47 protein-coding genes, 1 tRNA gene, 2 pseudogenes and 2 riboswitches (1 of these 52 cut by a window edge) are annotated in these 56,506 nt (G+C 68.3%); of the genes and pseudogenes, 26 read left to right on the forward strand and 24 right to left on the reverse strand.

Annotated features, from left to right (window positions below; genetic code table 11):
• Positions 1-19 precede the first annotated feature (19 nt).
• Together NQV17_RS32830 and NQV17_RS32835 are read right to left on the reverse strand one after the other, a co-directional pair.
• Positions 20-1,534 (reverse strand): class I adenylate-forming enzyme family protein, encoded by a 1,515-nt coding sequence (locus NQV17_RS32830; protein ID WP_257775486.1) that lies wholly within the window; start codon positions 1,532-1,534, stop codon positions 20-22.
• A gap of 33 nt (positions 1,535-1,567) precedes the next feature.
• Positions 1,568-3,220: an acyl-CoA dehydrogenase family protein gene (locus NQV17_RS32835; protein ID WP_257775445.1), complete on the reverse strand. Its 1,653-nt coding sequence runs from the start codon at positions 3,218-3,220 to the stop codon at positions 1,568-1,570.
• 73 nt (positions 3,221-3,293) lie between these two features.
• Here NQV17_RS32835 and NQV17_RS32840 point away from each other — a divergent pair, with 73 nt between their 5' ends.
• The 4 genes from NQV17_RS32840 to NQV17_RS32855 all read left to right on the forward strand — a co-directional run bounded on the left by NQV17_RS32840 (position 3,294) and on the right by NQV17_RS32855 (position 7,691).
• Entirely contained in the window at positions 3,294-3,962 is a 669-nt protein-coding gene (locus tag NQV17_RS32840; RefSeq protein WP_257775446.1) for a TetR/AcrR family transcriptional regulator, read from the forward strand.
• A 228-nt stretch (positions 3,963-4,190) separates the two neighbouring features.
• Positions 4,191-5,345 carry a pyridoxal phosphate-dependent aminotransferase gene (locus NQV17_RS32845; RefSeq protein WP_257775447.1) on the forward strand — a complete coding sequence of 385 codons (1,155 nt, stop codon included), beginning with the start codon at positions 4,191-4,193 and terminating at the stop codon, positions 5,343-5,345.
• A gap of 113 nt (positions 5,346-5,458) precedes the next feature.
• Positions 5,459-6,247 carry an ABC transporter substrate-binding protein gene (locus NQV17_RS32850; protein WP_257775448.1) on the forward strand — a complete coding sequence of 263 codons (789 nt, stop codon included), beginning with the start codon at positions 5,459-5,461 and terminating at the stop codon, positions 6,245-6,247.
• Positions 6,248-6,260: 13 nt separating this feature from the next.
• Positions 6,261-7,691 carry an FAD-binding oxidoreductase gene (locus NQV17_RS32855; RefSeq protein WP_257775449.1) on the forward strand — a complete coding sequence of 477 codons (1,431 nt, stop codon included), beginning with the start codon at positions 6,261-6,263 and terminating at the stop codon, positions 7,689-7,691.
• Between the two features lie 24 nt (positions 7,692-7,715).
• Here the strand turns inward: NQV17_RS32855 and NQV17_RS32860 are convergent, their stop codons facing one another.
• The 3 genes from NQV17_RS32860 to NQV17_RS32870 form a co-directional block, all read right to left on the reverse strand.
• Positions 7,716-8,288 (reverse strand): PadR family transcriptional regulator, encoded by a 573-nt coding sequence (locus tag NQV17_RS32860; protein ID WP_257775450.1) that lies wholly within the window; start codon positions 8,286-8,288, stop codon positions 7,716-7,718.
• 68 nt (positions 8,289-8,356) lie between these two features.
• On the reverse strand, positions 8,357-8,788 hold the full coding sequence (cadR, locus tag NQV17_RS32865) for a Cd(II)/Pb(II)-responsive transcriptional regulator (RefSeq protein WP_257775451.1): 432 nt from the start codon (positions 8,786-8,788) through the stop codon (positions 8,357-8,359).
• 45 nt (positions 8,789-8,833) lie between these two features.
• On the reverse strand, positions 8,834-9,394 hold the full coding sequence (locus NQV17_RS32870) for a hypothetical protein (RefSeq protein ID WP_257775452.1): 561 nt from the start codon (positions 9,392-9,394) through the stop codon (positions 8,834-8,836).
• A 27-nt stretch (positions 9,395-9,421) separates the two neighbouring features.
• Here NQV17_RS32870 and NQV17_RS32875 point away from each other — a divergent pair, with 27 nt between their 5' ends.
• Both NQV17_RS32875 and NQV17_RS32880 read left to right on the forward strand, forming a co-directional pair.
• Positions 9,422-11,527 (forward strand): heavy metal translocating P-type ATPase, encoded by a 2,106-nt coding sequence (locus NQV17_RS32875; RefSeq protein ID WP_257775453.1) that lies wholly within the window; start codon positions 9,422-9,424, stop codon positions 11,525-11,527.
• Between the two features lie 13 nt (positions 11,528-11,540).
• The gene (locus tag NQV17_RS32880) at positions 11,541-11,906 is read left to right on the forward strand and encodes a zinc ribbon domain-containing protein (RefSeq protein WP_257775454.1); all 366 of its coding nucleotides are present in this window, start codon (positions 11,541-11,543) and stop codon (positions 11,904-11,906) included.
• 305 nt (positions 11,907-12,211) lie between these two features.
• Here the strand turns inward: NQV17_RS32880 and NQV17_RS32885 are convergent, their stop codons facing one another.
• Both NQV17_RS32885 and NQV17_RS32890 read right to left on the reverse strand, forming a co-directional pair.
• Positions 12,212-13,090: a GyrI-like domain-containing protein gene (locus NQV17_RS32885; protein WP_257775455.1), complete on the reverse strand. Its 879-nt coding sequence runs from the start codon at positions 13,088-13,090 to the stop codon at positions 12,212-12,214.
• Positions 13,091-13,117: 27 nt separating this feature from the next.
• The gene (locus NQV17_RS32890) at positions 13,118-13,336 is read right to left on the reverse strand and encodes a hypothetical protein (protein WP_257775456.1); all 219 of its coding nucleotides are present in this window, start codon (positions 13,334-13,336) and stop codon (positions 13,118-13,120) included.
• Positions 13,337-13,368: 32 nt separating this feature from the next.
• Between NQV17_RS32890 and NQV17_RS32895 the strand changes: the two genes are divergently transcribed.
• The 4 genes from NQV17_RS32895 (at position 13,369) to eutC (ending at position 18,748) form a co-directional block, all read left to right on the forward strand.
• On the forward strand, positions 13,369-14,832 hold the full coding sequence (locus tag NQV17_RS32895) for a mechanosensitive ion channel (protein WP_257775457.1): 1,464 nt from the start codon (positions 13,369-13,371) through the stop codon (positions 14,830-14,832).
• 211 nt (positions 14,833-15,043) lie between these two features.
• Positions 15,044-16,456, forward strand: coding sequence for an ethanolamine permease (gene eat, locus NQV17_RS32900; RefSeq protein ID WP_257775458.1), 1,413 nt, complete (start codon positions 15,044-15,046; stop codon positions 16,454-16,456).
• Positions 16,457-16,562: 106 nt separating this feature from the next.
• Positions 16,563-17,960, forward strand: a complete 1,398-nt coding sequence (locus NQV17_RS32905; RefSeq protein WP_044848390.1) for an ethanolamine ammonia-lyase subunit EutB — start codon at positions 16,563-16,565, stop codon at positions 17,958-17,960.
• On the forward strand, positions 17,957-18,748 hold the full coding sequence (gene eutC / locus NQV17_RS32910; RefSeq protein ID WP_044848389.1) for an ethanolamine ammonia-lyase subunit EutC: 792 nt from the start codon (positions 17,957-17,959) through the stop codon (positions 18,746-18,748). The genes NQV17_RS32905 and eutC overlap by 4 nt, the downstream gene beginning before the upstream one ends.
• A 69-nt stretch (positions 18,749-18,817) precedes the next feature.
• Here the strand turns inward: eutC and NQV17_RS32915 are convergent, their stop codons facing one another.
• Positions 18,818-19,702: a LysR family transcriptional regulator gene (locus NQV17_RS32915; protein WP_044848388.1), complete on the reverse strand. Its 885-nt coding sequence runs from the start codon at positions 19,700-19,702 to the stop codon at positions 18,818-18,820.
• Positions 19,703-19,852: 150 nt separating this feature from the next.
• Between NQV17_RS32915 and NQV17_RS32920 the strand changes: the two genes are divergently transcribed.
• Positions 19,853-21,460, forward strand: coding sequence for an MFS transporter (locus tag NQV17_RS32920; protein WP_257775459.1), 1,608 nt, complete (start codon positions 19,853-19,855; stop codon positions 21,458-21,460).
• A 95-nt stretch (positions 21,461-21,555) separates the two neighbouring features.
• On the opposite strand, the gene NQV17_RS32925 is transcribed toward NQV17_RS32920, so the two are convergent.
• Complete coding sequence (locus tag NQV17_RS32925; protein WP_257775460.1) at positions 21,556-21,984, reverse strand: pyridoxamine 5'-phosphate oxidase family protein; 429 nt, start codon at positions 21,982-21,984, stop codon at positions 21,556-21,558.
• A gap of 317 nt (positions 21,985-22,301) precedes the next feature.
• On the opposite strand from NQV17_RS32925, the gene NQV17_RS32930 reads away from it, so the two are divergent.
• The 3 genes from NQV17_RS32930 (at position 22,302) to NQV17_RS32940 (ending at position 25,918) form a co-directional block, all read left to right on the forward strand.
• Positions 22,302-23,828 carry an aldehyde dehydrogenase family protein gene (locus NQV17_RS32930; RefSeq protein WP_257775461.1) on the forward strand — a complete coding sequence of 509 codons (1,527 nt, stop codon included), beginning with the start codon at positions 22,302-22,304 and terminating at the stop codon, positions 23,826-23,828.
• A gap of 324 nt (positions 23,829-24,152) precedes the next feature.
• A complete protein-coding gene (locus tag NQV17_RS32935; protein WP_257775462.1) occupies positions 24,153-24,698 on the forward strand; it encodes a hypothetical protein in 546 nt (181 codons plus the stop codon).
• Between the two features lie 185 nt (positions 24,699-24,883).
• Positions 24,884-25,918 carry a helix-turn-helix domain-containing protein gene (locus tag NQV17_RS32940; protein WP_044848383.1) on the forward strand — a complete coding sequence of 345 codons (1,035 nt, stop codon included), beginning with the start codon at positions 24,884-24,886 and terminating at the stop codon, positions 25,916-25,918.
• 69 nt (positions 25,919-25,987) lie between these two features.
• Here the strand turns inward: NQV17_RS32940 and NQV17_RS32945 are convergent, their stop codons facing one another.
• Together NQV17_RS32945 and NQV17_RS32950 are read right to left on the reverse strand one after the other, a co-directional pair.
• Complete coding sequence (locus NQV17_RS32945) at positions 25,988-27,076, reverse strand: ADP-heptose--LPS heptosyltransferase (protein WP_257775463.1); 1,089 nt, start codon at positions 27,074-27,076, stop codon at positions 25,988-25,990.
• Positions 27,077-27,078: 2 nt separating this feature from the next.
• Positions 27,079-28,782: a thiamine pyrophosphate-binding protein gene (locus NQV17_RS32950; RefSeq protein ID WP_257775464.1), complete on the reverse strand. Its 1,704-nt coding sequence runs from the start codon at positions 28,780-28,782 to the stop codon at positions 27,079-27,081.
• A 299-nt stretch (positions 28,783-29,081) separates the two neighbouring features.
• Here NQV17_RS32950 and NQV17_RS32955 point away from each other — a divergent pair, with 299 nt between their 5' ends.
• The 4 genes from NQV17_RS32955 to NQV17_RS32970 all read left to right on the forward strand — a co-directional run bounded on the left by NQV17_RS32955 (position 29,082) and on the right by NQV17_RS32970 (position 30,598).
• Positions 29,082-29,543, forward strand: coding sequence for a hypothetical protein (locus NQV17_RS32955; RefSeq protein WP_257775465.1), 462 nt, complete (start codon positions 29,082-29,084; stop codon positions 29,541-29,543).
• On the forward strand, positions 29,540-29,824 hold the full coding sequence (locus NQV17_RS32960; protein WP_027788679.1) for a type II toxin-antitoxin system mRNA interferase toxin, RelE/StbE family: 285 nt from the start codon (positions 29,540-29,542) through the stop codon (positions 29,822-29,824). The genes NQV17_RS32955 and NQV17_RS32960 overlap by 4 nt, the downstream gene beginning before the upstream one ends.
• A 136-nt stretch (positions 29,825-29,960) precedes the next feature.
• The gene (vapB, locus tag NQV17_RS32965) at positions 29,961-30,197 is read left to right on the forward strand and encodes a type II toxin-antitoxin system VapB family antitoxin (protein ID WP_257775466.1); all 237 of its coding nucleotides are present in this window, start codon (positions 29,961-29,963) and stop codon (positions 30,195-30,197) included.
• The gene (locus NQV17_RS32970; RefSeq protein WP_257775467.1) at positions 30,197-30,598 is read left to right on the forward strand and encodes a type II toxin-antitoxin system VapC family toxin; all 402 of its coding nucleotides are present in this window, start codon (positions 30,197-30,199) and stop codon (positions 30,596-30,598) included. The genes vapB and NQV17_RS32970 overlap by 1 nt, the downstream gene beginning before the upstream one ends.
• 66 nt (positions 30,599-30,664) lie before the next feature.
• Here NQV17_RS32970 and NQV17_RS32975 read toward each other — a convergent pair whose 3' ends face one another.
• The 7 genes from NQV17_RS32975 to NQV17_RS33005 form a co-directional block, all read right to left on the reverse strand.
• Positions 30,665-32,053: an L-serine ammonia-lyase gene (locus NQV17_RS32975; RefSeq protein WP_257775468.1), complete on the reverse strand. Its 1,389-nt coding sequence runs from the start codon at positions 32,051-32,053 to the stop codon at positions 30,665-30,667.
• Between the two features lie 30 nt (positions 32,054-32,083).
• Positions 32,084-33,220 (reverse strand): alginate lyase family protein, encoded by a 1,137-nt coding sequence (locus NQV17_RS32980; RefSeq protein ID WP_257775469.1) that lies wholly within the window; start codon positions 33,218-33,220, stop codon positions 32,084-32,086.
• A gap of 152 nt (positions 33,221-33,372) precedes the next feature.
• Positions 33,373-36,300 carry an aminomethyl-transferring glycine dehydrogenase gene (gcvP, locus tag NQV17_RS32985; RefSeq protein WP_257775470.1) on the reverse strand — a complete coding sequence of 976 codons (2,928 nt, stop codon included), beginning with the start codon at positions 36,298-36,300 and terminating at the stop codon, positions 33,373-33,375.
• 59 nt (positions 36,301-36,359) lie between these two features.
• Positions 36,360-36,740, reverse strand: coding sequence for a glycine cleavage system protein GcvH (gcvH, locus tag NQV17_RS32990; protein ID WP_044848374.1), 381 nt, complete (start codon positions 36,738-36,740; stop codon positions 36,360-36,362).
• A gap of 126 nt (positions 36,741-36,866) precedes the next feature.
• Positions 36,867-37,985 (reverse strand): glycine cleavage system aminomethyltransferase GcvT, encoded by a 1,119-nt coding sequence (gene gcvT / locus NQV17_RS32995; RefSeq protein ID WP_257775471.1) that lies wholly within the window; start codon positions 37,983-37,985, stop codon positions 36,867-36,869.
• Between the two features lie 86 nt (positions 37,986-38,071).
• A riboswitch (glycine riboswitch) is annotated at positions 38,072-38,205 on the reverse strand.
• A gap of 31 nt (positions 38,206-38,236) precedes the next feature.
• Positions 38,237-38,340, reverse strand: a riboswitch (glycine riboswitch).
• A gap of 121 nt (positions 38,341-38,461) precedes the next feature.
• A complete protein-coding gene (locus tag NQV17_RS33000) occupies positions 38,462-38,830 on the reverse strand; it encodes a hypothetical protein (RefSeq protein WP_257775472.1) in 369 nt (122 codons plus the stop codon).
• Between the two features lie 201 nt (positions 38,831-39,031).
• Entirely contained in the window at positions 39,032-40,084 is a 1,053-nt protein-coding gene (locus NQV17_RS33005) for an oxidoreductase (RefSeq protein ID WP_257775473.1), read from the reverse strand.
• A 541-nt stretch (positions 40,085-40,625) separates the two neighbouring features.
• Between NQV17_RS33005 and NQV17_RS33010 the strand changes: the two genes are divergently transcribed.
• Entirely contained in the window at positions 40,626-42,713 is a 2,088-nt protein-coding gene (locus tag NQV17_RS33010; RefSeq protein WP_257775474.1) for a UvrD-helicase domain-containing protein, read from the forward strand.
• Between the two features lie 97 nt (positions 42,714-42,810).
• Here NQV17_RS33010 and NQV17_RS33015 read toward each other — a convergent pair whose 3' ends face one another.
• Positions 42,811-43,710 (reverse strand): cytochrome c5 family protein, encoded by a 900-nt coding sequence (locus NQV17_RS33015; protein WP_257775475.1) that lies wholly within the window; start codon positions 43,708-43,710, stop codon positions 42,811-42,813.
• 265 nt (positions 43,711-43,975) lie between these two features.
• On the opposite strand from NQV17_RS33015, the gene NQV17_RS33020 reads away from it, so the two are divergent.
• A tRNA-Arg gene (locus NQV17_RS33020) sits at positions 43,976-44,051 on the forward strand.
• A gap of 65 nt (positions 44,052-44,116) precedes the next feature.
• Here the strand turns inward: NQV17_RS33020 and NQV17_RS33025 are convergent.
• Positions 44,117-44,467: pseudogene (locus NQV17_RS33025) on the reverse strand (tyrosine-type recombinase/integrase); the annotation flags it as partial.
• A 531-nt stretch (positions 44,468-44,998) separates the two neighbouring features.
• Between NQV17_RS33025 and NQV17_RS33030 the strand changes: the two are divergent.
• Positions 44,999-45,478, forward strand: a complete 480-nt coding sequence (locus NQV17_RS33030) for a hypothetical protein (protein WP_257775476.1) — start codon at positions 44,999-45,001, stop codon at positions 45,476-45,478.
• Between the two features lie 188 nt (positions 45,479-45,666).
• Here NQV17_RS33030 and NQV17_RS33035 read toward each other — a convergent pair whose 3' ends face one another.
• The 4 genes and pseudogenes from NQV17_RS33035 to NQV17_RS33050 all read right to left on the reverse strand — a co-directional run.
• On the reverse strand, positions 45,667-46,119 hold the full coding sequence (locus NQV17_RS33035) for a hypothetical protein (RefSeq protein WP_257775477.1): 453 nt from the start codon (positions 46,117-46,119) through the stop codon (positions 45,667-45,669).
• Positions 46,120-46,135: 16 nt separating this feature from the next.
• Positions 46,136-46,501, reverse strand: a complete 366-nt coding sequence (locus NQV17_RS33040; RefSeq protein ID WP_257775478.1) for a hypothetical protein — start codon at positions 46,499-46,501, stop codon at positions 46,136-46,138.
• A gap of 125 nt (positions 46,502-46,626) precedes the next feature.
• Complete coding sequence (locus NQV17_RS33045; RefSeq protein WP_257775479.1) at positions 46,627-47,379, reverse strand: TIGR04255 family protein; 753 nt, start codon at positions 47,377-47,379, stop codon at positions 46,627-46,629.
• 330 nt (positions 47,380-47,709) lie between these two features.
• Positions 47,710-47,940, reverse strand: a pseudogene (locus NQV17_RS33050) (tyrosine-type recombinase/integrase); the annotation flags it as partial.
• 255 nt (positions 47,941-48,195) lie between these two features.
• Here NQV17_RS33050 and NQV17_RS33055 point away from each other — a divergent pair.
• The 5 genes in view from NQV17_RS33055 to NQV17_RS33075 are tightly spaced (at most 12 nt apart) and all read left to right on the forward strand, a layout consistent with a single transcriptional unit that may run on beyond the window.
• Positions 48,196-49,995: a tetratricopeptide repeat protein gene (locus NQV17_RS33055; RefSeq protein ID WP_257775480.1), complete on the forward strand. Its 1,800-nt coding sequence runs from the start codon at positions 48,196-48,198 to the stop codon at positions 49,993-49,995.
• The gene (locus tag NQV17_RS33060) at positions 49,992-50,933 is read left to right on the forward strand and encodes a UDP-glucuronic acid decarboxylase family protein (RefSeq protein ID WP_257775481.1); all 942 of its coding nucleotides are present in this window, start codon (positions 49,992-49,994) and stop codon (positions 50,931-50,933) included. Before NQV17_RS33055 ends, NQV17_RS33060 begins: the two co-directional genes overlap by 4 nt.
• Positions 50,930-52,135: a class I SAM-dependent methyltransferase gene (locus NQV17_RS33065; RefSeq protein ID WP_257775482.1), complete on the forward strand. Its 1,206-nt coding sequence runs from the start codon at positions 50,930-50,932 to the stop codon at positions 52,133-52,135. The genes NQV17_RS33060 and NQV17_RS33065 overlap by 4 nt, the downstream gene beginning before the upstream one ends.
• Positions 52,136-52,147: 12 nt before the next feature.
• A complete protein-coding gene (locus NQV17_RS33070) occupies positions 52,148-54,646 on the forward strand; it encodes a tetratricopeptide repeat protein (protein WP_257775483.1) in 2,499 nt (832 codons plus the stop codon).
• On the forward strand, positions 54,643-56,506 hold the 5' portion of the coding sequence (locus tag NQV17_RS33075) for a tetratricopeptide repeat protein (RefSeq protein WP_257775484.1). It continues 623 nt past the right edge of the window; the window shows 1,864 of its 2,487 coding nt (coding positions 1-1,864); it begins with the start codon at positions 54,643-54,645; its stop codon lies beyond the right edge, outside the window. Before NQV17_RS33070 ends, NQV17_RS33075 begins: the two co-directional genes overlap by 4 nt.

The following is a 56,506-nucleotide window of genomic DNA, read 5'->3' on the forward strand; positions in this document are numbered from 1 at the left end:
TTTTTCTTTGGCTTCGGCGTTACTCGCGCTCGCGCCGCGTGCGCAGCAGGAACTTCTGCAGCTTGCCGGTCGGCGTGCGCGGCAGCGTTTCCGCGAACACGAATTCGCGCGGAATCTTGTACGCGGCGAGCCGCTCGCCGCAGAACGCGCGCAGCGCATCCGCATCGGGCGCGGCGCCCGCGCGCGGCACGACGTGCGCGACGACCGTCTCGCCCCAGTCCGGATGCGGGACACCGACGACGGCCGCTTCCGCGATGTCCGGATGCGCGTCGAGCACGTCCTCCACTTCTTTCGAATAGACGTTCTCGCCACCCGTCACGATCATGTCCTTCAGCCGGTCGACGATGAACAGGTAGCCATCCTGATCGATTCGCGCGATGTCGCCGGTGCGATACCAGCCGTCCGGCGCGAACGCGGCGCGCGTCGCGGCCGGGTCGTCGAGATAGCCGAGCATCATGCTGTCGGCCTTCAGCCAGATCTCGCCGGTGTCGCCCGGCAGCGCGTCGGCGCCATTGCTCCGCACGACCCGCAGGTCGACGCCGGGGCCGCCCTGGCGGCCGATCGAGCCGGCCTTCGCGATCTGCTCGTCCGGATACAGCGTGGTGCCGGCCGGGCCCGTTTCCGTCATTCCGTACACCTGGAAGAACGCGTGGCTGCGATACGCATGCGCGAGCCGTTCGGCCTGCGCGGCGCCGATCGGGCCGCCGCCGTACAGCCATGCGCGCACGCTCGACAGGTCGAACGCCGCGAAGCGCTCGATCGTGTCGAGCGGCAGCGTATACGACACCGGCGCGCCGAAATATAGCGTCACGCGTTCGCGCTCGACGGCCTGCAGGAAGCGCAGCGGATGGTATTCGCGCAGCAGCACGACGGTGCCGCCTGCGTACAGCGTGCCGCCGAACCAGTTGTTCAGCGGCGACGAATGCCAGATCGGCATCGCCATCAGCGTGCGTTCGTTGCGGCCGATGCCGGTCGCGAGCGCCGCCTGCATGGCCGCGAGCGTCACGGCGCGATGGCTGTGCACGCAGCCTTTCGGGCGGCCGGTCGTGCCGGACGTGTAGAGAATCTGCGCGACCTCGCCGTCGGCCGGCTCGATGCCCGCGACGCCGTCCATCGCCGCGCGCATCGCGTCGAAGTTCGGCGTGCCGGCGGCGTCGCCTTCGGTGACGAGCCGCCGCACCGGATGGATCACGCGCGCCAGCACCGGCGCGAGCGCCGCGTCGAACAGGAGCACCTTGCTGCCGCTGTGCTCGAGCACGTAGTCGACTTCCGGCGCCTGCAGCTTGTGATTGATCGGCACGAACGCGGCGCCGAGTCGCCACGCGCCGAACATCAGGTCGACGAACGCGGGCGTGTTCAGGCACATCGCGGCGACGCGGTCGCCGGCCGCGACGCCGAGTGCGCTCAGCACGGCCGCCGCGCGATGCGAGCGCTCGCGCGCGGCGGCGTACGTGATCGCCGTGTCGTCGTGGATCAGGAACGGCTTGTCGGGCGTCGCACGGGCGGCGCGGTCGAGGGCGGCGACGAGGTTCATCATGGCTCCACGCGAGGAGGACGAGCGGGCGCGTCAGGCCGGGTACGCGCGCTGCAGCAGCGCGCCGACGTCGAACGCGTGCGGGTCGAAGCCGCCCGCGATGCGGCCCCAGTCGGGCGCGGCGAGCCGGGTGGCGACGAATGCGTCGGCGACGAACGCGGGCGCATCGCGCCGCAGCAGGCACGCCTGCGCGACCAGCGCGAGCCGTTGCGCGACCACTCGCGCCGACGCCTCGAGCGTGTCGGCCGGCGCCGCGAGCATCGCGCGCAGCGTATCGAGCGCCGCGCGGATGCGCGGTTCGCCCGCGCCGAGGTCGGCCAGTTCGGCGAGCAGCGCCGCGGCCGCGTCGGGCTCGCGCGACACCGCGCGCAGCACGTCGAGGCACATCACGTTGCCGGAGCCTTCCCAGATCGAGTTGACCGGCGCTTCGCGGAACAGGCGCGCGATCGGGCCGTCGTCGACGTAGCCGTTGCCGCCGAACACTTCCATCACCTCGCCGGTCAGCTCGACCGCGCGCTTGCAGACCCAGAATTTCGCGGCGGGCGTGACGATCCGCTTCCACGCGCGTTCGCGCGGCGCGTCGTCGCGCTCGAATGCGTCGGCCAGGCGCATCGCGAGCACGAGCGCGGCCTCGCTTTCGAGCGCGAGATCGGCGAGCACGGTGCGCATCAGCGGCTGCTCGGCGAGCGCGCGGCCGAACGCGTGGCGCCGCCGCGTGTACGCGATCGCCTGCACGACGCCCTGGCGCAGCATCGCCGCGCTGCCGAGCACGCAGCTCAGCCGCGTGTAGGTGGCCATCTCGATGATGGTCGGAATGCCGCGGCCTTCGTCGCCGAGCATGATTCCCCATGCGTCGTTCAGCTCGATCTCGCTGCTCGAGTTGCTGCGGTTGCCGATCTTGTTCTTCAGCCGCTGGATCTCGACCGCGTTCTTCGTGCCGTCGGGCCGCCAGCGCGGCACGTAGAAGCACGACGGGCTGCCCGCTTCGGTGCGCGCGACGACCAGGTGCGCGTCGCACATCGGCGCGGAGAAGAACCACTTGTGGCCGCGCAGCCGGTATTCGCCGCCGCGCCCGCCCGCGCCGACCGGGGTCGCCAGCGTCGTGTTCGCGCGCACGTCGGAGCCGCCCTGTTTCTCGGTCATCCCCATGCCGAACCAGATCGCGCGCTTGTCGGCGACCGGCACGTCGCGCGGATCGTAGTCGTCGCTGTACAGCTTGTCGCGCAGCAGGCCCCACAGCGCCGGCTCCTTCTGCAGCACCGGAATCGCGGCCTGCGTCATCGTCGCCGGGCACAGCGTGCCGGCCTCGATCTGGCCGTGCAGGTAGAAGCCAGCCGCGGTCGCGGCCCAGCGGCCGGGGCGCGTGTCGCGGAATGCGAGCGACACGAAGCCTTCGTTGCGGTACATGCCGAGCAGCGTGTGCCAGGCCGGATGGAAGTCGACGCGGTCGATGCGCCGGCCGCGCCGGTCGAACGCGTTCAGTTCCGGCGCGTGGCGGTTCGCTTCGTCGGCGAGCTGTGCGGTGTCGGCGCTGCCGAGCCGCGCGCCGTACGCGTCGAGCCGCGGCACGGCCCAGTCGGCGCCCGCGCGGGCGAGTGCGTCGCGCAGCGCGACGTCGGTGGCGAAGAGGTTATAGTCGACCAGTTCGTCGAACTGGTTCGTGACGTCTTGGGTCGATTCGGTCATCGGGCTGTCTCCGGTCTCGTGCGTCGCGGTCTGCCGGTCAAACGCGTTTCCGCTGAATTTCAGAGTAGCAAATATGCCGCCGCGACATGTTCAGGTTCCGGCGCCGCCCGGCCAGCCGGCGGCGCAACCCGCGCCCGCGCTGCGTCGCCGGCCGCGCCAGTCGCGCGCGCAGGCCACGTCCGACGCGCTGCAGCAGGCCTTCGTTCAGCTTTTGCTCGAGCGCGGCTACGGGAAGGCGACGATTCGCGAGATCGCGGCCGTCGCGGGCGTGAGCGTCGGCACCTTCTACGAATACTTCGGCGACAAGCAGAGCCTCGCCGCGCTGTGCATCCACCGGCGCGTGCTGGCGCTGGCCGACCGGCTGCGCGATGCGGCGCACGGGCTGCGCGGCGCACCGCGCGCCGAGCTCGCGGCCGCGCTCGCCGACCTGCAGGTCGACGCGATCGGCGCCGACGCCGCGTTGTGGAGCGCGTTCTTCGCGCTGGAGCGGCAGGTGTCGCCGCTCGCCGCGTACCGGCGGCATTACGACGCCTATGTCGCGCTGTGGCGCGACGCGCTCGCGCAAGCCGACGATCCGCCGCCGGCCGCGCGGCTCGACGGGATCGCCCGGATGGCGCATGCGGTCTGCTACGGCGGCGTGTCCCAGGCGCTGCTCACGCTCGGGCCGGCACTGGACCTCGACGCGTTGCGCGGCGAGTTGCGGGCCGTGCTGAGCGCCTATCTGGCAGCCGCGGGCGCGTGACCGCGCGGCGTGGCCGCGAGCGTCCAGGGGAAATGCCGGATTCGCATGCATTGCCGTTCACTCGGCCTTGGCGTAGAGCCTTGTGTATCGCCGCTCATGAGAAAAATGCATGGCCGCCATGACGAACTTTCGGTTGTCCGCCGATATTGGCTCGGGCTAAATCATTCCCGATGAGACCGGCCGCGCGCATCGCACGGGCCGGCCCGAAGGACATCAGAAGGAGAACTCATGCGAAGCGCCACCAGGCCCCGTTCGAAACTGCCGGACGTCGGGACGACGATCTTCACGGTGATCGGCCAGCTTGCCGCACAGCACGATGCGCTGAACCTGTCGCAGGGCGCGCCGAATTTCGCGCCGGATCCGGCGCTCGTCGACGGCGTCGCGCGCGCGATGCGCGACGGCCACAACCAGTACGCGCCGATGGCCGGCCTCGCGTCGCTGCGCGAACGGCTCGCGGAGAAGACCGAGGCGCTGTACGGCTCGCGCTACGACCCGGGCACCGAGATCACGGTGATCGCGAGCGCGAGCGAAGGGCTCTACGCGGCGATCAGCGCGCTCGTGCATCCGGGCGACGAAGTGATCTATTTCGAGCCGTCGTTCGACAGCTATGCGCCGATCGTGCGGATGCAGGGCGCGACGCCGGTCGCGATCAAGCTGTCGCCCGAACATTTCCGCGTGAACTGGGACGAAGTGGCCGCCGCGATCACGCCGCGCACGCGGATGATCGTCGTCAATACGCCGCACAACCCGACCGCGACCGTGTTCTCCGCCGACGATCTCGAACGGCTCGCGCAGCTCACGCGCGATACCGGCATCGTGGTGCTGTCGGACGAGGTCTACGAGCATGTCGTGTTCGACGGTGCGCAGCACCAGAGCGTCGCGCGTCACCGCGAGCTGGCCGAGCGCAGCGTGATCGTGTCGTCGTTCGGCAAGTCGTTCAACGTGACGGGCTGGCGCGTCGGCCATTGCGTCGCGCCGGCCGAACTGATGGACGAGATCCGCAAGGTGCACCAGTTCATGGTGTTTTCGGCCGATACGCCGATGCAGGTCGCGTTCGCGGAGATCCTCGCGCGGCCGGAAAGCTATCTCGGCCTGGCGGCGTTCTACCAGGCCAAGCGCGACCTGCTGGCGCGCGAGCTGGCCGGGTCGCGCTTCGAGCTGCTGCCGAGCGAAGGCTCGTTCTTCATGCTCGCGCGGTTCCGCCACTTCTCGGACGAGCGCGACAGCGACTTCGTGCTGCGCCTGATCCGCGATGCGCGCGTCGCGACGATTCCGCTGTCGGCGTTCTACACCGACGGCACCGACGCGGGCGTGATCCGCCTCAGTTTCTCGAAGGACGACGCGACGCTGATCGAGGGCGCGCGGCGGTTGCGTTCGCTGTAATCGCGGGCGCGGCCCGCACCCAAGCAGGCGACGTGTACGTCGCACCGAAAGTCACGGACGGGACCGGCGCACGTGCCGAAGCGCGGCGCCGACCGGCCAGCCAGGAGATCACGATGAAGCATGCACACACCCTCAAACTCGCGTTCGCATTCGCGTGCGCGCTCGGCTCCGGCGCGGCATCGGCCGACGGGCAAACGCTGCGTTTCGGCCTCGAGGCGCAATACCCGCCGTTCGAGTCGAAGGCGCCGAACGGCGACCTGCAGGGCTTCGACATCGACGTCGGCAATGCCGTCTGCCAGACCGCGAAGCTGTCGTGCAAGTGGGTCGAGACGTCGTTCGACGGGCTCATTCCCGCGCTGCAGGGCCGCAAGTTCGACGCGATCAACTCGGCGATGAACGCGACCGAGCAGCGGCGCCAGGCGATCGACTTCACGACGATCATCTACCGCGTGCCGACGCAGCTGATCGCGCGCACCGGCAGCGGCCTGCTGCCGACGCCGGAAGCGCTGAAGGGCAAGCGCGTCGGCGTGCTCCAGGCGTCCATTCAGGAAACCTACGCGAAGGCGCACTGGGAGCCGGCCGGCGTGTCGGTCGTCGCGTACCAGGACCAGAACCAGGTGTATACCGACCTCGTGTCGGGCCGTCTGGACGCGACGCTGGTGCTCGCGCCGGCCGGCCAACGCGGCTTCCTGTCGCGCCCGGACGGCAAGGGCTTCGCGTTCGTCGGCCAGCCGGTGCGCGACGACCGGATTCTCGGCAGCGGGATCGCGTTCGGCCTGCGCAAGGGCGACGACGCGCTGAAGGGGAAGCTCGATGCGGCGATCGACAAGCTGAAGGCGGACGGCACGGTGAAGTCGCTCGGCCAGAAGTACTTCGGCGACATCGACATCTCCACCAAGTAAGCGGACGCGCACGATGCAGAGCCTGGGAACGGCCGCCGCGCGTGGCGGCCACGATGTAGCCGCGCCGGCGGACGACGCGCTCGAGGCGGCGCTCGTCGCCGCGCTGGGCGACACGCTGGTCACGCGGGCGGCCGAGATCGATCCGCGCTACTTCACCGCGTACAACGAGTCGGCCGGCGTGCGGCCGCGTGCGCTGGTGCGGCCGCGCAGCGTCGACGACGTGTCGCGCACGCTCGCGCTGTGCACGCGGCTCGGGCAGCCGGTCGTGCCGCAGGGCGGCCTCACCGGGCTCGCGCGCGGCGCGGTCGCGCTGGGCGGCGAGATCGTGCTGTCGATGGAGCGTTTCGCGGGCGTCGAGTCGATCGACGCGGCGGCGGGCACGATGACGGTGCGCGCCGGGACGCCGCTGCAGACGGTGCAGGAGGCCGCGGACGCGGCGGGCTTCACGTTCGGCGTCGATCTCGGCGCACGCGGTTCGTGCCAGATCGGCGGCATGCTCGCGACCAACGCGGGCGGCACGCGCGCGATCCGCTACGGCATGATGCGCGAGCAGGTGCTCGGCCTGGAAGCCGTGCTCGCCGACGGCACCGTCGTGTCGTCGATGAACCGGATGCTGAAGAACAACGCGGGCTACGACCTGAAGCAGCTGTTCATCGGCAGCGAAGGCACGCTCGGCATCGTCACGCGTGCCGTGCTGCGGCTGCATCCGAAGCTGGCCGCGCCGGCCACCGCGCTCTGTCGCGTGCGCGGCTACGATGCCGTGGTCGGGTTGTGGAACCGTCTGCGCGCACTGCCCGAGCTCGTCAGTTTCGAAGCGATGTGGCCGGCCTTCTACGACTACGTGGCGCGTCATACGCCCGGCGTCGTCGCGCCGTTCGCGGGCGACGGCGGCTTCGCGGTGCTGATCGAGTGCGCGACGAGCGCACCGGGCGGCGATGCGCGCGCGGCGCTGGAAAACGGCCTGGCTGATGCGATCGACGCGGGGCTCGTGGACGATGCGGCGCTGGCGACGTCGGAGCGGCAGGCGCGCGACTTGTGGACGCTGCGCGAGGGCCTCGCAATCGATGCGCTGCCGCATCTGGTGAACTTCGACGTGAGCCTGCCGACGGGCGAACTCGGCCTGTTCGCCGAGCGCTGCGAAGCGGCATTGCGCGCGGCCTGGCCCGACATCGTGTGCCTGTGCTTCGGCCACGTCGGCGACGGTAACGTGCATGTCGGCGTATCGCTCGACGGCATGCGCGACGCGAACGCCGATGCGATCGATCGCTGCGTCTACACGGTCGTCCGGGACATGGGCGGCTCGGTGTCGGCGGAGCACGGCATCGGCATGCTCAAGCGTGCCTATCTCGCGCACACGCGCAGCGAAGCCGAAATCGGCCTGATGCGGCGCCTGAAGGCCGCGCTCGATCCCGCCGGCGTGCTCAATCCCGGCAAGGTGCTTTGAGCGGCGCGCGCCGATGGCTGCGCGTCAGCCGTCGACCCAGCGCAGCGCGCCGATCTTCAGGTGTTCGACGACGCTGCGCGCCCAGTCGAGCTCCGCGTTCAGCAGCACGAGCGCATGCTCGTTGTGCAGCAGGAACAGGCGCGGCACCTGGTCGTTCTGCGCGGCGTTGCGCAGCGACTCGAGACGATCGCGTTCGGCTTCGAGTGCGGCGATGCGGCGCTCGAGTTGCCGGCGGGCATCGTCGGCATCGAGCAGCGGCAGGAACGCGAGGCCGGCGCCGAATGCCGGAAACTCCCGCGCGGGCTCGGCGAGCAGCGCATGCAGCCATGCCTGGCCGGCCGTATGTCCGGCTTCGGTCAGCGTGTATAGCGTGCGCTCGGGAAACGCGCCGTCGCGCTCGGTGTCGTGCACGGCGATCAACCCGTCGCGCAGCAGCCGGTCGATCGTCTGGTAGAGGCTCGTGCGCTGCCGCACGTTGACGACTTCGTCGTAGCCGCGCGCCTTCAGCTGCTGCAGCATTCCGTACGGATGCATCGGCGTTTCGGTGAGCGTCGCGAGGACCGCGAGTGCGAGCGGAGACGGGCGGCTTGTCGACATGAATAGTTCTGTTATGTCTAGTAAGAATATAACTAGTATCAACTAGACTATCATATTCCACAAGGGTTTCAGCCGAGGTGCGAGCGCTTTGCGGCCGGCGCGACGGTTTCCATCGTCGCGAGACCGTGCACGATTCCACAGTCCTCGACCGAATGTTCGCCGACACACTGGCGGCGCAATTCGGTGAGCTGGTCGCGCAGATGCGTCAGTTCCGCAAGGCGCGCATCGACGTGGCCGATGTGTTCGTCGAGCAGCGCGTTGATCGAATCGCACGGGTCGGCCGGCGCGTCGGTGAGCTGCAGCAGCGCGCGGATTTCGTCGTGCGCCATGTCGAGCGCGCGGCAGTTGCGGATGAAGCGCAGCCGCTCGACGTGCACGTCGGTGTAGTTGCGGTAGTTCGAATCGGTGCGCTCCGCATCCGGCATCAGCCCCTCCTTCTCGTAGAAGCGGATCGTCTCGGGTGTGCAGCGGGCCGCCTTGGCCAGTTCGCCGATCTTCATGGCTTTCTCCTTTGCAAGGGTTGACCTTGTAGTGGCTTCAGGGTGTTAACTGTACTCCGTCAAGCCATAGAGGAGGTTGTCATGACCGACGCGCAGCGTACCCACGACCCACGACACCGTCATGCCGGCGGCGCCGAGACCTGCTGCGCCGATGCGCGCGACCCGCAGGCGGCGACCGTTGGCGACGCGGCGTCGGCGGCCGGCGAGCACGCGCACGGCGACGCGGCGGCGCGCGACGGGCAGTCGCGCGGATGCGGCCACGACCATGACCACGATCAGGCATCTGCGAACCTCGCCGGGCACGACCACGGTGACCGTGCCGGCCACGCGCACGGCGACGGGCATGGCGATGCGCACGGCCACGCGCACGACGACGGGCACGGGCGCGGGCACGGGCACGGGCACGGCGCGGCGTGCTCGCACGACCACGCGGCACACGACCATGCCGCGCATGACCATGCTGATCACGATCACGATCACGATCACGATCACGACCACGATCACGACCACGACCACGACCACGACCACGCGGCCGGCGCCTGCTGCGCGCCGGCCGCGCTGACGCTCGCACCGTTGCCGGCCGCGCGCGCGACCGCGTCGGGTCACGTGCGCTCCGCGTTCCGGATCATGCAGATGGACTGCCCGACCGAGGAAACGCTGATCCGCAAGAAGCTCGGCGGAATGCAGCAGGTGTCGGCGCTCGAATTCAACCTGATGCAGCGAATGCTGACCGTCGACCACGTGGCCGGTGCGCAGCCTGCGATCGAAAGCGCGATCCGTACGCTCGGGATGACGCCGGAGGCCGCGTCGGCCGACGCGCCGGCAACGCCGGTCGCGCCGCCGCCCGCGAAGCCGTGGTGGCCGCTCGCGGTCGCCGGCGTCGCCGCGATCGCGTCCGAGGCCGTGAGCTGGGCCGGCCTGCCGGTGTGGCTGTCGGCGGTGCTGGCGCTCGCGGCCGTGCTCACGTGCGGGCTGACCACCTACAAGAAAGGCTGGATCGCGATTCGCAACGGCAACCTGAACATCAACGCGCTGATGAGCATCGCGGTGACGGGCGCGATGGCGATCGGCCAGTGGCCGGAAGCCGCGATGGTGATGGTGCTGTTCACGATCGCCGAGCTGATCGAGGCGAAGTCGCTCGATCGCGCGCGCAATGCGATCCAGGGCCTGATGCAGCTCGCACCGGACACCGCGACCGTGCAGGACGTCGACGGCACGTGGCGCACGATCGAGGCCGCGCAGGTCGCGCTCGGCGCGATCGTGCGCGTAAAGCCGGGCGAGCGGATCGGGCTGGACGGCGAAGTGGTCGCGGGCCGCTCGACGGTGAACCAGGCGCCGATCACCGGCGAGAGCCTGCCGGTCGACAAGACGGCGGGCGATGCGGTGTACGCGGGCACGATCAACGAAGCGGGTTCGTTCGACTATCGCGTGACGGCGGTTGCCGCCAACTCGACGCTCGCGCGGATCATCCACGCGGTCGAGGAAGCGCAGGGCGCGAAGGCGCCGACGCAGCGCTTCGTCGACCGGTTCGCGCGTGTCTATACGCCGATCGTGTTCGCGGTCGCGCTGCTCGTCGCCGTGGCGCCGCCGCTCGTCGTGGGCGGCGCGTGGCACGACTGGATCTATCGCGCGCTGGTGCTGCTCGTGATCGCGTGCCCGTGCGCGCTGGTGATTTCGACGCCGGTGACGATCGTGTCGGGGCTCGCGGCCGCGGCACGGCGCGGGATTCTCGTGAAGGGCGGCGTGTATCTGGAACAAGGCCGCAAGCTCGCGTGGCTCGCGCTCGACAAGACCGGCACGATCACGCACGGCAAGCCGGTGCAGACCGATTTCGACCTGCATGCGACGGACCTCGACGCGGCGCGCGTGCGTCATCTCGGCGCGAGCCTCGCGGCGCGCTCCGATCATCCGGTGTCGCAGGCGATCGCCGCGGCGGCGCGTGATGCGCAGACGGCGGCGTTTGTCGACGCAGAGGAGTTCGAAGCACTCGTCGGGCGCGGTGTGCGCGGCACGATCGACGGCGCGCGCTACTGGCTCGGCAACCACCGGCTCGTCGAGGAGCTCGAACGCTGCTCGCCGGCGCTGGAGGCGAAGCTCGACGCACTCGAGCGGCAGGGCAAGAGCGTCGTGATGCTGGTCGACGACACGCGCGTGCTCGGCATCTTCGCGGTGGCCGACACGATCAAGGACACCAGCCGTGCGGCGATCGCCGACCTGCACGCGCTCGGCATCCGCACCGCGATGCTGACCGGCGACAACCCGCACACCGCGCAGGCGATCGCACAGCAGGCCGGCATCGACGATGCGCGCGGCAACCAGTTGCCCGAGGACAAGCTCGCGGCGGTCGAGGAATTGTCGGCGGGCGGCGCGGGCGCGGTCGGGATGGTTGGCGACGGGATCAACGACGCACCGGCGCTCGCGCGTGCCGACATCGGCTTCGCGATGGGCGCGATGGGCACCGACACGGCGATCGAGACGGCCGACGTCGCGCTGATGGACGACGACCTGCGCAAGATTCCCGCGTTCGTGCGGCTGTCGCGCGCGACGCACCGCGTGCTGGTGCAGAACATCGGCTTCGCGCTCGGCGTGAAGATCGTGTTCCTCGGCCTGACGGTCGCCGGGCTCGGCACGATGTGGATGGCCGTGTTCGCCGATGCGGGTGCGAGCCTGATCGTCGTCGGCAACGGCTTGCGGCTGCTGTCGAAGACGGGCGTGTTCGACAGCGCGCGGACGCAGTGACGAGGAGCGGGCGATGAGCTTTCTGAAACGGATCCCGGGTGGCCACGGTGGCGGTCATGGCGGTGGGCATGGAAGCGGCCACGGTAGCGGCGAGCATCATGGCGGAGCGGGCGGGGAAGGTCATGGCGGCCACGATGCGCGCGGCCGCGATCGTCACGGCTGGGGCTGGCAGCCGTCGGCCGACGCGCAGGGCGGCACGGGCAGCAACGTGCCGCTGCGTCAGCTCGCCTGTGCGGGCTGCGGCGCCATCAACGCGGCGGATGCGCGATTCTGCGCGCAGTGTGGTGTAGCGCAGCGGGGCAAGGCGTGCAGCCGCTGCCACGCGGCGCTGGCCGCTGACGCGCGCTTCTGTCCGGGCTGCGGCACGCAGGCCGGGTAAGGCTCGATCGTCGGCCCCGATGCCGGCGTGACGGCCGATCTCCAAGGGCGGCGTGGCGCCTGCAACGGGCGTCGCCGGGCCACGGCGTGCGGGCTCGCTCCGAGCGAGCTTCCGAGTCTTCGAGTCTCCGAGTCTCCGAGTCTCCGAGTCTCCGAGTTCCGAGTTCCGAGTTCCGAGTTCCGAGTTCCGAGTTCCGAGTTCCGAGTTCCGAGTTCCGAGTTCCGAGTTCCGAGTTCCGAGTTCCGAGTTCCGAGCCCCGAGTTCCGAGTTCCGAGCCCCGAGCCCCCGAACCCGGGACCTGCCGCTCAACGCAGCGGCAAATGAATCTCGGTGCGCAGGTCGGCCGGCGCCGCATCCATCGGCGTATTCAGATACAGCTCGAACGGCGGCGCATCGGCGGCTTCGCGGCCCGAGTGACGCAGCCAGTCGCCGTACAGCCACTGGTAAGCGGTCTTGAGGTCCGCATACGGCCCGGTATGCAGCAGCACCGCATACTCGCCGCCCGCGATCGTGACGCGCTCGACCGGCGGCGTCGGCTCGACGTCCGGCGCGCCGTCGGCCGGCACGAAGCACGCTTTCGCTCGCAATTGCGCTTCGGGCGTGGTGTCCGGATCGTCGTAGAAGATCCCGATCATCTTCGCGCCGGGGCCGATCAACCCGTGCTGCCCGACCCACGCGCCGATCTGCCCGAACGCGTCGCCGACCTTCAGGTAAGCGCCCGTATGCGCCACCGCATAACCGCGCAATTCCGGCTGCCGCCGGATCTCGACTTCATGCTTGAACATGTCTTCCTCTCCTCGCTGTAACGGATAGATCGGCCGGTGGACTCCGGCGCGACGGTGCTGCGCGGGCGGCACGCCGTAAGCATCCCGAAAGGCGCGTGCGAACGCGTGCGTCGAACCGTAGCCGGCGCGCCGGGCGATCGCGTCGAGCGGCAGCGCCGTGCAGACGAGGTCCTCCGATGCGCGCACGATCCGTATCCGCCGCACCGTCAGCACGATCGACTCGCCGTACAGCGCGCGATAGACGCGCTGCCAGTGATACGGCGACAGGCACGCGATGTCGGCGAGCCGGTTCAGGTCGAGCGTGTCGTCGAGGTGCGTGCGGATGTGGTCGTGAACGCGCGCGATGCGTGCTGCATAGCGGGCCCACGCGGGCGTTTCGGCTTTCGTGTCGACGGTCATGCGTGCGTCTCCCGGCAGGAATCGACGTCACGGTAGCACGCCGCCGATTGATAAATCTTGCGGAGATGCGTCGGCGAACCAAATCTGCCCCTTTTTAATTTCGCCGAAATGGGGTCTCGTCCCCGCCGAGATATGTCTAAAGTTAAAGACGGTGAAATCGGGTGATCGCGTCATTTTTCTCGGGTAAGTTGCTTGGGGCGGCAACGCACGGTTTTCGAAGTACGCAGGTAGTTCGTCGATGTTCAATCGCAACGCCACGTTTTTCGGGAGAAGAAGAAATGGATGCTTCCAGCTTCATCACGTCGCTGCAGACCACGCTAGGCGGATACCTGCCGAAGATTGCCGGCGCGATCGGCATCCTGGTGATCGGCTGGCTGATCGCCGTCGCGGTGCGGGCCGGCGCGCTCCGGCTGCTCAACGCGCTGAAAGTCGATCAGCGGATCAACGAAAGCACCGGGCAGGGCGCGCGCGTCGAGCGGATCATCGCCGGCGGGCTGTTCTGGCTCGTGCTGCTCGTCACCGCGGTGGGCATCTTCAACGTGCTCAACCTGTACGCGGTGTCCAATCCGTTCTCGCTGCTCGTCACCCACATCGTCAACTACCTGCCGAACCTGATCGGCGGCGCGGCGCTGACGCTGATCGCGTGGCTGATCGCGTCGCTCTTGCGCAGCCTCGCGAACCGTGCGCTGAAGGCGAGCAAGATCGATGAAAAGCTGTCCGAGAGCGCGGGCATGCAGCCGATGAGCGGCTATCTCGGCGACGTGCTGTTCTGGCTCGTGATCCTGATGTTCCTGCCGGCGATTCTCGCGTCGTTCGCGCTGTCCGGCCTGCTGTCGCCGGTGCAGGGGATGGTCGACAGGCTGCTCGCGATCGTGCCGAACCTGTTCGCGGCCGCGGTGATCGGCTTCGTCGGCTGGGTCGTCGCGCGCGTGCTGCGCGGCCTCGTGACGAACCTGCTGGTTGCCGCAGGCGCCGATCGCCTCACGCAGGGTCTCGACAGCCCGACGCCGGTGCGCGTGTCGAGCCTGATCGGCACCATCGTCTACGTGTTCGTGTTCGTGCCGACGCTGATTTCCGCGCTCGACGCGCTGAAGATCGACGCGATCTCGATTCCCGCCACCAACATGCTGAACCAGTTCCTCGGCGCGGTGCCCGACATCGTCGCGGCGATCGTGATCGTGCTCGTCACGTTCTATTTCGCGCGCTTCGTCGCGTCGCTCGCGCAGAAGCTGCTGGAAGCCGCCGGCGCCGACGGGCTGCCGGCCGTGCTCGGCGTCGAGCGCGTGTTCTCGGGGATCCTGCAGCCGTCGGTGCTGGTCGCGCGGCTGATCGTGTTCTTCGCGATGCTGTTCGCGTCGGTGGAGGCCGCGAACCGGCTCGGCTTCACGCAGGTGCGCGACGTCGTCACGCTGTTCATCGAATTCGGCGGCCATGTGCTGACGGGCGGTGTGATCCTCGTGATCGGCGTGTGGCTCGCGGGCCTCGCGCGCCGCGTGATCGAGCAGGCCGACCGCGAGCACAGCGTGCTGTTCGCACGGATCGCGCAGTTCGCGATCCTCGGCCTGGTGTTCGCGATGGGGCTGCGCGCGATGGGCATCGCCAACGAGATCGTGCAGCTCGCATTCGGCCTCGTGCTCGGTGCGATCGCGGTGGCGGTCGCGCTGTCGTTCGGCCTCGGCGGCCGCGAGGCGGCCGGCAAGCTGCTCGACCGCTGGTTCAACCAGCGCGGCGGCGGTCAGTAACGCTGGTGACGCGTCGGCCCGTCCGGCCGCTTCGCGCGGCCGGACGGTGTGTGCACGACGCTCGTGGAGAGCCGCCCACCGCCCACCGTTGCCGTCAGCGAAACGTCAGCCGTCATCTTTGCCGAATTTCGATAACACGTCGTTTAATGACTCTCTAGCATCGATTCTCAGTCGCGCGGGCCCGCAGGCCGGCGCCTTTCAGGAGAATCCGATGAAAGCAGAGTCGAATGGCCGGCCCGCCGCCGGCGCCAAGTCGTCCGGCCAGCCCGCGCTGCAGCAGACGCTCGGGACCTGGCAACTGTGGGGCATCGCGGTCGGCCTCGTGATTTCAGGCGAATACTTCGGCTGGAGCTACGGCTGGGCGAGCGCCGGCACGCTGGGCTTCGTCGTCACCGCGCTGTTCGTCGCGGCGATGTACACCACCTTCATCTTCAGCTTCACCGAGCTGACGACGTCGATCCCGCACGCGGGCGGCCCGTTCGCGTATGCGCGCCGCGCGTTCGGCCCGGCGGGCGGCTATCTCGCCGGTGCGGCGACGCTCGTCGAGTTCGTGTTCGCGCCGCCCGCGATCGCGCTCGCGATCGGCGCGTACCTGCACGTGCAGTTTCCGGGGCTCGAACCGAAACACGCGGCGATGGGCGCGTATCTCGTGTTCATGGCGCTGAACATCGTCGGCGTGCAGATCGCCGCGACGTTCGAGCTGGTCGTCACGCTGTTCGCGATCTTCGAGCTGCTGGTGTTCATGGGCGTCGTGTCGCCGGGCTTCGCGTGGAGCAACTTCATGAAGGGCGGCTGGTCGGGCGCCGATCATTTCAGCGTCGGCGCATTCCACGGCATGTTCGCCGCGATCCCGTTCGCGATCTGGTTCTTCCTCGCGATCGAAGGCGTCGCGATGGCCGCCGAGGAGGCGAAGAACCCGAAGCGCTCGATCCCGATCGCGTACGTGGCCGGCATCCTGACGCTCGTCACGCTCGCGATCGGCGTGATGGTGTTCGCCGGCGGCGCGGGCGACTGGACCAAGCTCGCGAACATCAACGACCCGCTGCCGCAGGCGATGAAGTACATCGTGGGCGCGAACAGCGGCTGGATGCACATGCTCGTGTGGCTCGGGCTGTTCGGGCTCGTCGCGTCGTTCCACGGGATCATCCTCGGCTATTCGCGCCAGATCTTCGCGCTGGCCCGCGAAGGTTATCTGCCGGAATGGCTCGGCAAGGTGCATCCGCGCTTCAAGACACCGCATCGCGCGATTCTCGCGGGCGGCGTGGTCGGCATCGCCGCGATCTACAGCGACGAGCTGATCCAGTTCGGCGGCCAGACGCTCACCGCGAACATCGTGACGATGTCGGTGTTCGGCGCGATCGTGATGTATATCGTAAGCATGGCGGCGCTGTTCAAACTGCGCCGCTCGCAGCCGAACCTGGAGCGACCGTTCCGCGCGCCGCTGTACCCGTTCTTCCCGGCGTTCGCGATCGTTGCAGCCCTGATTTGCCTTGCGACGATGGTGTACTTCAACGGGCTGGTGGCGATGGTGTTCGTCGCGTTCCTCGCGCTCGGCTACGCGTACTTCCTCGCGACCCGTTCGCAGCGTGCGAGCGCACCGGGCGACGCGCTGCTCGAGGAATGAGGATGGCCGACCCGAACGGCCGTTCGTGACGGCATGCGGCGCGCCCCGTCGAACGGGCGCGCCGTCGGCGTCAGGCAAGGCAAGGACTGGCAAGGAGATTCGAACGATGTCCTACACGGAGACGATCGGTCCGCGCACGTACCGTTTCGCGGACCTGAAGACGCTGCTCGCGAAGGCGAGCCCGCTGCGCTCGGGCGACCAGCTCGCCGGCGTCGCGGCGGCGAGCGAGGAGGAGCGCGTGGCCGCGAAGATCGCGCTCGCGGGCGTGCCGCTGAAGGCGTTCCTGAACGAAGCGCTGATTCCGTACGAACACGACGAGGTCACGCGCCTGATCCTCGACGATCACGACGCGGCCGCGTTCGCGGAGATCTCGCACCTCACCGTCGGCGACTTCCGCAACTGGCTGCTGTCGCCCGCGGCCGACGGTGCCGCGCTCGAACGGATCGCGCCGGGCCTCACGCCCGAGATGGTCGCGGCCGTGTCGAAGCTGATGCGCAACCAGGACCTGATCGCGGCCGCGCGCAAGCGCCGCGTCGTCACGCGCTTTCGCAACACGGTCGGGCTGGCCGGCCGGATGTCGGTGCGGCTGCAGCCGAACCATCCGACCGACGACGTGAAGGGCATTGCCGCGTCGATGCTCGACGGGCTGATGTACGGCTGCGGCGACGCGATGATCGGCATCAACCCGGCGACCGACAGCCTCGCGGCGATCGTGAAGCTGCTCGCGATGATCGACGGGTTCCGCGAACGCTACGGCGTGCCGACGCAGTCGTGCGTGCTCACGCACGTGACCAACACGATCGCGGCGATCGAGAAGGGCGCGCCGGTCGACCTGGTGTTCCAGTCGATCGCGGGCACCGAGAAGGCGAACGCGAGCTTCGGGATCTCGCTCGCGCTGCTCGGCGAAGCGCGCGAGGCCGCGTTGTCGCTCAAGCGCGGCACCGTCGGCAACAACCTGATGTACTTCGAGACGGGGCAAGGCAGCGCGCTGTCGGCGAACGCGCATTTCGGCGTCGACCAGCAGACCTGCGAGGTGCGCGCGTATGCGGTCGCGCGCAAGTTCGACCCGTTCCTCGTGAACACGGTGGTCGGCTTCATCGGGCCCGAATACCTGTACGACGGCAAGCAGATCATCCGCGCGGGGCTCGAGGATCACTTCTGCGGCAAGCTGCTCGGCGTGCCGATGGGCTGCGACATCTGCTACACGAATCACGCGGAAGCCGACCAGGACGACATGGACACGCTGCTGACGCTGCTGGGCGCGGCCGGCATCAACTTCATCATGGGCATCCCGGGCGCGGACGACGTGATGCTGAACTATCAAAGCACGTCGTTTCACGACCAGCTCTACGTGCGCGAGGTGCTCGGCCTGCGCCGCGCGCCCGAGTTCGAGGAATGGCTGGAGACGATGGAGATCGCCGACGCGCACGGCGCGCTGCGCGCCGCGAGCGCGCGCGTGCCGCTGCTCGCGGGCGCGAACGACTGGATGGGGATTTCGGCATGAGCGACGCCGTCGAAAAGAACCCGTGGGCGCAGCTGAAGTCGTTCACGAACGCGCGGATCGCGCTCGGCCGCGCGGGCAGCAGCCTGCCGACCGCGCCGCTGCTCGCGTTCAACCTGTCGCACGCGCAGGCGCGCGACGCGGTGCACCAGCCGCTCGACGCGGACGCGCTGCGCCGCGAGATCGACGCGGCCGGCTTCGCGACGCTCGGCGTGCAGAGCGCGGCGCCCGACCGCCAGCATTACCTGCGCCGGCCCGATCTCGGCCGCAAGCTGTCCGATGACGGACGCGCGCTGCTGGCCGGCTACGGCGCGGCGCTCGACGACGCGCCGGAGGTGGTGTTCGTGGTCGGCGACGGGCTGTCGGCGTTCGCGGCCGCGAAGCAGGCGCTGCCGCTGCTGCAGGCCGTGTGCCCGCGGCTCGAAGCGGACGGCTGGCGGATCGGCCCGGTGGTGGTCGCGACGCAGGCGCGCGTCGCGCTCGGCGACGAGATCGGCGAACTGCTGCGCGCGCAGGTCGTCGCGATGCTGATCGGCGAACGGCCGGGGCTCAGCTCGCCGGACAGCCTCGGCGTGTACCTGACCTGGGCGCCGAAGGTCGGCTGCCACGACGCGCTGCGCAACTGCATCTCGAACGTGCGGCCCGAAGGGCTGCCGCACGCCGCGGCCGCGCACAAGCTGCATTACCTGATGACGCACGCGCGCCGGCTCGGCCTCACGGGCGTCGGGCTGAAGGACGACAGCGATGCGCTGTTGCCGCAGGCGGAAGCGGAGCGGATCGGCGCGGATTGAGGCGGATTGGCGCGGATTGGTGCTGATCGTTGAGGATCGATGGCGCGACCGCGCCGTCCGTCTACTTGTCTACTTGAACAGCCGCTCACACAGGAAGTCGACGAACACGCGCAGCTTCGGCGACAGCTGCCGGCTCGACGGCCACACGATCGAGAACTGCCCCGGCGCGATCCGGTAGTCGTCGAGCACCGTGACGAGCGCCCCCGTGTCCAGCGCGTCGCGCGCGAGGAAATCGGGCATGTAGCCGATGCCGAGCCCCGCCATCACCGCGCCGCGCAGCGCTTCCATGTTGTTGCAGGTCATCGCGGTGCGCAGCTTCAGCGGCGTGCCGTCGTCGGCGGCGAGCGCCCAGTCCTGCAGCTTGCCGGTGGTCGGGAAACAGTAGCGCACGCAATCGTGCGCTTCGAGATCGCGCGGCGCCCGCGGCGTGCCGGCCTGCGCGAGATACGCGGGCGTCGCGCACAGCACGAACGCGAACGGGCCGAGCCGCCGCGACATCAGGCTCGAGTCCGACAGCGGGCCGCTGCGGATCACCGCGTCGAAGCCGCCTTCGACGACATCGACCATCCGGTCGTTGAAATCCAGGTCGAGCTCGACGTCCGGATAGCGCTGCCTGAATTCGGGCAGCACCGGCAGCAGGAACCGGTAGCCGATCACCGGCAGGCTCACGCGCAGCTTGCCGCGCGGGCGCTGCGCGGCGGCCGTCACGGTCGCCTCCGCATCGCGAAAATCCTCGAGGATCCGCTGGCAGCGTTCGTAGAAATGGCGCCCTTCGTCGGTCAGCGTGACGCGCCGCGTCGTGCGGTTGAACAGGCGCACGCCGAGCGACTGCTCGAGCCGCGCGATCGTCTTGCCGACGGCGGACGCCGAGATGCCGAGCGCGCGGCCGGCCGCGACGAAGCTGAGCGCTTCGGCGGTGCGGACGAAGGCGGCGATGCCGTTCAGGTTTTCCATCGGCGTAGGCGGGCGAGCGGATGCGATGCGGTGAATTGAGGAATTTTAGTCCGTTATATACGGAGCAACGCATTGTTTTTCGGTGATTGAATCGAAATTATCCTTGATCGCGCTTGAGGCGCATCCGCGCCGGCTTTTCGAGGAGCAATGATGGATCACCCGTTTTCAGCCGATTCAGCCACGTCGGCACGCCGGCGCGCGTGGGTGCTGGCCGCGGTCTGCATGGCCGCCGTCGCGCTGCCGCTGTCGTTTTCGGGCGGCGCGGTCGCGACGCCCGCGATCGGCCGCGACCTGCACGGCGGCCCGGTCGCGATGAACTGGATCACCAACGCGTTCATGCTCGCGTTCGGCAGTTTCCTGATGGCGGCGGGCGCGCTGGCCGACCAGTTCGGCCGCAAGCGCGTGTTCGCGATCGGCGTCGGCGGCTTCACGCTGATGTCGGTTGCGCTCGCGTTCGCGCCGTCGATGCTCGCGGTCGACCTGCTGCGCGCCGCGCAAGGGCTCGCGGCGGCCGCGGCGCTCGCGGGCGGCACGGCCGCGCTGGCGCAGGAGTTCGACGGCGCGGCGCGCACGCGTGCGTTCAGCCTGCTCGGCACGACCTTCGGCATCGGGCTCGCGTTCGGGCCGGTGCTCGCCGGCTGGCTGATCGCGCACGGTGGCTGGCGTGCGATCTTCGTCACGGGCGCGGCGGCGGGCGCCTCGTCGCTCGGGTTCGGGCTGCCGCGCATGCACGAGTCGCGCGATCCGCACGCGACGGGGCTCGACTGGCCCGGCACCGCAGCGTTCACCGCCGCGCTCACGCTGTTCACGTTCGGCGTGATCGAGGCACCCGCGCGCGGTTGGACGCATCCGCTCGTCGTTGTGCTGCTGGCGGGCGCGGTGCTCGGCGCGTGCGCATTCGTCGCGATCGAGACGCGCGTCGCGCGGCCGATGCTCGACCTCTCGCTGTTCCGGATTCCGCGCTTCGTCGGCGTGCAGGTGCTGCCGGTGTCGACCTGCTGCTGTTACATCGTGCTGCTCGTCGTGCTGCCGCTGCGCTTCATCGGCATCGACGGTTTCAGCGAAATCGACGCGGGCTGGCTGATGCTCGCGATCTCCGCGCCGATGTTCGTCGTGCCGCTCGTCGCGGCGACGCTCACGCGCTGGCTGTCGGCCGGCGTGATCTCGGGGCTCGGGCTCCTGCTCGCGGCGGCGGGCCTCGTATGGCTGGGCGTCGCGCTGCGCGGCGGCGCGGGGCCGGCGGCGATCGCGCCGATGCTCGCGATCGGCGTCGGGGCCGGCATGCCGTGGGGGCTGATGGACGGGCTGTCGGTTAGCGTCGTGCCGAAGGAGCGCGCGGGGATGGCGACCGGGATCTTCAGCACGACGCGCGTGGCGGGCGAAGGGATCGCGCTAGCGATCGCCGGCGCGGTGCTGGCGACCCTCGCGCACGCCGATTTGCGGCAGGCGGCGGCGGGGACCTCCGACGCGACGCTGCGGGCGGCCGCGCGCCTCGCGACCGGCGATCTCGCCGGTGCTGCGGCCGGGTTGCCGGGCGTCGGTCGTGCGGCGCTGCTCGCGAGCTATGTGCATGCATTTGATCGGCTGCTGATCGGGCTCGCGGTCGTCACGGTGCTGTGTGCGGTGGTGGTGTTCGCGTTTCTCGGTGCACGGCCGGCAGTGGCGGAAGCGCGCGGCGATGACGGCGAACAGGCGCATACCGACGCGCGGGCGCGTCGCCGGACCGAACCGGCTTGTGCGGAGGCAAGCGGGCGGTGAGTGTGCGGTGAGCGGGCGCGTTTGCGCAAGCGGCCGCAGCGCCTCATCGGCCCATGCGCGCCCGCCTTGCCGCAACGACGGCATGGTGCGGCGCCTCACGCCAGCACGAGCGGCGGCAGCCCCGCATCGGCCCGCGCGTGCGCGCTTTCCACGTCAACGACCACATAACGCAGCGCATCCGGCCACAGCTGCGCGCGGCTTCCCGCGTCTTCGTCGATCGTCGCGCGCCCCTGCACGAGCCACGTCGTCTGCCGGACGAAATCGACGAACAGCAGCGCGATCGCCGGATTCACGAGCAGGTTGCCGATCGTGTTGAACAGGTTGTTGCCCGCGAAGTCGGGCAGCACGAGCGTGCGGCGATCGGGCAGGTCGACGAGCGGGGCGAACGAACCGTCCGCGCGCGGCTGCCGGCCGCGATACGAGCAGTCGGCGTCGCCCGCCGCGTTCGCGGTCGCGACGATCAGGAATGCCTGTTCATGGATGAACGCGACGACATCGTCGCTCAAGGGGCCCGGCTGGTTCATGGTTCGGTCGGCGCGTGGCCGATGCGTGCGGATCCGCGTTCCGCACGCAAGCGACATGCCATGCGGCGAGCGTGGCGCGCAGCGGTGCGTGCGCAGCTGCGCTGTGAAAAATCCGAACACCCGTCGTACCCGCTGTGCCGTCCCGGTGTTCAGAATCGGGACACTCGTGTTCGATGCGCCGGCATCGCCCCCGGCGGGCGCCCGGACGCACCGCTCCTGTTCCGTTTTCGCCCGGTTTGGCACGCATGTTGCGTAAACCGTGCAGCGCGATCCAACCGGCGCTGCATTCACACAAGCACGATGAACAGGAGACATGTATGAACCCGTTTGACCTGAAACAACTGGGCCTCGACGTCGAATACCCGTACCGTCAGCAGTACGACAACTTCATCGGCGGCAAGTGGGTTCCGCCGGTGAAGGGCGAGTATTTCGAGAACGTGTCGCCGATCAACGGCAAGCCGTTCTGCCGCGTGCCGCGCTCCAGCGCCGACGACATCGAGGTCGCACTCGATGCCGCGCACGCCGCGCGCCGCAAGTGGGGCAAGACGTCGGTCACCGAGCGCGCGAACCTGCTGCTCGCCGCCGCCGACCGGATGGAAAAGAACCTGAAGCTGCTCGCGGTGGCCGAGACGATCGACAACGGCAAGCCGCTGCGCGAGACGATGGCGGCCGACCTGCCGCTCGCGATCGACCACTTCCGCTATTTCGCGGGCTGCATCCGCGCGCAGGAAGGCGGCATCTCCGAGATCGACGACAACACCGTCGCGTATCACTTCCACGAGCCGCTCGGCGTCGTCGGCCAGATCATCCCGTGGAACTTCCCGCTGCTGATGGCCGCGTGGAAGCTCGCACCGGCGCTCGCGGCCGGCTGCTGCGTGGTGATGAAGCCGGCCGAGCAGACGCCCGCGTCGGTGCTGGTGCTGATGGAGCTGATCGGCGACCTGTTCCCGGCCGGCACGATCAACATCGTCAGCGGCTTCGGCAAGGAAGCGGGCGAGGCGCTCGCGACCAGCAAGCGGATCGCGAAGATCGCGTTCACCGGTTCCACGCCGGTCGGCAAGCACATCCTGCGCGCGGCGGCCGAGAGCCTGATCCCGTCGACGGTCGAACTGGGCGGCAAGAGCCCGAACATCTTCTTCGCCGACGTGCTCGACCAGGACGACGCGTTCCTCGACAAGGCGCTCGAAGGCCTCGCGATGTTCGCGCTCAACCAGGGCGAAGTGTGCACGTGCCCGTCGCGGATCCTGATCCAGGAATCGATCTACGAACGCTTCATCGAGAAGGCCGTCGCGCGCGTCGAGCGCATCAAGGGCGGCCACCCGCTCGACCTGCAGACGATGATCGGCGCGCAGGCGTCGCAGCAGCAGCTCGACAAGATCCTGTCGTACATCGACATCGGCCGCGACGAAGGCGCGCAATGCCTGACGGGCGGCGAGCGCACGGCACCGGCCGCCGACCTCGGCACGGGCTATTACGTGAAGCCGACGATGCTGTTCGGCAACAACAAGATGCGCGTGTTCCAGGAAGAGATCTTCGGGCCGGTCGCGTCGGTGATGACGTTCAAGGACGAGCAGGAGGCGATCGAACTCGCGAACGACACGTTCTACGGGCTCGGCGCGGGCGTGTGGACGCGCAACGGCACGCGTGCGTACCGGATGGGCCGCGAGGTCGAGGCCGGCCGCGTGTGGACCAACTGCTACCACCTGTACCCGGCGCACGCGGCGTTCGGCGGCTACAAGCAGTCCGGCATCGGCCGTGAGACGCACAAGATGGCGCTGTCGAACTATCAGCAGACGAAGTGCCTGCTGGTCAGCTACCAGGCCGAGGCGCTCGGGTTCTTCTGATCGCCGCAGCAGGGGGCGAAGTGCCGGGGCCGGCCGGGCGGCAGCGCAACGCTGCCCGGTACGGCGGCCGGTGCGGGACGATGGCGACGCGTCCGGTGCCGGCTTGCCGTGGAAGGTGCGGCGGTCGGGCAGCTGGCTGTCCAGCCTTCGGCCGCCGGGCGGCGTCTGCGGCGAGGCGGCAATGCGCTGGCGCCGGTTCGTCCGGCACTTCGCCGTTTTCCTGTTCCGACCTTCGATACGGGCGTCGGCATTCGCACCGGCCGGTGCGCGTTCGCGCCCGTATCGTGCCCGTATCGCACCCCGATGGCCCCGACGGAAACCAGCATGTCAGAACTGCCCGGATCCTATCCGCGTCACCCGGTGTTTCACGCGGGCGAGCTCGACGCGCATCACCGCTTCGGCGTCGCCGACGAAGCCGAGCGGATGAGCGACGTCGTGACGACGCGGCTGAGCATCGGCGTGCGCCAGTTCGTCGAATCGCAGCCGTTCATGTTCGTCGGCACGACGAGCGGCGGCCCGGCCCCGGCGCGCATGAGCTGCGACATCGTGCAGGGCATGCGCGACGCGAACGGCGATCTGTGGCCGGTCGTGCGCGTGATCGACACGAAGACGCTGCGCTTCGCGCTGCCGGCGCACGGCGGCCACCGGCTCGATGCGCTGGCGTGCGACGGCTGCGGCGTCGGGCTGCTGTTCATCGATTTCATGCGCGGCATCCGCTACCGGATCAACGGCCGCGCGACGTTGCGCACCGATCTGCCGGAAGCGGACGCGGCGCCCTGGCCGGCGGGCAGTCCGATCGTCGAACTGGCGGTCGTGCAGGCGTACGGCAACTGCGGCACGCGGGTCGTGCGGTTGCGCCCGGGCGCGTAGCGCGTCGCCGAGCGGCCGGCGGCACGCATGCCGCACCCGCGCGGTGCGCGGCATGCCGCCTCCGGGTGCGCCCCCGTGGCGCGCATCGGCCGCACGGCGTTGAATGACGGGCTTGTCGCCGGACAACGCGGATCGGCACGGGACTTGCGTGTTGGATGCGGTCCCGGGCGGGTGAGGAGAACATGATGGGTCAACGAGTGGAGTGCATGGCCGAGCCGACGGCCGAGGACACGCGGTGCAGCGCACAGGGCGACGACGCGCTGGCCGGCCAGGCCGTGGTCAGCGTCGCGCACGACGCCGACGAGCAGGCGCGCAACCTGATCGGCTGGCGGCAGACCTACGACCAGCTCGCGGCCGGCCGCTTCGTCGGCACGCTGACCGAGCTGCCGCTCGACACGATGAAGCTGTTTCGCGAATCGACCAGCCACCTGCTGCGGCAGGCGTGCGAGGTGCGCGGCGACGCGTACTGGTTCGGCATCCCGCTGACGAGCGACGGCACCGCGCGGGTCGATGCGTGCCGCATCGGCCCCGGCGCGCTCGCGTTCCGGCCCGGCAACGTCGAATTCGAATTGCTGACACCCGCGCAGTTCTCGATCTACGGCGTGGTCGTGCGCGGCGACGTGCTGCGCCGCTACGCGGAGGAAGTCGAACACCGTGCGCTCGACGAGCGGCTGTTCGCGCAGCGCGTGATCCAGATCGGCGATATGCGGCTCGCGCGCCTGTGCGCGCTGCTCGGCGGCCGCCTCGACGGCGCGGCGGCCGCGGGCGGGCCGCTGCCCGACGCGCAGCGCGACGACCTGCAGGCCGAGGTGCTGGCCGCGCTGTTCGACGCGTGCGCGCAACCGGCTGACGACGGCGCGGGCGGCGCCCCGTCGACACGGCGCTGGATCGTCGAGCAGGCGCGCGAGTACGTGCTCGCACACCGCACGCGCCCGGTCGGCGTGCCCGAGCTGTGCGAGCAGTTGCACGTGAGCCGGCGCACGCTGCAGTACTGTTTCCAGGACGTGCTCGGCATGGCGCCCGCGACCTATCTGCGCACGCTGCGGCTGAACGGCGCGCGGCGCGACCTGTGCGGGCGGGCGGCCGGTTCGGTGCAGGACGTCGCGGAGGCGTGGGGCTTCTGGCACCTGAGCCAGTTCGCGACCGACTATCGGCGGCTGTTCGGCAAGCGGCCGTCGGAGACGCTGCGCGAGCGGGCGGTGACGGTGGCGGCCGGGTGAGGCGGGCGGTGGCGGCGCGCGGATGCCACGGTGCGTCCGGTCATCCGGGCGACTCCCTTTTCTCCATCCCTATCCGGCGATAGCCGCCGCTTCGCGCGGCGCAGGCCACGGCAAGGCATCCCAGTCGATCGCCCGGTAAGCGGCTTCGACCGCCGCGAGGTCGTCCGGCCGCTCGCTGCGATGCAGCCCGTGCAATGCGTCCGGCACATCGAGCGCGACCGGTACGCAGTGCGGATAGTCGCGCACGCGCAGCGCCGGGCAGATCGTCGTGAAACAGCCGAGCGTCGGCACGTCGAAGCCGTCGGCGAGATGCAGCGCGGCCGTGTCGGGCGCGAACAGCACGCTCGCGCCCTTGACCCAGGCAATGAAGCGCGCGGTATCGGCCGCGTCGCGGCTCACGTCGACATAGGCCGGATGCGCGACGGGGCCGAAGCCGACCACCGGCAGCCCGTAACGCCGCGCGAGCCGCTCCACGAAAGCCGCGCGCAGCACCGGCGGCACGCTGCGCACCGCGGTGCTCGCGCGCGGGCAGAACAGCGCGTACGGCCGCCGCCATTCGGCCGGCAGTGCGGGCAGGGGCAGCCGCGCAAGCCAGCGATTGCGCTTCGCGGCGGCCGGCACCGTGACCGGATCCGTGCCGAGCGCGTCGAGGAAGAAGTCGATCATCGGCTGTCGCGCGAAAGCGGGCCAGTACAGGTGATTGCCGAGATCGATGCGCGGCGCGTGCGCGGGCAGTGCGTCGGCGGCGCACGGCAGCGCACGCGACGGCGCGACGACGTCGGCGGCGAGCGCATACAGCGCGTCGACGTAGCGCGGCGTGCGGGCCGGCCGGTAGAGCGTGAAGCGCAGGCCGGGATGCATCGCGCGCAGCGCGGCGAGCGCGGTCAGCCCGATCACCGAGTCGCCGAGCGCGACGCCCATTCCGTTGATCACGTACACGTCCGCCGTGCTGCCGTAGTCGAGCCGGAACGGCCGGTGGGCGGCGTGCAGCAGGCCGAGCGCCGGCGCGGCCGGCACGTGATCCTCCGCGGCGGCGCCGCCGTGCTCGAGGTCGTAGGGTGCGACGAGCGTGCCGTCGGGCGCGAGCAGCGTGCCCGGATGCGTCAGCGCGTCGTCGCGCGACAGCGCGAGGCCGGCCGCAGCGGCGCGCATTTCCATGGTCACGCGCCGCGCGCGCGGCGGCCCTGCTCGCGGATCTGCTCGAGCGTCGCGGCCGGCGTGCTGGCGTCCTGCGGGATGCGGATCTCGATCAGCGCCGGCAGCCCGCAGGTCAGTGCGCGCTCCAGTGCCGGCGCGAAGTCGGCGGTGTGCTCGACCGTCTCGCCATGCGCGCCGAACGCGCGCGCATACGCGGCGAAATCGGGGTTCGTGAGCCCGGTGCCGTGCACGCGCCCCGGATAGTTGCGCTCCTGATGCATGCGGATCGTGCCGAAATGACCGTTGTTGACGACGATCGCGACGATGTTCAGTCCGTACTGCATCGCGGTCGCAAGTTCGTTGCCGGCCATCATGAAGCAGCCGTCGCCGGCGAGCGCGACGACGGCGCGCGACGGATACAGCGACTTCGCGGCGAGCGCTGCGGGCAGCCCGTAGCCCATCGCGCCGCTGGTCGGTGCGAGCTGCGAGCGAAAGTGCCGGTACGCGAAGTGGCGATGCAGCCAGATCGCGTAGTTGCCGGCGCCGTTGGTCAGGATCGCGTCGTGCGGCAGGCGCTCGCGCAACTGCACCATCACGTCGCCGAGCTGGACGTCGCCGGGCATCGGCAGCGGCGCGTGCCATTCACGGTACGCGCGGTGCGCGTCGGCGGCCGTGCCGGCCCACGTGGGGGGTGCCGGCGGTTCGAGCGCCGCGAGCGGCGCCGCGATTTCCGGCATCCCGGACACGATCGGCAGTTCGGCCGCATACACGCGGCCGAGCTCGTCCGCGCCCTGGTGCACGTGGATCAGCGTCTGGCGCGTCTTCGGGATGTCGAGCAGCGTATAGCCGCCCGTCGTCGCTTCGCCGAGACGCGGGCCGAGCACCAGCAGCAGGTCGGCGTCACGGATTCGCTTGGCGAGCGCGGGATTGATCCCGAGACCGACGTCGCCCGCGTAGTTCGGGTGCGCGTTGTCGAAGGTGTCCTGGAAGCGGAACGCGCACGCGACCGGCAGTTGCCAGCGCTCGACGAAGGTGCGCAGGTTCGCGCATGCGTCGGGCGTCCAGCCGCTGCCGCCGACGATCGCGAACGGCCGCTCGGCGCGCGCGAGCCGTTCGCGCAGCTCGTCGACCTGCGCGGCCGACGGCGACGCCGCGACGCGTTTCGCGGCCGGCACGACGGGTTGCGGCGCGCACGCGTCGGACAGCACGTCCTCGGGCAGCGCGAGCACGACCGGGCCGGGCCGGCCGGACGTCGCGACGTGGAATGCATGGCTCAGGTATTCGGGGATGCGGCGCGGGTCGTCGATCTGCGCGACCCATTTCGCCATCTGGCCGAACATCCGGCGGTAGTCGATTTCCTGGAAGGCTTCGCGATCGAGGTGCTCGCGCGCGCACTGGCCGACGAACAGGATCATCGGCGTCGAATCCTGGAACGCGGTGTGCACGCCGATCGACGCGTGGGTCGCGCCGGGCCCGCGCGTGACGAACGCGATGCCGGGGCGGCCGGTCAGCTTGCCGACCGCTTCCGCCATGTTCGCGGCCGCCGCCTCGTGGCGGCAGACGACCGTCTGGATCCGCGCGGTGTCGTCCGCCAGCGCATCGAGTACGGCGAGAAAGCTCTCGCCCGGCACGCAGAACACGCGTTCGACGTGATTGGCGAGCAACGCATCGACGAGCAGTCGCGCGCCGGTGGTGGCGCGCGGCTCGAGATCCTTGGAATGCGACATGGGCTGCCGTCTCCCTGGGTAGCGGGATGTACAGATTACGCCTGTTGTCGGGGCGCCGGCACGCTGGCCGATGAAAAGTGTCGGAACGCGGAGCGGTTCGCGGCGTGCGTCGTGGCTTCGGATGGCTGAACGGCCGGCTTGTGCGGGGTGCGCGAAGGTGAAAAGTGATTGCCATGGATGCGAAGCTGGACCCGATGCCTGTTTGTCCGCTGAAAGTGGGCGCCGATTAACAATAAAATGGGCGGCCAGGCAATAGTAAAATTTCAACGAACGGATGGATAAAGGGATCGAGGATCGCCATGACAACCGAAACGATCGATCAAAAGATGCTGACGGAGCTTGTCAAAGCCGGCGCCGTAAGCGCGGTCCGCGTGGCGGGGTGCGGCAACGGTTGGGCACTTTCCGCCCGTTGCGGTGCGCACGAACGTTTCCTGTCGGCCAAACGCGGCGACGTGCGGGTGTTTCGCCGCTTTGAAACGCTGGTCGGCTTTCTGCGCGACATCGGTATCAGCCGTTTCGATGTGGATGCGTCGGAGTTCGACCCGGATGCGGCCGGCCGGGCGACCCGGCCCGATCGGGCGGCCGCGATGAGGGCGGCACACGAGGCAGCGGCCCACGATCGCTGGTTTCGCGAGCAGGTGCAGCAGGCGCTGGACGATCCGCGCGCGTCGATTCCCGACGCGGAGGTGAGCGCCGACTTCGCGTCGCGCCGTGCGGCGCTGCGTGAACGGCTCGCGGGCAGGCGAGGGGATGCTTCTTGACCCTCGCGCTGCACTGGAATCCGAAGGCGTACGAGGATCGCGCCGCGATCATGGACTACATCGGCGAGGACGACCCGCAGGCCGCAATCGAACTCGACGAACTGCTGGAACAAAGGGCCGCCACGTTGCCGGCCCGTGCAGAGCTGTATCGGCAAGGGCGAGTGGCCGGCACGCGCGAACTGGTGGTCGCGCCGAACTACGTGCTCGTGTATCGCATCAGACCGGCTGAGGGGATCGTCGAGATCCTCCGCGTGCTGCATGCGCGACGGCAGTGGCCGTGATGCCCGATATCCGCGAGTCGGCGTCGAGCGGCGGATGAAGGATTTCAAGGGAACGCATGTTATGTACACACACGGATTTACATCGCAGACCGCATCGGATAATGTACATCCCATGTACATCCGTGCGGAGATCGACATGCACACGACGAAGGTATTTCGGAACGGCAACTCGCAGGCCGTGCGAATTCCTGCCGACCTCGCCTATGAGCGCAGCGATATCGAACTGGAAATCGAGCGTATCGGTGACGAAATCCGTATTCGACCGATACGGCGGCCTTTGGCCCACGTACTCGAGAAATTCGCGAAATTCGGGCCGGATTTCATGGCCGAAGGGCGCGGCGACCAGGAGCAGGCCGATCGCGAGGAGCTGTAATGCCGCGCTACATGCTCGACACCAACATGTGCATCTATCTGATGAAGAACCAGCCTGAGCAAGTCGCGAAACGATTTGCGCAGTGCTACACGGGGGATGTGGTGATGTCGGCGATCACGTATGCCGAGCTCGAGTACGGCGTCGCCGCATGTGCGAATCCTGCGCGGGAGCGTCGCCATCTCGCCGCGCTGATCGACGATATCCCCGTTGCTCCGTTCGACGTCGCGGCGGCGCAAGCGTACGGTCCGGTCCGCGACGCAACCCGGGAGCGGAAGAGGGATCATCTCGACAAGCTGATCGCCGCGCACGCGGTGTCGCTCGACGTCGCGCTCGTGACCAACAACGAGCGGGATTTCGTCGGCTATCCGGGATTGCGGCTGGAGAACTGGCTGAACGATTGATGGCGGTGATTGTGTCCGACGGTCATGCGGGATATCGATTCACCCGCATGACCGCCGGACCCTGCATCAGCACTCGACGATATTCACCGCCAGCCCGCCGCGCGACGTTTCCTTGTACTTCGTCTTCATGTCGGCGCCCGTCTCGCGCATCGTCTTGATCACCGAGTCGAGCGACACGTAGTGCGAGCCGTCGCCGCGCAGCGCCATGCGCGCCGCGTTGACCGCCTTCACCGACGCCATCGCGTTGCGCTCGATGCACGGGATCTGCACCATCCCGCCGACCGGGTCGCAGGTGAGGCCGAGGTTGTGCTCCATCCCGATCTCGGCCGCGTTCTCGACCTGGCGCGGCGTGCCGCCGAGCACGGCCGCGAGTGCGCCGGCCGCCATCGAGCACGCGACGCCGACTTCGCCCTGGCAGCCCACTTCCGCACCCGAAATCGACGCGTTGAGCTTGTACAGAATGCCGATCGCGGCGGCGGTCAGCAGGAAGTCGATCACGCCCTGTTCATTCGCGCCCGGCGTGAAGCGCGTGTAGTAGTGCAGCACGGCCGGGATGATGCCGGCTGCGCCGTTGGTCGGCGCGGTGACGACGCGGCCGCCGGCCGCGTTTTCCTCGTTGACCGCGATCGCATACAGGTTGATCCAGTCGACCATCGACAGCGGATCCTGCAGCGCGCGCTCCGGATGGCCGGTCAACGCGCGATACAGCTGCGGCGCACGGCGCTTGACCTGGAACGGGCCGGGCAGGTTGCCGTCGGCTTCCGGATTGCCGATTCCGCAGCCGCGCGACACGCACGACTGCATCACGGCCCAGATCTTCAGCAGCCCGTCGCGCGTCTCTTCCTCGGTGTGCCACGCACGCTCGTTTTCCCACATCAGCTGCGCGATCGACTTGCCGGTCGACTCGGTCAGCGCGAGCAGCTCCGCGCCGGTGCGGAACGGATGCGTCATCTGCTCGGCCGCGCTCAGCACCTTCGTGTTCGGCGCACCGGCCGTCACGACGAAGCCGCCGCCGACCGACAGGTAGGTGCGCTCGACCAGCACGTCGCCGTTCGCGTCGGATGCGCGCAGCTTCATGCCGTTCGGGTGTTCGGGCAGCGCCTGCCGGTAGAACGCGATGTTCTCCTTCAGCACGAACGGCACCGGATGCGTGCCGAGCAGCGCGAGCTTCTTCGACTTGCGGATGTCCTCGAGCCGCGCGTCGATCGTGTCGGGATCGACGGTGTCGGGCGCGTCGCCGAGCAGGCCGAGCATCACGCCGCGATCGGTGCCGTGGCCCTTGCCGGTCGCGCCGAGCGAGCCGTACAGCTCGACCTTCACGTTGGCCGTCGCGTCGAGCATCCCGTCTCGCTCGAGGCCCTGCACGAACATCAGCGCCGCGCGCATCGGTCCGACTGTATGCGAACTGGACGGGCCGATGCCGATCTTGAAGAGGTCAAACACGCTGACTGCCATCTTGATACCTGCCTTGCTTTAAGAATAATGCTAGCGCGCCTGCAATGGCAGGCACGCGGCGAGCCATGCGGGCGGCATGGGGGAGAGTTGCCGCGCGACGCGCGCATAGCGCCCGTCGAGACGCGCGGCCAGATGAAAGAGTTCGGTGGCGTTTTTCGGGTCCCACTGCCCCGTATAACCCGGCAAGCCGGCCTCGCGGCGCTTCGCGTCGAACGGCACCGGCGAATTCACGAATTCCTCGTGCGTTTTCTCGCCGAGCGCGTACGGCACGAGCCAGTCGAGCGCGGCCGCGAGCGTCGCGCCGTTCGCGCCGCGCTCGCGCAGCCAGTTGCGGTTGAAGCGGCGCGCGGCGAGCGCGGCCGTCACCAGCGGCTGCAGGTCGTACACCGCGTAATGCAGCGCATCGCGTTCCTCGAAATCCCAGGTCTTGCCGTCCGGGCCGATGTTGTCGGCGAGATGCTCGACGAACAGCCGCTGCGCGGCGTTCATCATCTTGCGGTCGCCGAGCGTGAACGCGGACAGCGCGATCAGCTTGATCCGGTGGCTCTGCCAGTTGTTGCGCCAGGTGCCGGCGAGCGGGCGCTTCTGCGCGTCGATCTGCGCGACGTAACCGGCGCCGAGCTTCGCGATGAACGCCGCCGTCGCGTTACGCGTCTTGACCGGCAGCGCGCTCGCCGTCATGTCGTACGCGACGATCAGGCTGTCGAAGCGCGTCTCGTCGATCGGGTTGAAGCCCGGCTGATAGGTCGACACCCACGCGGACAGGAAGCGGTCGACGAGTTGCAGGTAGCGCGGCGCATTGGTCACGCGCCACGCGAGCGCGGCGTCGCGCATCAGCTCCATGTCCTTCAGCGCGTCGACGCTCTGGTCGTAGATGCCTTCGTGCGGCAGCGTGCCCTCGGTGTGCACGCGCGCCATTGCCTTCGGCTGCTCGCCGATGCGCGCGTCGACGCTGCGGATCAATGCCTGCACGCCCGGCTCGGCCTGCGTCGTCTCGCTCGCCTGCAACGCGGGCGCCGCGCAGAAATTCATCGCCGCGCGCGCGCTGCCGGCCGTGCCGAGGCCGGCGGCGGCCAACGACAGCGACGCGACGAGCAGCGGCACGACGCGGCGCGTGCGCGGCCGCTCCTGCGTGGCACCCTGGCCCGGAAACATCGGACGCACCATGCGGAACTCCTTGATTGGCTGGATCGCGTGTGATGTTAGCCGGATTGGCGGGCAAGCGTGAATCGATCGAGCCGGCAGCGGACGCAAAAACCGCACGCAACCGAGGGTTGCGTGCGGTGTGGTCACGGCCGGACTCCGGAGCGCGGCGAGCGTTATGCGTAGTCCGACACCGGCACGCACGAGCAGAACAGGTTGCGGTCGCCGTAGGCGTTGTCCGCGCGGCCGACCGGCGGCCAGTACTTGTTCGTGCCGAGCGACGCGACCGGGTACGCCGCCTGCTCGCGCGAGTACGCGTGCGGCCATTCGTTCGCGGTGACGACGGCTGCCGTGTGCGGCGCGTGACGCAGCGGGTTGTCGTCGCGGTCGGCGCGGCCTTCCTCGACGGCACGGATTTCTTCGCGGATCGCGATCATCGCGGCGATGAAGCGGTCGAGTTCTTCCTGCGATTCCGATTCCGTCGGCTCGACCATCAGCGTGCCCGGCACCGGGAAGCTCATCGTCGGCGCATGGAAGCCGTAGTCCATCAGGCGCTTCGCGACGTCGTCGACGCTGATGCCGCTCGTTTCCTTGAGCGGACGCAGGTCGAGAATGCACTCGTGCGCGACCAGCCCGCCCGGGCCCGAATACAGCACCGGATAGTGCGGCGCGAGGCGCTTCGCGATGTAGTTCGCGTTGAGGATCGCGGTTTCCGTCGCGGCGGTCAGGTTCTTCGCGCCCATCATCGCGATGTACATCCACGAGATCGGCAGGATCGACGCCGAGCCGTACGGCGCGGCCGACACCGCGCCGATGCCGTCTTCCGCACGCGCGTAGCCGGTCGAACGCTGGTTCGGCAGGAACTTCGCGAGGTGCGCGCCGACCGCGACCGGGCCGACGCCCGGGCCGCCGCCGCCGTGCGGGATACAGAAGGTCTTGTGCAGGTTCAGGTGCGACACGTCGCCGCCGAACTGGCCCGGCGCGGTCAGGCCGACCATCGCGTTCATGTTCGCGCCGTCGACGTACACCTGGCCGCCGTGCGCATGCACGATCTCGCAGATCTCGCGGACGTTCTGCTCGAACACGCCGTGCGTCGACGGATACGTGATCATGATCGCCGCGAGGTCGTTCGCGTGCTGATCGGCCTTCGCCTTCAGGTCGGCGATGTCGACGTTGCCCTGCGCGTCGCATGCGACGACCACGACCTTCATGCCGGCCATGTGCGCCGACGCCGGGTTCGTGCCGTGCGCGGAGGCCGGGATCAGGCACACGTCGCGATGCGCTTCGCCGCGCGATGCGTGGTATGCGTGGATGATCAAGAGGCCCGCGTATTCGCCCTGCGAGCCGGCGTTCGGCTGCAGCGACACGGCCGCATAGCCGGTCGCGGCGACGAGCATCTGCTCGAGCTGGTCGATCATCTCGCGATAGCCGACGGTTTGCTCGGCCGGCGCGAACGGGTGGATCCGGCCGAATTCGGGCCACGTGACCGGCAGCATTTCCGACGTCGCGTTCAGCTTCATCGTGCACGAGCCGAGCGGGATCATCGAGCGGTCGAGCGCGAGATCCTTGTCCGACAGGCTGCGCAGGTAGCGCAGCATTTCGGTTTCGGAATGGTGGCGGTTGAACACGTGGTGCGTCAGGTACGCGCTCGTGCGCTCGAGGCCGGCCGGCAGCACGGCGACGCCGCCGAGGCCCGCGTCCAGCGCGTCCACGGCCGGCGCGGTGCCGCCCGCGGCCTGCGCGAACACGGCGAGGAGATCGGCGAGGTCGTCGCGGGTCGTCGTTTCGTCGACCGACACGCCGACTTGCGTGTCGCTCACGCGACGCAGGTTGATGCGCTTGGCCTTCGCGAATTCGTGGACCTGCGCGGTGCGCGCGCCGGTATCGATCGTCAGCGTGTCGAAGAACGTGTCGTTGACGGTCGCGAAGCCGAGCTGCTTCACGCCGGCGGCGAACAGCGCCGCGATGCGGTTCACGCGCAGCGCGATCGTCTTCAGGCCGTGCGGGCCGTGGTAGACCGCGTACATGCTCGCCATGATCGCGAGCAGCGCTTGCGCGGTACACACGTTCGACGTCGCCTTCTCGCGGCGGATGTGCTGTTCGCGCGTCTGCAACGCGAGGCGCAGCGCGGGCTTGCCCTGCGCGTCGACGGTCACGCCGACCAGGCGGCCCGGCATCTGGCGCTTGAATTCGTCACGCACGGCCATGTAAGCGGCGTGCGGGCCGCCAAAGCCCATCGGCACGCCGAAGCGCTGCGTGTTGCCGACCGCGACGTCCGCGCCCCATTCGCCGGGCGGCGTCAGCACGGTCAGGGCGAGCAGGTCGGCCGCGACGACCACATGGCCGCCGGCCGCGTGGATTGCTTCGGTGAGCGCGCGGTAGTCGCGCACGTCGCCGTACACGCCCGGGTACTGGAGCAGCACGCCGAACGCGTTGGCCTGCGCGGCGTCGGCCGCCGGGCCCGTCTTGACCTCGATGCCGATCGGCAGCGCGCGCGTGCGGATCACTTCGAGCGTCTGCGGCAGCACGTCGTCGGCGACGTAGAACACGTTCGACGCCGGCTTGCCGGTGCGCTGCAGCAGCGTCATCGCTTCGGCCGCGGCGGTTGCTTCGTCCAGCAGCGATGCGTTCGAGATCGCGAGGCCCGTGAGGTCGGCGACCATCTGCTGGAAGTTCAGGAGCGCCTCGAGGCGACCCTGGGAAATTTCGGGCTGGTACGGCGTGTAGGCCGTGTACCACGCCGGGTTTTCGAGCACGTTGCGCAGGATCACGGCCGGCGTGTGCGAGTCGTAATAGCCCTGGCCGATATACGAGCGGAACACCTGGTTCTTGTCCGCGAGGGCGCGCAGCGCGGCGAGGGCTTCGGCCTCGCTCTTCGGTTGCGCGAACGGGCCGAGCGGCAGCGTTTCGGCGCGGCGGATCGAGGCCGGGATCACGGCGTCGATCAGGGCGGCGCGCGACGCGAAGCCGAGCGTGTCGAGCATGGCCTGCTGGCTGGCGGCATCGGGGCCGATGTGGCGTTCTGCGAACGCGTCGTGCGTTTCGAGCGCGGCGAGCGAGAGGGGCGTGCGGTTCATCAGGCGGTCCGGGTGTTCGAGCTTCATGGCGTGACTCTGGTCCCGCGCGGGCCGAGGCCGGCCCCGCGCGGTTCGGGTAAGGAAAATTAGTCGATCAGCTTGCTGTAGGCGTCAGCGTCGATCAGCTTGTCGGTCGAGGCGCCGGCCGCGAGCTTGATCTTGAAGAGCCACACGCCGTACGCGTCGCTGTTCACTTCTTCCGGCGAGTCGGCGGCTTCTTCGTTGATGGCGACGACTTCGCCGGACACCGGCGAGTAGATGTCGGATGCCGCCTTCACCGATTCGACGACGCCGACGGCGTCGCCCGCGTTCACCGACTTGCCGACTTGCGGCAGCTCGAGGAAGACGATGTCGCCGAGCGTGCTCTGCGCGTGATCGGTGATGCCGACCGTCAGCGTGCCGTCGGCTTCGGTGCGGACCCACTCGTGTTCGTCGGTGTACTTCAGATCGGCCGGGACGTTGCTCATCGGATGCTCCTGGATAAAAGGGTGTGTTCGTTATGCTGGCGCGCCGCCGGGGCGCGCCGGGTGTGGTTGCGCCGGGCGCCATTTCCCGGCTTCACGGCAGGCGGCCTCCCGGTCGCCTCCCGGTCGTTACGCAGCGAGGACCTTGCCGTTGCGCACGAACGGCAGTTTTACCACGCGCGCGGGAAGTTGCTTGTCTCGAATCTGCACATGGACCGTGTCGCCGACCTGGACGGCCGCCGGCACGCGCGCGAACGCGATCGACTCCTGCATCGACGGCGAGAACGTGCCGCTCGTGATCTCGCCTTCGCCGTGCGGCGTGACGACCTTCTGGTGCGCGCGCAGCACGCCGCCCGCCTTGCCGTTTTCCTTCAGCAGGATCAGGCCGACGAACGCGGCGCGCGTGCCGTTTGCCTCGAGCGCGGCACGGCCGACGAACTCGCGCGGCGCCGACAGGTCGACCGTCCACGCGAGGCCCGCATCGAGCGGGGACACGGTGTCGTCCATGTCCTGGCCGTACAGGTTCATGCCGGCCTCGAGGCGCAGCGTGTCGCGCGCGCCGAGTCCGCACGGGCGCACGCCGTTTTGCTGCAGCGCGTTCCACAGCGCTACGACGTGCACGGCCGGGACGATCACCTCGAAGCCGTCTTCGCCCGTGTAGCCGGTGCGCGCGACGGTGAGATCGCCGAACGGCGTGCCGGCGACCTGCGCGGCGTTGAACGGCTTCAGCTCGCTGGTCGCGGCGCGCGCGGCGGGCACCGTCGTCCAGACCTTTTCACGGGCGTTCGGGCCCTGAACGGCGACGATCGCGAAATCGCGGCGCGGCGCGATGGTCAGGCCGTAGCCGCCTTGTTCGTTGAGCTGGTTGAACCACGCGATGTCCTTCTCGGCCGTGCCGGCGTTGACGACGACGCGGAAGAAGTCTTCGGTGAAGTAATAGACGATCAGGTCGTCGATGACGCCGCCCTGCGGATTGAGCAGGCACGAGTAGAGTGCCTTGCCGGGGATCTTGAGCTTGCCGACGTTGTTCGCGATCGCGTGCTCGAAGAACGCGCGCACGCGGCTGCCGGTGAAATCGACGACGCACATGTGCGACACGTCGAACATGCCGGCGTCGGTGCGCACGGCTTCGTGTTCTTCAATCTGCGAGCCGTAGTTGACGGGCATGTCCCAGCCGCCGAAGTCGACCATGCGGGCATTGAGCGCGCGGTGCGCGGCGTTGAGCGGGGTTTGATTCAGTGCAGTCATCGAGGCCTCAGGCAAGGCGCTTGCGCGCGGGTCAGAACGGCCATGTGCCGACCGTCGCGGCCTTGGGGCCTGCGAAGCGATCCGGTACATGCCCCTCTGTCCTCGATACCTGAGAGATTGCGCCGCGGCCACGAGCCGGCGAACGCGCGCCCCTTCGGTGGGCAGCCTGCCCGCGCAGCCAATGTGCTGCGGGCTACTGCCGCTCTCCAGAGTGCGGGGAGTGCGGCCCGCGCAATGCGCGGACGGGATTCCCCGACGCGGTCGGTCCTTTTGCCTGAGAGTTTGCGGGTGTGCCCCTTCGGCGGCGCGACCGGCGTTGCTGCTACGCGGTCACACGCTCTCCCGACGCGTGCGGGCGACTGTACGCGAGCGGGTGGGCATTGTCAATTTGAGCAAAAGAATGTCGCTTCGCGACAAGCGGCGGCGTGTGGCGCCGCCGCTTCTGCCGGCACCGGCGGGCGCCCGCATGGCCGGGATTACTCGCCGATCGCGCGCGCGGCCGTGTCGAGTTCCTGGTTCAGCACGCGCTGCTCGTCGCCGGACAGGCCGCCGTTGTGCTGGCCCGACATGTCGTTCGCTTCCTGGCGGATCACGTCGAGGCGGTGGTGCAGCTGCGCGCCGTACGGCGGCGGGTAGTAGCCGCCGTTCACGCGCGCGTCGATGCGGCGGTGCAGGTTGTCGATCCGGCCCTGGACCTCCTGCAGGCGATCGTTCGCGACGACCTGCGGATTCGGCCGCGGCGGGGGCGGGGGCGCCTGTCGGGCCGGCCGCTGCGGCTGCACGATACAGGCCGCGAGCGAGGAAACCAGGACGCAGCATGCCGCTGCGCGAATCAACCGTTGCATCACATTCTCCTGACGGTTTGGTGTCGGATCGACTTTTTGAGAAACGCGTCAGACCGGATGACCGCTGACTTTCGTTCCCGCACCATTTGTAACGGAATGTTCGGGGTCGTGGCGCCGTGGCGGCTGACGGGTGGCCGCAGCCGGGGGCGGCGCGGCGCGAGGTGGCGGCTGCGGCCGGGGCGACGACCCGGCCGGCGGCCGTCAGACGATGCGACGCACGAACGGTACCCGGCGGCCTTCGTGCTCGCTTTGCGCGGCGAGCTCGATGATCGTCATCACGTCGACGGCGTCCTGCGGCGTGACCGGGAACGGCGCGCCGTCGTGGACCGACGCGGCGAGCGCGCGATAGAACTCCGCGTACTGCCCGTCGAGCGTCGGCACCGGCCGCTCGACCTCGACCTCGCCGTCGAGCACGCGCAGCACGCCGGGCGGGTTGCCGCCGCCGAACTCGACGTGATCCGGCGTGAGGCCGGCCTTCAACTGGTCTTCCTGCGTGTCGAGCCCGAACTTCTGGTAACTGCCGCGCGTGCCGTGCAGCGTGAAGCGCGCGGGCTCGATCGCCGACAGCGCGCTCGCGTGCAGAGCGACGTCCTTGTCCGGATAGCCGAGCAGCAGGTGCACGAAATCGGGCGCCGTGCCGTTGTCGCGGCGTGTCTTGACCGTGGCGCTGACCGTTTCCGGCAGCCCGAAGAGCGCGAGCGCCTGATCGATCAGGTGCGGGCCGAGATCGAGCAGCAGGCCGCCGCCGCGTGCGGGCTCCTCGCGCCAGCGCGTGCGCGGCGTCGGCCGGAAGCGGTCGAAGTGCGACGCGAAATAGGTGAGCCGGCCGAGTTCGCCGGATTCGACGATGCGGCGCACGGTGAGGAAGTCGCCGTCCCAGCGGCGGTTGTGGAACGGCGCGAACAGGCGGCTGCGCGCGTTCGCGAGCCGCGCGAGCGCGAGCGCTTCGTCGGCCGTGAGCGTGACGGGCTTGTCGACGACGACGTGGCGGCCGGCCTGGAGCACCTGGCGCGCGAGTGCGAAGTGCGTGTCGTTCGGCGTGGCGATCACCACGCAGTCGATGTCGTCGAGGCCGAGCAGCGTGTCGAGATCGGGGACGATGCGGGCGCCCGGAAAGGCGGCGCGCGCGCGATCGGGCTGCCCCGTCGCGATCGCGGCGACCTCGGTGCGGCCGCTCGTGGCGATCACGGGCGCGTGGAACGTCGCGCCGGCGAAACCGAAACCCATCAAACCAATCCTGAGCAATGACGACATGGCAATCCCTGGCTGCGTACGAAACGAAAAGAGGGCGCGCCGCTGGGGCGCGAGGACGACCGGCTATTTTGGCATGGCGCGGCGGCGCACACCGACGCGCTCGGCAAAATGCCCGGCAGGACACGGCATGCGCGCGGCCGCAGCCGGCAATCTGCGTCGGACCGCCGGGCGCTGCGCGCATCGACCCCGCGGGCGGCGTTGGGGCGCGTCCCGCCGCGGGCTTGCCACCGCGACGGCCGCCCATTGTGACCGATCGGGCCGTGGATGGGGCCGGATTGGCCGTCCGGACAAGGATCGGCGAGGACTGGATAAAGAACCCGACAAGAAGGCGAAACGGCAGCTTGCCCGCACGAAAAGCCGGCACACGCCCGCCCGAGAAACGACCGCCTGCCCGCCCGGCCCCGTCCGGCGGCGCTCCCGAAAAGCGCGTCGCCGACGTGTTAACATGCGCGTCCTGCCCCGCGTGTCCGCCTGCATTCCAGGCCTGTCGCGCGCGGCATCCTCCCGGCGTTCGCCGTCAACCGCAACATCATCCGCCATCATGTCCGCAGGCCTCAACTCCGCTCAGAACGAAGCGGTGCGCTACCTCGACGGGCCCTGCCTCGTGCTCGCCGGCGCGGGCAGCGGCAAGACCCGCGTGATCACGCAGAAGATCGCGCACCTGATCGAAGCGAAAGGCTTCGAGCCGCGCCACATCGCGGCCGTCACGTTCACGAACAAGGCCGCCGCCGAAATGCGCGAGCGCGTGTCGAAGCTGCTCGAGGGCAAGACGCTCACCACGCCCGGCAAGGAAGGCCGCAAGGTGCCCGTCAACCAGCTCACCGTGTGTACGTTCCACTCGCTCGGCGTGCAGATCCTGCGCCAGGAGGCCGAGCACGTCGGCCTGAAGCCGCAGTTCTCGATCATGGATTCGGACGACTGCTTCGGGATGATCCAGGAGCAGATCGGCACCACCGACAAGGGCCTGATCCGCAAGATCCAGAGCACCATCTCGCTGTGGAAGAACGGCCTGATCATGCCCGAGGAGGCGATGACGATCGCGGCCAACGAGGACGAGCACCAGGCGGCGCTGGTCTACCGCAACTACGTCGCGACGCTGCATGCATACCAGGCGGTCGACTTCGACGACCTGATCCGCCTGCCGGCCGAGCTGTTCGCGAAGAACGAGCAGGTGCGCGACCGCTGGCAGAACAAGCTGCGCTACCTGCTGATCGACGAATACCAGGACACCAACGCGTGCCAGTACGAGCTGCTGAAGCTGCTCGCCGGCCCGCGCGCCGCGTTCACGGCGGTGGGCGACGACGACCAGGCGATCTACGGCTGGCGTGGCGCGACGCTCGAGAACCTCGCGCAGCTCGGCAAGGATTTCCCGAAGCTGCACGTGATCAAGCTCGAGCAGAACTACCGGTCAACGGTGCGGATCCTGACCGCTGCCAACAACGTGATCGCGAACAACCCGAAGCTGTTCGAGAAGAAGCTGTGGTCCGAGCACGGGATGGGCGACTCGATCACCGTCACGCCGTGCAACGACGAGGAGCATGAGGCCGAATCGGTCGTGTTCCGGCTGTCCGCGCACAAGTTCGAGCGGCGCGCGCAGTTCCGCGACTACGCGATCCTGTATCGCGGCAACTTCCAGGCGCGGATCTTCGAGCAGGTGCTGCGGCGCGAGCGGATTCCATACGTGCTGTCGGGCGGCCAGTCGTTCTTCGACAAGGCCGAGATCAAGGACCTGTGCGCGTACCTGCGCCTGATCGCGAACGCCGACGACGATCCCGCGTTCATCCGCGCGGTCACGACGCCGCGCCGCGGCATCGGCAACACGACGCTCGAGGCGCTCGGCTCGTTCGCGGGCCAGGCGAAGGTGTCGCTGTTCGAGGCCGTGTACATGGGCGGGATCGAGGCGCGGCTGTCCGCGCGGCAGGTCGAGCCGCTCAGGATGTTCTGCGACTTCATCCAGCGCCTGACCGATCGCGCGGACAAGGAGCCCGCGACCGTCGTGCTCGACGACATGATGGAGGCCATCCACTACGAGGCCTACCTGTACGACGCGTTCGACGAGCGGCAGGCGCAGTCGAAGTGGCAGAACGTGCTCGAATTCCTCGAATGGCTGAAGCGCAAGGGCACCAAGCCGGAGACCGAAGCCGTCGACGGCGAGGCCGACGGCTTCCACAACGCGGACGGGCTTGCGGATACCGGCAAGAACCTGCTCGGCCTGATCCAGACCGTCGCGCTGATGTCGATGCTCGAAGGGAAGGACGAGGATCCGGACGCCGTGCGGCTGTCGACCGTCCATGCGTCGAAGGGGCTCGAGTATCCGCACGTGTTCCTGGTCGGCGTCGAGGAAGGGATCATGCCGCACCGCGGCGGCAGCGACGACGACGGCCCGATCGACAGCGAGCGGATCGAGGAGGAGCGCCGGCTGATGTACGTCGCGATCACGCGCGCGCAGCGCAGCCTGCACCTGAACTGGTGCAAGAAGCGCAAGCGGGCACGCGAGACGGTCGTGTGCGAGCCGTCGCGCTTCATTCCCGAGATGGGGCTCGACGAAGCGCCGCCGCCGACGCCGGAGGAAGCGCCGATGACGCCGAAGGACCGGCTCGCGAGCCTGAAGGCGCTGTTGCAGAAGTGAGGCGGCGCGCTTCGGCGCTCGGACGCCCCGGCGATCCGGATAAACGAAACCCCCGCGATGCGTGCGCGCCGCGGGGGTTTTTTCTGGCCGGCAGGCGTTACTTCGACGCGTTGACCATGTAGTCGACGGCCGCCTTCACGTCGGCGTCGGACGCGCTCGACCCGCCCTTCGGCGGCATCGCGCCCTTGCCGTGCAGCGCGTAGTTGTAGACGGTATCCATCGATTCCTTCAGGCGCGGCGCCCAGTCTTCCTTGCTGCCGAACTTTGGCGCGCCGAGCACGCCGGCCGCGTGACACGCCTGGCACACTTGCGTGTACAGCGCCTTGCCGGCGGAGGCTGCGTCGGCGCTGGCCGGCGCGGCCGCGGGCTTTTCGCCGGCCTTCGGAAGCGCGGCGATCGCGGCCATTGCAGCGGCGGCCTGCGCGTTCGATGCATCGGCGCCCGAAGCGCCTGCCGCACCCGCCGCGCCGCTCGCCGCCGGTGCCGCATTGGCGGCCGGGGCAGCCGGTTCGGGGAAGTTCGCGCCGTCGTTGTTCGCCATGTAGACGATCGCACGCGCGATTTCATAGTCGCTGACGTCGTCGGGGCTCGTGCCGCCGCGCGGCGGCATCGCGCCCTTGCCCGACAGCGCCGTTTTCAGCAGCGTGTCGAAGCCCTGCGAGATGCGCGGTGCCCAGTCGTCCTTGTTGCCGAACTTCGGCGCGCCGGCGGCGCCCGTGCCGTGACAGGTCACGCACACGGCCTTGTAGACTTCCTCGCCGGTCTTGTACGTGCGGGGCGCATTGGCGTCCTTCACGTCGACTTTCGCGAGCGGTGCGATCCGCGCGGCGACCTGTTCGTCGGATAACGCGTCCGTGCCCGCGCCCGAACGGAACGCATGGTTGGCATAAGTGGCAAACAGGACGATCAGGGCGATCGGAATCGCGAATGAGGCGATGACGACGGCAATCAGCTGCCCGGGGGTTTTGACGGGAGATTCGTGGGGTGCTTCGCTCATGCTTGCCTCGTCTCCGTGATTAGGAATTGTGAGCGCGGTGCAACGGCAAAATGGCTGGCGATCCAATGAGTCCGGACGATTATAGACGGAACGTTTACATCACGGCGAGCGGCGCGAAGGCGCGTGTTTACCCGCACGAATTGGGGGCCTGACGGGGTTTCGGCGGGCAAGGTGGACGCGTTTTGGGAAACCGGGTATCCTTGCGGTCTTGTCAATGGTGGGCGGCCAGTTTATTGGGGTCGTTTCACTGTCGTCACTGTCATATGCGCCCGTAGCTCAATGGATAGAGTACTGCCCTCCGAAGGCAGGGGTTGCTGGTTCGATCCCAGCCGGGCGCGCCAAGCCTAGTCAGGCTTCCAGCGGTTTCGCTACTTCATCGTTTTCTCCTACTTCAGTGAAATTACAGTCAGCCGGCGACGTGCGGCTCGGCGGCCTGCGTGTGCGACTGCACCCACTGCGTCAGGTGGTCCGCTGATAGGTGCGCGTAGCGCTGCACCATTTCCAGCGTCTCCCATCCGCCCAACTCCTTCAACACCTGCAGCGGCGTGCCGCGCTGCACGTGCCAGCTCGCCCAGGTGTGGCGCAGGTCGTGCCAGCGGAAATCGCGGATGCCGGCGCGCTTCAATGCCTTGCGCCAGGCTTCGGTCACGGTCTGATAGACCGGCCGGCCGTGGTAGACGAACACGCTGTCGACAAACTCGGGTGCGCGCTTCTTCGCGCGCTGGCGCAGCAGCACGGCGATCGCGCTATCGGACACCCGCGAAACCAGCCGCCAGGCATTACGGTGCCGGCGGCTTTTTCGTGTGCGCGTGCTTTGGGCCACCTCAGGGCGGCCGGCTGCAAACCTGCGCCACAGAGCGTGGCAACCCGCGGGAGGCCCGTGGCGGGCCGGTTGACGTGCGGGAGGGGGCATCGCGGGGCGGGATCTGCCCCTGAGGAGGAGGATTCCGAGCCGGCGCGCGCAGTTGTAGCCCCTCCCCACCTGCCCACAAAAACGATCGCTTTTTATGCACTCATGCGCCCGGCGCTCGGGGCCGGCCAGCACGGGCCGCGCGGCGATCGACCGGCCGATTCTTCTATGCACTTTTATGCGCCTTGGTTATGCAATCTCAGCATTTCGATTGGCTTGCGATACTCTTGATCCATTCCAATAACGGGGTCGAGTATGTCCGGGACGTGTACAGCGCAAACCATCTGCAACGATTTGATGAGCGTAGGGGGCGCATCAGTGGTTGCCCTACCGTCCAGTCACAATGACGTGGGCGGCGTGGCTGCGTCGGGGATGTGTGTGGCGCAATCCGTATGCTTTGAACTGATGAAGGGGGTGCCGGCCGCCGTCGTTGCGTTACTGGTTGGTGTCGTCGCCGGCTTGATCGCGTGGCGGCAATACCGCGTCGCGAGGGCAAAGCTAAACCTGGACCTTTTCGAGAAGCGCTACGAGGCGTTCCAGATTGTCTGGGCGTTTGCAAGCGCCGTCGTGCAGCGCGGGCCGCTGCCGTTTTACTCGAGCGATATGACGAAAATGCTGAACGAGCTTCCTAAGATCGAGTTTTTGTTTGGCAAGAAGCTAGCTGCGTATGTACGCGTTCTCAACGCGAATCACGCGTCCCTGTGGGCGATTGACGAGGCCATAAAAACCAATAACGGTGTAATGCCGCAGGACAAGATACAGGAACACACTAATCTGATGAAATGGTTCGCGGACGAGGCGATGGAAGGAGTCAGGGTGCGGTTTGGCGAGTACTTGGATTTTGAGGAATGGCGCTGATGGCTGTCGCTGCGGCGATCGGCGCAGCGTTGCTGGTGCATGTCGCAGTCGAGCGTTCCTCCGGGAGGGCATTGAAGCGGGGCATATTGCATGCATTCGGCGCCTTACAGCGCTGCACGGTTGCTCGCTGGCGACGGAAGAACAATCGCGGTGGTGAGTTGCGGCCGGGTGCGCAACCGAGTGGAGATCTACGACGGCTCGATGAGCCAACCCTGTTTTTCGGCAAGGCGAGCAAGGCTGTCCTTCAGGCGATCGAACGGCCGACGGGCCTCGAACTGAGGTGTAACAGTTACGAGGGCGTGAGAGTCATTGTCGGGCAACGGCGCGGGTACCACGTCCACGTCGTGAACGTACTCGGTGTTGCCAGAGGTGTCTGTTTTTTTGACATCTCGAATCAATCGGACATCACCGGTAAGCAACCCTACGATTCCTTGTGTCGGTGCGGTCTTGCTCAGCTTAGGATCGAAATTTCGAAGCTTCGCGCGGTCAACCGACGGGCGCTTTTCCCCTGTTGACGATTGGGAGTCGTTAAATACGCTGGAGCTCAGGCGAAGCTTATCGTTCTCCATCTTGAACATCGTGGAGAGGTTCGGCACCCGCCTATAAAGCGGCTCGTCATCGTGGACGCTGTCGTCTGCCATGGGAAAGCTGGATGCATCAAATCGTCGAAAGCCACGACCACAGACCGGGGAATGCGTCTTCCGACAGCTCGCCATCGGTCATTTCGTCTTCGATGTCGGATCCCCAGGTGCGCAGGTAGTCGATACCATCTTCTCTCACGAACAACGTGAGCTTCTTCTCCGACTTCCACCACTCCAGCAAGACCTCACCGCTTTCGTTAGCCGATACGTGGGGCAGTTTCCACCCACCGGTCTTCTCGGCCGCTGGGATGAAATTCGGTAACACTTCGATCGCACGCTTTATCGCGTTGCGATCGGGCTTCGCGCTTCCGTACCCGTCCCAGTTCTCCTCAAAGTGTTCCAGTCGTTGAATTTCGCGCTTGGCCGTTTGTACAGCGAGCACGATTGGATCGTGCTTGGGAGCACGCGAGCTGTTATTCAAGTAATTGCGAGGTGTCAACCCCGTGGCATTACTGCTACCTGGATTGAAGAACAGTCCGTTTCCCTCACTCCATGCAACTATTGTTGTCATTTGAAGAGCCCCCGGGCCGCGTCAGTTATTGATGCTTCGAACAGTTCGTTTTTTCGATTGCGTAGTTGTGCCAGCGTATCCCATACCTCGTCACCAGACGGCGTCAGCTCGCATGCCGAGAACACATCGAAGTCGAGCAAGAACGATAGCGTGTCAGGCTCCGATTGCGGTTCAAGAGCGAAATTGATTACCGCCGAGGCAGAGTCCGAGATATCACTTTGGGGCATCACCAACTGCATGAAGCAGCCTGTAACCGTTTGTGGCACGCCCCCCGGGACTTGGGGATACATCCGGAAGTATTGCTGCATGTCCGCCGAAGCCGAAGGAATCACGATTCGGTTGATATAACGAACGGCAGCCCTTGTAACAGCAATGGGGTGGAACGTAGCCACGAACTGTTCCCACTGAACTCTCGCTTCCGCCGCGAACGACGCCCATCGAGAGTAAGGGGGCATATGACTGAACGTGAAGCCGCGGCGTTGAAGCTGGAGGATTCGATCGGCAGACGTTGACGTCAGCCGGACGCCGACTTTCGTCATGCCGGAATCGACTGCCGGCTCGTCCTTCTTGCCGTCGCGGTCCTCGAACTTGACCTGCAAGAAATTAATTGGCGACGCAGACGGGTAGGTCGCAACGAGCGATTCGCCATACCTGACAAAATCCGAATACTCAGGCGGCGACGTGAAGGCGACCTGCAGGTCGATCAGGGCTTCCGTGATCGGCGCTCTCGGATAGTGCCGTTCGGCCATAGAAATGTGAGAGGGGCGAACTGGTTAGGTTAGCCGCATTGTACACACGGCCTCCAGAATAGCTATGTGAAATTGCACCTATACGGGCGCAATTTGGGGCAGGATGTGTACAGCTAAATTGCACCTTGAGTGGCCTAGATTGGCCTTGGATGACCTTGTGCAGCCTTGGTTTTGGAGTTTGCGAGTTGCGTAAGGCTTTGATTTAAAAGGATGTGTTGTGCGTCGGTAAAGCTCCGAAGGCAGGGGTTGCTGGTTCGATCCCAGCCGGGCGCGCCAAGCCTAGTCAGGCTCTCAGCGGTTTCCTTCCCTCATCGTACAGTCTCATTGCAGCTAAATTGCAGCTAGCCTCGGCGCCGGCTCGGCCGTCAGCGGCGCGACCCACTGCGCCAGGTGATCCGCCGACAGGTGCGCATACCGCTGCATCGCTTCCTGCGTTTCCCAGCCGCCCAACTCGTTGAGCACCTGCAGCGGTGTGCCGCGTTGCACATGCCAGCTTGCCCACGTGTGGCGCATATCGTGCCAGCGGAAGTCGTGGATATGCGCACGCTTTACCGCCATGCGCGCCCGGCGCTCGCCTTCGCCGACCCACACCACATACGCGCCCCCGAAAGCCGCTCGGGCCGACCGTCCCGTAGCGGGAACAGCGACCAATTCGGCCGCCTCCTCCATCAATTGGAACCGCACTCGCGCGACGAGAATGCATCTGCGTCGGCGACCGTCCGCGCTCGCCATGCGCGCGCTGCAGCGCGCACGTCGCTGCACGACGGTTGCCCGACCTGCAACGCGGATCCCGTACCGAACCCACGCTGGCTTACCATGACTGATCTCACGCTGTCCGACTCCCCCGTCGCCACGATCGAAGCGGCGCTGGCGCTCCATCAGGCCGATCGCCTCGAAGAGGCCGAGACGCTGTACCGCCGGATCCTCGACGCCGACCCGCGGCACGCGGACGCGCTGCATCTGCTCGGCCTGATCGGTCACCAGTACGGGCGGTATCACGAGGCAGCCGAGCTGATCATGGCGGCGATCGAGATCAAGCCCGACGCGATCTACTACTACAACCTCGGCAACGTGATGCAGGCGCACAACCGCCCGGCCGCCGCCGCCGAGTGTTTCCGTCTCGCGATCGCGCTGCGGCCCGGCTACGTCGACGCCTACAACAACCTCGGCAACGCGCAGCGACTCGCGGGCAACGCGCGCGAGGCCGTCGATGCATTCTGCCAGGTGATCGCGCTGCAGCCCGACCACGGACAGGCCTACAACAACCTCGGCAATGCGCTGCTCGACCTGAACGAGATCGCGGCCGCGCTCGAGGCGTACCAGCACGCGGTCGCGCTGCGCCCGGAACTGCCGGAGCCGCGCAGCAACCTGCTGTTCGCGTATCACTACAGCGACGCGTTCGACCCGCAAGCGTATCTCGACGAAGCCGCGCGCTTCGATGCGCTCGTCACGCAGCACGCGCAGCCGTACGCGACGTGGCAGGTCGACCTGAGCGCGCGCATCGGCCGTCCGCTGCGCGTCGGCATCGTGTCGGGCGACCTGAAGGCGCATCCGGTCGGTTACTTCATCGAAGGGATGCTCGCGCACCTGAAGCGCGAGCGCGTCGAACTGCACGCGTATGCGACGCGCGACGTCGAGGACGACGTGACCGCGCGCATCAGGCCGCGCTTCGCATCGTGGACTTCGCTTGCCGGCCTCGACGACGCAGCCGCGGCCGCGCGCATTCGCGACGACGGCATCGACGTGCTGATCGACGCGTCCGGCCACACGATCCACAACCGCCTGCCGCTGTTCGCATGGAAGCCCGCGCCGCTGCAGGTGAGCTGGCCCGGCTATTTCGCGAGCACCGGCATGCGCGCGATCGACTACGTGCTCGGCGATCGCTACGTGATGCCGGCCGACGAGTCCGCGCATTTCGTCGAGCGCGCGTGGCACCTGCCCGACAGCTACCTGTGCTTCACGCCGCCCGCGATCGAACTCGACGGCGGCCCGCTGCCGATGCTCGCGAACGGCTATCCGACCTTCGGCTATTTCGGCAAGCTCGCGAAGCTCACCGATCGCGTGATCGGCGTCTGGTCGCGCGTGCTGCGCGACGTGCCGAACGCAAAGCTGTTCGTGAAGGCGCCGCATCTCGACGACCCGCGCGAGCAGGACGCGCTCGCGGCCCGCTTCGCCGCGCACGGCATCGACGCGACGCGCCTGCTGTTCGAAGGGCACTCACCGCGCGACGAATACCTGGCGGCCTACAGGCGCGTCGACCTGATGCTGAGCCCGTTCCCGTATCCGGGCGGCACGACGACGGCCGAAGCGCTGTGGATGGGCGTGCCGGTGCTCGGCCGCCGCGGCGCGCGGTTCCTGTCGCATATCTGCGAAAGCCTGTTGCATGCGGCGCGCCTGCCCGAATGGATCGCGGACGATGACGACGATGCGTACGTCGCGAAGGCCGTCGCGTTCGCGCGCAATCCGGCGGAACTGGCCGTGCTGCGCACGACGCTGCGTGCGCAGGTGCTTGCGTCGCCGTTGTGCGATGCGCCCCGCTTCGCGCGTCATTTCGAAGAAGCGCTGCACGCGATGTGGGCGCGCCGCGTCGAGGCCGCACCGGGAGCCGCATCGTGAACGGCCAGTCGGTCCTGATCACCGGCGGCGCGGGCTTTCTCGGTTCGCATCTGTGCGACCGGCTCGTGCGCGCCGGCTACGACGTGATGTGCGTCGACAACTTCCATACCGGCAGCAAGCGCAACATCGAACACCTGATCGGCCAGGTCAACTTCGAGCTGATCCGTCATGACGTGTGGCTGCCGCTCTACGTCGAAGCCGACCGCGTGTTCAACATGGCGTGCCCGGCGAGTCCCGTGCATTACCAGAGCGATCCGGTGTCGACCGTGAAGACGGCCGTGCTCGGCGCGATCAACATGCTCGGGCTCGCGAAGCGCTGCGGCGCGCGCATCCTGCAGGCGTCGACGAGCGAGGTGTACGGCGACGCACAGCAGCATCCGCAGCAGGAAAGCTACTGGGGCAACGTGAATCCGAACGGGCTGCGCGCATGCTATGACGAAGGCAAGCGCTGCGCCGAGACGCTGTTCTTCGACTATCACCGTCAGCACGGCGTCGATATCCGCGTGGTGCGGATCTTCAACACCTACGGCCCGCGCATGCGTGCCGACGACGGCCGCGTCGTATCGAACTTCATCATGCAGGCGCTGCGCGGCGAACCGATCACACTGTACGGCGACGGCAGCCAGACGCGCTCGTTCTGCTACGTCGACGATCTCGTCGAGGGCCTGTTGCGGATGATGGACCAGGACGACGAAACCGGCCCGGTCAACCTCGGCAATCCGAGCGAGATCACGATCCGCGAGCTGGCCGAATGCGTGCTGCGCCTCACCGGCTCGAAAAGCCGCATCGAATATCGTCCGCTGCCGGCCGACGATCCGCTGCAGCGCCGCCCCGACATCGGCCGCGCGCGTCAGCGTCTCGACTGGCAGCCCGGCATCGCGCTCGAGGACGGCCTGAAGGAGACGATCGCCCATTTCCGCAAACAGGTGAATGCATGAGTTCCGACCTGATCGACGCCCCCTGCCCCGTTTGCGCGCATACCGTTGCCGCGCCGTTCTTCCCGGCCGGCGCGCGCACGCTCGCGACGCTGGCATGGCCCGCGTCCGCCGAAGCGGCGCGTGGCTTGCCGCGTCATGAACTCGACTTCGTCCAGTGCCCGCAGTGTTCGCACGTGTGGAACCACCGCTTCAGCTACGACGCGATTCCGTATCAGAGCAATCCGAACCGGATGTTCAACAGCGGCGGGATCTGGAAAGGCCATCTCGCGGCCACGCGCGACCTGCTGCTCGGTGCGCTGCCGGCCGAACCGACGGTCGTCGAGATCGGCTGCGGCGAAGGCCATTTCGTACGCGGCCTCGCGCAGGCCAGCCGCCGCGGCCGTTTCGCCGGCTTCGATCCGAACGCGAGCGCGGGCACCGGCAACGGCATCGAATTCCACGCGCGGCTGTTCGCGCCGCTGGCCGACATGCCCGCGTTCCGCCCCGATGCGATCGTGATCCGCCACGTGCTCGAACACCTCACCGAACCGGCAAAGCTCGTCGAGCAGCTAGCATGGGGCGCGTCGCGCCAGCCGAACGCGTGCTGGCTGTTCGCGGAAGTGCCATGCATCGACCGCGTGTTCGAAACGGATCGCCTCGCCGATTTCTTCTACGAGCACGTGTCGCAGTTCACGACGGAGTCGTTCCGCACGCTGATGGCGCGCGCCGGCGAGATCGTGACGCTCGCGCACGGCTACGACGGCGAAGTCGTCTACGCGCTGGTGCGGCTCGGCGTGCCCGAGCACGCGCGCACGCGCGCCGACGCGTCGCTGCGGTTCGCGGCGCGCTCGGTCGAGAACCGCGCGGCGATCGCCGGGCAGCTCGCCGCGCTCGCCGAATCGGGGCAGCGCGTCGCGATCTGGGGCGGCACGGGCAAGGCCGCCGCGTTCATCCATCACTTCGATGCCGATGCCGCGCGCTTTCCGCTCGTCGTCGATTCCGATCCCGACAAGGTCGGCACCTATGTGCCGGGCACCGGCCAGAAGATCGAATTCCGCGACGCGCTGAAGGCGGCGCCGGCCGACGTGATCATCATCCCGACGCAATGGCGCGCGCGCGACATCGTCGCCGAGATGTCGCGCGAAGGAATCGCGGCCGCGGCCGTGATGATCGAGCACGACGGCAGACTGATCGACTTCGGGCGCGAACCGCATCCGTATTGAGCGGCACGCGCCATGGAGCCGATTGAACTGCTGCGCGACGCGCTCGCGCATCATCAGGCGGGCCGTCTCGCGCAAGCGAAGACGCTGTACGACGCGATCCTTCACGCGCAGCCGGGGCAGCCCGACGCGATGCATTTCCTCGGGCTGCTCGCGTGCCAGCTGAAGCAGTACGACGCGGGTCTCGCGTTGATGGAGCGCTCGCTCGCTGCGCGGCCCGACGCGTCGTACTTCAACAATCTCGGCAACATGCTGCGCGAATGCGGTCGGCTCGACGACGCGATCGCGCATTACCGCCGCGCGGTCGCGCTGCGTTCCGACTATCCGGAAGCGCACAACAACCTCGGCAACGCGCTGCGCGATGCACGCGACCCGGCCGCAGCGATGCAGAGCTGCGCGCGCGCGATCGAGCTGCGCCCCGGCTATGCGGAGGCGTACAACAACCTCGGCAACGTACTGCAGGATCTCGGCGAACTGGATGCGGCCGCAGCGAGCTACGGCAAGGCGATCGCGTTCCATCCCGCGTATGCGGATACGCACAGCAACCTCGGCAACGTGCTGCGCGCGCAGGAACGGCATGCGGATGCAATCGCGCACTACCGCCGCGCGCTCGAATTGAACGCCGCGCTGCCCGCTGCATCGCATGGTCTCGGCCTGTCGCTGTGGGCGCTCGGCAAACTCGACGAAGCCGCGAGCGTGCTGCGTGCCGCCGCGGCTGAATCAAGCGATGCGAGCCTGCACAACAACTACGCAGGCGTGCTGCGCGACGCGGGCGACCTTGACGCCGCCGCTACCCACTACGCACGCGCGATCGCGCTCGATGCATCGATGGCCGCGGCGCACGCGAATCTCAGCGGCGTGCGCCGCCGTCAGGCCCGTTACGCTGAAGCGCTCGCGCACGCGCAGGACGCGCTCCGCATCGCACCGGATCTCGCCGATGCGCACAACCAGGCAGGCAACGCCCATCACGGGCTCGACCAGCTCGTCGAAGCGGAAGCCTGCTACCGCACGGCGCTCGAACTGAATCCGGCCGACGGCGGCGCGTGTCACAACCTGTCGGTCGTGCTGCTCAAGCGCGAACGGCACGTCGACGCGCTCGCGTATTGCCGGCAGGCGCTCGCGGCCGGCCGTCCAACCGTATCGATGTACGTGAATCTCGGCGACATCCTGCGCGCGCAGGGCAACGTCGACGCCGCGGTGCCCGCGTATCGCGACGCGCTTGCGCGCGTGCGCGACGACGCGAGCGACGAGGCGGCCGAAGTGCTCGGCCGCCTGCTGTTCGCCGCGGCCGCGTCGGCGACCGTGTCGCCCGCCGACTATCTGAGCGCCGCGCGCCGCTATGGCCGTCACCTCGCGGCGCGCTCGACGCGCTATACGCACGATGTGCGCGAACGCGCGGCCCGTGCGCGGCACCGCGCGCTGCGCGTGGGCTTCGTGTCGGGCGACCTGCGCCAGCATCCGGTCGGGATCTTCCTCGAGAGCGTGTTCGCGCATCTCGATCGCACACGCATCGCGCCGTACGTGTACACGACGTCGGACGAAGAAGACGCGGTCACCGCGCGGCTGAAGCCGCACGCGGCCGTCTGGCGTTCGATCGCCGGATGCGCTGCGAAGGCGGCTGCCCGCACGATTCACGACGACGGCATCGACGTGCTCGTCGATCTCGCCGGCCATACGCAGGCGAGCGGCCTGGCCGCATTCGGCTGGAAGCCGGCGCCGGTGCAGGCGAGCTGGCTTGGCTTCTTCGCGTCGACGGGCAGCGACGCGATCGACTATTTCATCGGCGACGCGCAGACGTTGCCGGCCGACGAACGCGAGCACTTCGTCGAAGCACCGTGGCGGCTGCCCGACAGCTATCTCTGCTTCACGCCGCCGTCCGACGACGTCGCGGTCGGCGCGCTGCCGATGACCGCGAACGGCCACGTCACGTTCGGCTGCTTCGGCAAGCTCGTGAAGCTCGGCGACGATGTCGTGCGCGTGTGGTCGCGCGTGCTGCATGCGCTGCCCGGCGCGCGCCTGTTGCTGAAGGCGCGTGAACTCGAACAGGCGGCCGTGCGCGACGCGACCGCCGCGCGCTTCGCGCGGCACGGGATCGACGCGAGCCGGCTGCGGTTCGAAGGCGCATCGCCGCGCGCGGCGTATTTCGCGGCTTACAACCGGATCGACATCGCGTTGAGCCCGTTCCCGTATCCGGGCGGCACGACGACGGCCGAGGCGCTGTGGATGGGCGTGCCGGTGCTCGGGATGAAGGGCGGACGGTTCGTCACGCACATCTGCGAAAGCCTGCTGCACGCGGCCGGGATGCCCGACTGGATCGCCGGCGATGAGGACGACTATGTCGCGAAGGCGGTCGCGGCCGCGCAGGACGGCGCGCGGCTCGCGGCATTGCGCGCGACACTGCGCGCACGCGCGCTCGCGTCGCCGCTGTGCGATGCGGCGCGCTTCGCACGCAATCTCGAGGATGCCTTCGTCGGCATGTGGACACGCTATACGGAAACGGCACAGACAGCATGAACGATATCCAGCAGGCCTTGCAGCAGGCACTTGCGCACCACCAGGCGGGCCGTCTCGCGCAAGCGAAGACGCTGTACGACGCGATCCTGCACGCGCAGCCGGGGCAGCCCGACGCGATGCATTTCCTCGGATTGCTCGCGTGCCAGCTGAAGCAATACGACGCGGGCCTCGCGTTGATGGAGCGCTCGCTCGCCGCGCGGCCCGCCGCGTCGTACTTCAACAACCTCGGCAACATGCTGCGCGAATGCGGTCGGCTCGACGACGCGATCGCGCATTACCGCCGCGCGGTTGCGCTGCGTCCCGACTATCCGGAAGCGCACAACAACCTCGGCAACGCGCTGCGCGATGCGCGCGACCCGGCCGCGGCGATGCAGAGCTGCTCGCGCGCGATCGAGCTGCGTCCCGGCTATGCGGAGGCATACAACAACCTTGGCAACGTACTGAAGGACCTGGGTGAACTGGATGCGGCCGCAGCGAGCTACGGCAAGGCGATCGCGTTCCATCCCGCGTATGCGGATGCGCACAGCAACCTCGGCAACGTGCTGCGCGCACAGGAACGGCATGCGGATGCGATCGCGCAATACCGTCGTGCGCTCGAGCTGAACCCCGAATTGCGCGTCGCGCATCGCGGGCTGGCCGCCGCGCTGCGGGCCACCGACGATTTCGACGGCGCGCTGAAACATGCGCGTGCGGGGCTCGAGCCGGACGACGCCGAAGGCCATTGCGCGCTGGGGCGATCACTGCGCAGCATCAACGACTTCGACGGCGCATCGCGGTTGTTCGAGCGCGCATGCGAAATCGATCCCGGCTATGCGTCGGCGTGGAGCCGGCTCGGCGAGCTGCGTTGCCATCAGGGGGAATACGAGGAATCGGTGCGCCTGTGCCGACGGGCGATCGAACTCGATCCTGAACTTGCAGACGCATACAACTTCCTCGGCCTCGCCTATCACAACCTCGACCGGATGGCGGCGGCCGAGCTCAGTCATCGTCACGCGATCGACCTGGATCCGGACAACGCCGACGCTCATCACAATCTCGCTGCGGTGTTGTTCCGGCTCGACAGACTCGACGAAGCGATGGCCGAATATGAAACCGCACAGGCGCTCGGCATCGATCCGATGAAGATCCGGCTCACGCTCGGCGACATTCGATGGGCGAAGCGCGACTTTCCGGGCGCCGTGACGGCGTTTCGCGAAGCGACCGCGAGCGATCCGCATCGAGCCTACGCGCGCCTGCTGTTCAACATGTCGAGTTCGCCGGCGTTCGCGCCGGAAGACTGGGTCGCAGAAGCGCGCCGTTACGGCGACCATCTGGCGCAAGGCGTGCGGCCGTTCGAGCACGACCGCGACGCGCGTGCGCGGCAGGCCCGCAACCGTCCGTTGCGCGTCGGCTTCGTGTCGGGCGACCTGCGTCAGCATCCGGTCGGGATCTTCCTCGAAAGCGTGCTTGCCTATCTCGATCGCACGCGCGTCGAGCCGCACGCCTACGTGACGTTCGTGGTCGAGGACGAAGTGACCGCGCGGTTGAAGCCGCGTTTTGCGAGCTGGCAGAAGTTGACCGCCAAGAGCCGAGAGCAGGCCGCACAGATGATTGTCGACGACGGCATCGACGTGCTCGTCGACCTTGCCGGCCATACCAACTGGAGCGGCCTCCCGGTGTTCGCGCACCGGCCCGCACCGGTGCAGGCGAGTTGGCTCGGCTTCTTCGCGACGACGGGTTGCGGCGCGATCGACTACTTCATCGGCGACGCGCATACGCTGCCGGCCGCCGAGGCGCAGCACTTCGTCGAGCGACCGTGGCGTTTGCCCGACAGCTATCTGTGCTTCACGCCGCCGGCTGCCGACGCCGCGGTCGGGCCGC

Source organism: Burkholderia sp. SCN-KJ (assembly GCF_024656005.1).
Classification (GTDB): domain Bacteria; phylum Pseudomonadota; class Gammaproteobacteria; order Burkholderiales; family Burkholderiaceae; genus Burkholderia.

What these genes read in the sequence shown, in the direction of transcription:
- NQV17_RS32830 (WP_257775486.1), bottom strand. Translation starts at nt 1,534, where the DNA reads ATGAACCTCGTCGCCGCCCTCGACCGCGCCGCCCGTGCGACGCCCGAC.
- NQV17_RS32835 (WP_257775445.1), bottom strand. Translation starts at nt 3,220, where the DNA reads ATGACCGAATCGACCCAAGACGTCACGAACCAGTTCGACGAACTGGTC.
- NQV17_RS32840 (WP_257775446.1), top strand. Translation starts at nt 3,294, where the DNA reads ATGCCGCCGCGACATGTTCAGGTTCCGGCGCCGCCCGGCCAGCCGGCG.
- NQV17_RS32845 (WP_257775447.1), top strand. Translation starts at nt 4,191, where the DNA reads ATGCGAAGCGCCACCAGGCCCCGTTCGAAACTGCCGGACGTCGGGACG.
- NQV17_RS32850 (WP_257775448.1), top strand. Translation starts at nt 5,459, where the DNA reads ATGAAGCATGCACACACCCTCAAACTCGCGTTCGCATTCGCGTGCGCG.
- NQV17_RS32855 (WP_257775449.1), top strand. Translation starts at nt 6,261, where the DNA reads ATGCAGAGCCTGGGAACGGCCGCCGCGCGTGGCGGCCACGATGTAGCC.
- NQV17_RS32860 (WP_257775450.1), bottom strand. Translation starts at nt 8,288, where the DNA reads ATGTCGACAAGCCGCCCGTCTCCGCTCGCACTCGCGGTCCTCGCGACG.
- cadR (WP_257775451.1), bottom strand. Translation starts at nt 8,788, where the DNA reads ATGAAGATCGGCGAACTGGCCAAGGCGGCCCGCTGCACACCCGAGACG.
- NQV17_RS32875 (WP_257775453.1), top strand. Translation starts at nt 9,422, where the DNA reads ATGGACTGCCCGACCGAGGAAACGCTGATCCGCAAGAAGCTCGGCGGA.
- NQV17_RS32880 (WP_257775454.1), top strand. Translation starts at nt 11,541, where the DNA reads ATGAGCTTTCTGAAACGGATCCCGGGTGGCCACGGTGGCGGTCATGGC.
- NQV17_RS32885 (WP_257775455.1), bottom strand. Translation starts at nt 13,090, where the DNA reads ATGACCGTCGACACGAAAGCCGAAACGCCCGCGTGGGCCCGCTATGCA.
- NQV17_RS32895 (WP_257775457.1), top strand. Translation starts at nt 13,369, where the DNA reads ATGGATGCTTCCAGCTTCATCACGTCGCTGCAGACCACGCTAGGCGGA.
- eat (WP_257775458.1), top strand. Translation starts at nt 15,044, where the DNA reads ATGAAAGCAGAGTCGAATGGCCGGCCCGCCGCCGGCGCCAAGTCGTCC.
- NQV17_RS32905 (WP_044848390.1), top strand. Translation starts at nt 16,563, where the DNA reads ATGTCCTACACGGAGACGATCGGTCCGCGCACGTACCGTTTCGCGGAC.
- eutC (WP_044848389.1), top strand. Translation starts at nt 17,957, where the DNA reads ATGAGCGACGCCGTCGAAAAGAACCCGTGGGCGCAGCTGAAGTCGTTC.
- NQV17_RS32915 (WP_044848388.1), bottom strand. Translation starts at nt 19,702, where the DNA reads ATGGAAAACCTGAACGGCATCGCCGCCTTCGTCCGCACCGCCGAAGCG.
- NQV17_RS32920 (WP_257775459.1), top strand. Translation starts at nt 19,853, where the DNA reads ATGGATCACCCGTTTTCAGCCGATTCAGCCACGTCGGCACGCCGGCGC.
- NQV17_RS32925 (WP_257775460.1), bottom strand. Translation starts at nt 21,984, where the DNA reads ATGAACCAGCCGGGCCCCTTGAGCGACGATGTCGTCGCGTTCATCCAT.
- NQV17_RS32930 (WP_257775461.1), top strand. Translation starts at nt 22,302, where the DNA reads ATGAACCCGTTTGACCTGAAACAACTGGGCCTCGACGTCGAATACCCG.
- NQV17_RS32935 (WP_257775462.1), top strand. Translation starts at nt 24,153, where the DNA reads ATGTCAGAACTGCCCGGATCCTATCCGCGTCACCCGGTGTTTCACGCG.
- NQV17_RS32940 (WP_044848383.1), top strand. Translation starts at nt 24,884, where the DNA reads ATGGGTCAACGAGTGGAGTGCATGGCCGAGCCGACGGCCGAGGACACG.
- NQV17_RS32945 (WP_257775463.1), bottom strand. Translation starts at nt 27,076, where the DNA reads ATGGAAATGCGCGCCGCTGCGGCCGGCCTCGCGCTGTCGCGCGACGAC.
- NQV17_RS32950 (WP_257775464.1), bottom strand. Translation starts at nt 28,782, where the DNA reads ATGTCGCATTCCAAGGATCTCGAGCCGCGCGCCACCACCGGCGCGCGA.
- NQV17_RS32955 (WP_257775465.1), top strand. Translation starts at nt 29,082, where the DNA reads ATGACAACCGAAACGATCGATCAAAAGATGCTGACGGAGCTTGTCAAA.
- vapB (WP_257775466.1), top strand. Translation starts at nt 29,961, where the DNA reads ATGCACACGACGAAGGTATTTCGGAACGGCAACTCGCAGGCCGTGCGA.
- NQV17_RS32970 (WP_257775467.1), top strand. Translation starts at nt 30,197, where the DNA reads ATGCCGCGCTACATGCTCGACACCAACATGTGCATCTATCTGATGAAG.
- NQV17_RS32975 (WP_257775468.1), bottom strand. Translation starts at nt 32,053, where the DNA reads ATGGCAGTCAGCGTGTTTGACCTCTTCAAGATCGGCATCGGCCCGTCC.
- NQV17_RS32980 (WP_257775469.1), bottom strand. Translation starts at nt 33,220, where the DNA reads ATGGTGCGTCCGATGTTTCCGGGCCAGGGTGCCACGCAGGAGCGGCCG.
- gcvP (WP_257775470.1), bottom strand. Translation starts at nt 36,300, where the DNA reads ATGAAGCTCGAACACCCGGACCGCCTGATGAACCGCACGCCCCTCTCG.
- gcvH (WP_044848374.1), bottom strand. Translation starts at nt 36,740, where the DNA reads ATGAGCAACGTCCCGGCCGATCTGAAGTACACCGACGAACACGAGTGG.
- gcvT (WP_257775471.1), bottom strand. Translation starts at nt 37,985, where the DNA reads ATGACTGCACTGAATCAAACCCCGCTCAACGCCGCGCACCGCGCGCTC.
- NQV17_RS33000 (WP_257775472.1), bottom strand. Translation starts at nt 38,830, where the DNA reads ATGCAACGGTTGATTCGCGCAGCGGCATGCTGCGTCCTGGTTTCCTCG.
- NQV17_RS33005 (WP_257775473.1), bottom strand. Translation starts at nt 40,084, where the DNA reads ATGTCGTCATTGCTCAGGATTGGTTTGATGGGTTTCGGTTTCGCCGGC.
- NQV17_RS33010 (WP_257775474.1), top strand. Translation starts at nt 40,626, where the DNA reads ATGTCCGCAGGCCTCAACTCCGCTCAGAACGAAGCGGTGCGCTACCTC.
- NQV17_RS33015 (WP_257775475.1), bottom strand. Translation starts at nt 43,710, where the DNA reads ATGAGCGAAGCACCCCACGAATCTCCCGTCAAAACCCCCGGGCAGCTG.
- NQV17_RS33035 (WP_257775477.1), bottom strand. Translation starts at nt 46,119, where the DNA reads ATGGCAGACGACAGCGTCCACGATGACGAGCCGCTTTATAGGCGGGTG.
- NQV17_RS33045 (WP_257775479.1), bottom strand. Translation starts at nt 47,379, where the DNA reads ATGGCCGAACGGCACTATCCGAGAGCGCCGATCACGGAAGCCCTGATC.
- NQV17_RS33055 (WP_257775480.1), top strand. Translation starts at nt 48,196, where the DNA reads ATGACTGATCTCACGCTGTCCGACTCCCCCGTCGCCACGATCGAAGCG.
- NQV17_RS33065 (WP_257775482.1), top strand. Translation starts at nt 50,930, where the DNA reads ATGAGTTCCGACCTGATCGACGCCCCCTGCCCCGTTTGCGCGCATACC.
- NQV17_RS33070 (WP_257775483.1), top strand. Translation starts at nt 52,148, where the DNA reads ATGGAGCCGATTGAACTGCTGCGCGACGCGCTCGCGCATCATCAGGCG.